Raw genomic sequence first — 57,671 nt, forward strand, 5'->3', positions numbered from 1 at the left:
CCGCCCTGGGCTGCTCGGCCACCACCGCACACACCATGGTCGACGTCGGCATCGAACTCAACTCCCGATTCCCCTTGTTTTACACCGCGTTCGACGACGGCCGACTCGACTACGCCCGCGTCAAAGTCGTCTGCACCACCCTCAAAGAAGCCAGCACGACGACGATCGAGAAGATCGAGTTCCTCGCACTGTGTGCAGCGAAAATCCTCACCCCCGGCCCGTTGCGACGTGAGATCTGGCGACTGTGGATCGAGGCCGACCCGAAAGAGGCCGCCGAAGCCCGCGAACAATCGACCCGCAGCGACCGCACCGCCTATGTGCGGAAAGGGACTGCGGGGTTGTCGTGGCTCAGTGCAGCCATCACCGACCTCGAAGGTGTCGAAGCCGATCAACTGCTCGACGAAATCGCCGACACCGTCTGCCCCGACGACTCCCGCAGCCGCAACGCCCGCCGCGCCGACGGACTGATGGCCCTGCTGCACGGGGAACGGTCGTTGCGGTGTGACTGCCGATCGGCTGATTGCCCGACCCGCGACATCGAATTAGCCCCGCGGCGAGGACATCTCGCCCAGATCGTCATCGACGCGAAAACCCTCCTCGGCCTGAGCGCAGATCCCGCACACCTCGGTGACGGAACACCGATCGACCCGGAACTGGCCCGCATCCTCGCCGCCGACGCGACCTGGCAAGCCATCCTCGTCGAACTACGGTCCGCCGCGGTGGCAGCGGCCGGACAGGCAGGCGACGAAGGAGATGACGCGGCACAGCCGGATCCGCACAATGACGACACCAAACCAGCCTACGAACCAGACCTGCCAACGGCAGAACAACATTCGAGCCATACTGCCGACAACGCACTCGGCGACAATCTCGTGAACGAACACACCGATCCGGTCGTCACCGATCCGATCGACGACGACAACGGAACTAACCTCGATCCCGAACCTGTTGACCCCGAACCAGATACGGCACCCGCCGAGGTCGAGTACCTGCACTACCTCCGCCGCGGTCGTAAACACCGACCCGGCGCCATCGCCCACCCCACTACGACGGCACCGCCCTGCCTGCAACGGGTCCGCAGTGCCGGACCAGTCATCGACGACATCCTCACCGCCATCGCCGACGACGCATCCCTACGCCGCGGTGTCTATCCAGACGGCCACGGTGGACATCTGCAACCTCCACCCGGGGCGTTGATCTACCGACCCCGCGCCGAAGTCGCCGAGTTGGTCCGCGCCGCCTACCCGACGTGTGTGTTCCCCAATTGCACTGTGCCGTCGCGCACATGCGAACTCGACCACCGCGTCCCCTTCCACCACCCCAACCCCACCACGGGTGGCTGGACCATCTTCGACAACCTCCAACCCCTGTGCAAGCGACACCACGACATCAAAACCTGGCAACTCTGGACCTGCACCGCCCTCGCCGGCGGCGCCATCCTCTGGACCAGCCCCACCCACACCCCGCACATCACGCTGCCGGCCAACCACAACATCGTCGGCGCACCCCAACCCGAACCGGCGGAACCCGCACCACCAACTCCAGTCCCCGTCAGCTACGCCGACCCACTCACCGCCTACGAAGCCAACGAACTGCTCTACGAACCCACCTGGTGGGAAACCTTCGCCGGTACCGACGCCACCGCAACCTTCGCCGACCACGACCCCTACCTCCGAGACCGCTACCGCGAACACCTCGCCATCGTGAGCAAACGCCTCGACGACGCCGGACCCCCATGGGAGGCAGACCCCACCACCGAATGTGGGGCGTGCCCCAGTGACCCGGATGCCGTCGGTGCGGAATCGTCTCCGCAATGACACGACGTACTGCGACGCTCGTCGCCCTCGCAATCGCCCTCGGTGCTGCATTCGTCTTCGTTCCCCGGTTGTTCGCGAACGACATCGCCGACAAGCTGAGCCCAGCGTTCGTCGAGTACTGGACCTCCGGTGAGCGGGAACTGCCTCCTCCGCTCGCTGCCCTTGTCGACGACTGGTTCGCCTTCCACGCTGTGAAGGCCTCGATCGCGGCCATCCTGCTGGTCGTGCTGATCGCACTCTCCGCACAACATTGGAAGACGTTCCTGCGGAACGGCGGTCGCGCATTGGCGCTCGCTGGCGTCGTCGTCACCGGACTCACGCTCTTCGCGCTGGTGGCCCTATTGGCCAACATTCAGGGCGCGGCAGCACCTTTCGCGTCGCTGTTGCCGATGCTGAGGTCGGACACAATCGGCCAGGTCGACCAAGCACTCACCGCCGGGGGCCCGACCCCGCCTAGCTTCGGCGTGATGTCAGACGACTTCGCGGTCTACCACGCGGCAATGGCGGTGCTCGCGGTGACCGCGGCGGCAGGGTTCATCGGTACGAGCGTTTTGTTGTGGCGCAAGTTCGCAGGTGCGCACTCGCGACCGAAACGGCTGTTCGCCGGACTTGGAGTCACTTCGACGCTCGTCGCACTGGCCCTGGTCGTTGTTGCCGTGGCTAATACTTCGAACGCCGTCGATCCCGAACCGGGCCTGCGGGCCTTCTTCGAGGGAGGATGGTGATCAGGGATGCATGCGGGAACCCTTGACGATTTTGTCGACGACGTTCTTTCCGGCATACAGACCGATGCCGACGAGGTCGAGTTCCTCGGTCGTCACCGCCCGCACGGCCGCGCGATTGTCGACGTCGTTGCTGGTGGCGAACAGGTCGGAGGTGAAGATCGAGATCGGCAGGTCCCGGCCCATGGCCCGTGCATGCGCCGTTCGCAACGTCTCCTTGGATCCCGCGAAAACCAGTACAGGCTGGCGGAACACGGCCAGGTACTCCATGTCGGCGGCATCCACATACGGGTCGCCGATGAGTTCCGGGTTTGCGGCCGCGATCCCGGACACGAGGAACGCGGTGACATTGAGCCGCTGCCACCCCTCGAGGTCGTCACGCAACAGGACGGCGATCTTGGTAATTGGCGATTCGATGTTCTCCACGATCGATAATCCTGCCCCCAACCGCGCATCGCCGTCTTGTACGTTCCTGACTGCTGCGCAGTAGAATTCGTTCGTGGGGGACGGATCCGAAGTTGGCGCTTGGCGGCCAACCGTCGAAGGAATCGAGGAAGTTTTTCACGCCACCTTCGTCGATCATGCGTATCCGTCGCACACTCATGACACCTGGACGTTGCTGATCGTTGACGCGGGCACGATCCGTTACGAACTCGACGGCAACGAACATGACTCGATTCAAGAGTCCGTCACGCTGCTGCCACCACAGATTCCGCATGACGGGCGCACGGTCAGCGCCGGTGGCTTCCGCAAACGCGTCCTGTACCTGGGCGCCGACGTGTTGCAGGGCATCGGGCGCGCGGTCGACGGACCCACGCTGCGCGACGGGCTGCTCCGAGACCGCGTCAACCGCCTGCACCGGACACTGCTGTTCCCCGACGATAGTTTCGAGGCCGACAGCCGGCTCGCCTTCATCGTCGAACGCTTGCAGAACTACCTGCGACGGCTAGCGCCGGATTCGCCCGTGTTCCGGGACGTGCCATTAGCCCGGCAACTGCGCGAGCTGATCGACGCCGACCCGACGACCAAAATCACGCTGAACGAGGCGGGCATCCTGTTGCACGCCGACCCCACCCATCTGATCCGCACATTCAGCCGGGAGTTCGGCATCCCGCCGCATCAATACCTGACCGGCCGGCGGATAGATCTGGCACGTCGGCACCTACTCGATGGCCATCGAGCGGGCGAGGTGGCGACGATGGTGGGGTTCCATGACCAAGCCCACCTGAACCGGCATTTCAAACGCATGATCGGTACCACTCCAGCGAAGTTCGCGCGCAGCGGATCCGTCACACGAAGACTGGCAAGCACTGCTGACTAAGCCGAATAGCAACGTGCGGATGGACAAACGGCATCGACGGGGCGATCCCGCGTCCCGGTCCATAGGCGTTGTCCCATTGTGACAACGACTTGTCACGCCTTCTCTGGTGAAGGCAATTCGTCACTCTGTCAGGAGTCGCCATGCACATCACCAAGAGCGAGATACCCGTCAAGATCGATGTACCGGGGGCCAAGGCACGCCAGCTACCCGACTTCGGGTGGGCGGCCTCCGGGCCAGTCGGCGCGGAGTATTTCAGCCTGGGAGCCGGGACCGATATAGCGCCACTACTCCAGGGTTTGGACAACGACGCCTGCCACTCGCCTCACTGGGGCTATGTGATCTCCGGAGAGGTGGCCGTCAGCTTCACCGACGGCACCAGCGAGACCTGCGTCGGCGGCGATGTGTACTACTGGCCACCGGGCCATTCAGTACGCGTTGTGCACGATACAGAGGTGGTGATGTTCAGCCCGCAAATCGAGCACGGCGCCGTGATGGACCACATGCTCACCAAGCTCGCGGGTGCGACGCCGTAGTTCGAGAGTCGTTGCCGCTGCTCGGTTCAACGTCGCACGGTCCAGTTGATCGGCGCCACCGTGTCGGGTGAGTAGCTGCAGCAACTTCCGGTCCGGACGGTTCTCTTGAGGTGCTCGCCCAGCACGTGATCGTGGTCGGCGAGTCGGTCGAGCGCATACCGCAGTGACCTGGTGACGCTGGTCCGGGCGCGTTCGGCCGCCCCACCGGTGTGGCGCAGTCGCCCACCCAGGCCGACGGCCCCGCTCAATTCGGCGAGGAGGAACTCGCGGTCGCGGCTCGCAAGGTCGACGCGCGCGAGGTCGTTGTTGTGCTGTGCTTCGGCGATGTCCTGATCGACTTCGTCGAGTCGTCGGCGGTACGCCGCACGGGCGAGTACATCGATGACCGGGACCGGGTCGGCTACATCGTGACCACCGCACAGGTCCAGCGCCCGGAACTCGTGCCCGGGCCGCGACAGCAACGTCGCCAGATACTGCAGGCCTTTCAGGTCGGAAAGGGCGATCTCGGTGTCGCGGAACGCGAAACGCCACCGGTCACCGGTCCACGCCATCGTCGCTGTCAGGGATTGATGTGTCGGCGTACGGGGTTCGCCGGCCAACAGGTTGGCAACCTCTGCCGCCCGCCTCACCGCGCCGAACGATTCGAATTCGGCGTGGGCAGCCTGCCAGTCGAGGCGACTTCGCACCGCATCCCCCGACGCTGCGTATGCCGACCCAAGAACCACGCGAGCCACGGCCGCCTCGTAGGGTGCGTCGAGCTCACACCACCGCACCACGGCGATGTCTGCGTCACCGATGGCGAGCGCGGGGTCGCCTGCCAACATGTGTGCACGCGCCGTGGCCAGCGCTGCACATGCCGCCAGACCCGGACTCACGAACCTTTCACCGATGTCACTCAGGCGGGCGGCGGCGCGTGTTGCCGTCGCCGTGTCGCCACTGGCGAAGGCGATCTCGGACTGAGCGTCGAGCAGCGGTACGAGCCGCAGGTCACCGAACGGTGGTCGTTCCTTCCATGGCAGATCCGGCGGATTGTTCACCGCGTCCGCGATGAGTTTCGTCGCCGTATCGGCCTCTCCTTGTTCCAGCCGCAACAGCGCAAGACCCGGCAGTGACGGCCACGCCCGTCGATGCGCCTGCAAGAACGCATCCTCGGCACCATCCAGATCGCCGAGTCGAAGTCTGATGTTGCCGAGTTCGACCAGCGGCCAACCGAATTCGCGGCGCATCCAGGGCCGCAGTTCGTCGCACGCCGCGAGCGCCTCGAGTTCGGCAGCCGCACCGGGGCCGCTGACCCGCAGCAGTTCAGCCCGGTGCACGCGGCACCGTCCGTGCAAACCTCCGTACGCGTGGCCGTGGCGCCAGTGCTCCATGACGTCGGTCCACTCGCGGGCCCGATCGTAGGCGAGCAATCCCTGCGCGGCACAGACCAGTTCGCAATAGAGCATTCCTGTGGTGAACGGATCGACGGCGCCTGACATGAGCTGGAGCGCAGCATCGTCGAGAGCGGCGAGGCCCTGCTCCACCTCACCGTCAGCGATGAGCAACCGTGCGGTCGCGACCTGCCCGAGGAGTACGGCAGGCGAGACATTGAGCCGCGCACCGAGTTCCATCGATCGCCGAGCTTGTCGGCGTGCCCCATCCGGGTCACCGCACATGAACCGTTCGTAGGTCCGCACCATCGCGAGCAACGCGTGTGCAGGTACTTCGCCCAGCCCCTCGAGCTCGCGATCGGCCCGCGCCACCCAGCTACGAACCGGTGCCATCAAACCGGTGTCGACCAGAAGGTACAGTGCCACATTCGCTGCGGCCCAGCCCGCGCCCGCATTCTCGCCTGCCTCGCGTCGGGATTCATACAAGGACTCCCACACGCCCACAGCAACTTCGAACTCGCCGTTACCGTAATGGGCGATTGCCCGGGCCTCGGCGGCCTCGGGGGAAGTCTCGTCCGCGAGCAGATTCACCGCCGCGGTCCAATCGTCTCGCGCCATGGCCGCCTTGGCGTCGGCCAGCCGGCTCATCGCCCCAGATCGATCATCGGCCCAGTATGACCGGGCACGCGACGTCCGATTGGGCGAACTCGCAAACCTCCGCACTTCAGGCGGTGCCCATCCGCCCGGTGTCAGTCAGGTGTGTGTTCAACGCAGGTCCGAGGAGAATGCCTCTCACCTGCCATCTAAACGTGGGCGCAGAGGGGTTCGAACCCCCGACCGCTGGTGTGTAAAACCAGAGCTCTACCGCTGAGCTATACGCCCTTCGACAACCGGCTGAGCCGGTTGTCAACGCCTCAAGAATCTAGCGTGGCTAGCGCATTCTCCCAAAGTGACTGGTCACGGGCCTCGCCGGGACCGTTCATTTCGGCGAATCGGATAATTCCGGCCTTGTCGACGACGAAGGTTCCGCGGTTTGCGAAGCCGGCCTTGTCGTTGAACACGCCGTAGGCCTGCGCGACTTCGCCGTGCGGCCAGAAGTCGGAAAGCAATGGAAAGACGTAACCCTGCTCCGACGCCCAGATCTTGTGCGTCGGAGAGGGTCCGACCGAAATCGCGAGGATTTCGGTGCCGTCGTTCTGGAATTTGGGAAGCTCGTCCCGCACCCGGCACAGTTCGCCTTGGCAGGTTCCGGTGAAGGCCAGCGGGTAGAACACGATCAGCACGTTCTTCTTGCCCCGGTAATCCGAGAGCGTCACGACCTGATTGTTCTGGTCCTTCAGCGAGAAGTCGGGCGCGGTTGCGCCAACCTCGAGCGGCATCGACAAATCCTTCGGTTATGTGAGTTACGAGTTCGAGACGAGGTGCGTCAGCGCTTCGGTACGCGCGCTTTCGGCTGAACCAATCGGCTGCCTGCCCAGTCTCCGAGGTTGATCGCGGAAGTCTGAGTCAACCCTGCCGTCGGTGCCGATTCTGCGATTTCGCTCGGCTCGACATGGCCGGGATGGCCGGTCTTGGGAGTAAGGACCCATACGAAGCCGTCGTCGGAAAGCGACACGATGGCGTCCATCAGAGCGTCGACGAGGTCGCCGTCTCCGTCACGCCACCAGAGCAACACGACATCGATAACTTCGTCGGAATCCTCGTCGAGAAGATCACCGCCGACCGTTTCCTCGATATCGGCGCGCAAATCGTCGTCTGTGTCATCGTCCCAACCAAGCTCTTGAACGGCCATATCGTGAGAAATGCCAAGCTTCTGGGCGTAGTTCTGCGCGTCCGCCGCGGCGACCACGGTGGTGTCCTCCTCTAGTTAGAGCGTTCAGGTAGTGAAAGCGAACATGGTCGAAGCCGATAGCGCAAGCTGCAGGCTCGAATTCACTGCCAAAAACCGTCGCCGTGGCCGATCTTGGTTGCCGAGCCGCGTCGAGCGAAAATCAGGGGCATTTATCCAGAGCGGCGTTCTTGGCGTCGTTGGATGCTGTTGCCGCCGCGTTCAGCGGCGCAACAGGGACCCTACGCTCGACCGCATCGGCCAACCCATTCTCCTTGGCAACAACGTCGCGCATGGCAGCGCTGACGTCATCGTTCAAATCGCTGCTGATCACGCCGTCGACCGTGTTTGCCCCATCGCGGAGAGCACCTGCAGCTGCCGTTCGCTTCGCTTCCATGTCGGGCGCGTTGGCGTCGAGCGCGGCGATGAAGTCGTTGTATTTCGCTGTCGACGCACGCGTCGCGTCCTGCATCGACGTGCATGCGGTGACCAATGCGGTCGCGCGCTTCGACGATGTCGCCGCGGCTGCGGAGCTGGCCGCCGCCTTCGAGGACGAGGTGACCTCTTTTTTGTATTCCGTGACCTGCGCCTGATTGGCGTCGGGTGTGCCGGACACCTGCGATGTGCACGCGACAAGCACCAATCCAGTGGCCACCGCCGCGCATGCAGCTGCCAGTCCAGTCCTCGCTGATACGAAATTCATCGCCGCCCCCACTCTCCTGACAGGTTTCCTCGAGCACGTTAGTCGATTCACCGAACGCTGGCACACGATGGTGAGGGATGATTGCAGGTGCAACACACGTCACATGTGCAGCCCACACCCGGACCGTGCATTGGAGGGCACGCCTACAGCGCGTGCAGCCACACGAGGAGCAACGTTGACCGACCTGACCAACGAATCGACAACCGGGACAAGCGAAGGTGGCAGCAAGCCACCGGCCGCAGCCAACGGCCGCGGTGGCTCATCGGATCGGGTGCGCGTCATCCGAGAGGGCGTCGCGTCCTACCTGCCTGACATCGACCCGGACGAGACCGGTGAGTGGCTGGAGTCGTTCGACGCACTGCTCGACCGTTCCGGGCCTGGTCGGGCCCGCTACTTGATGTTGCGCTTGCTCGAGCGCGCAGGCGAGAAGCGCGTATCGATTCCCGCCCTGACCTCCACCGACTACGTCAACACGATCCCCACCGAGAACGAGCCGTGGTTCCCCGGTGACGAGGATGTCGAGCGCAGATTCCGCGCGTGGATCCGTTGGAACGCGGCCATCATGGTCCACCGCGCGCAGCGTCCCGGCGTGGGCGTCGGCGGCCATATCTCGACCTATGCGTCCTCGGCCGCGCTGTACGAGGTCGGCTTCAACCACTTCTTCCGTGGCAAAGATCACCCCGGCGGCGGCGACCAGATCTTCATTCAGGGTCACGCCTCCCCCGGTATCTACGCCCGCGCATTCCTCGAGGGCCGCATTCCCGCGTCGAAGATGGACGGTTTCCGCCAGGAGTACAGCCACGCGGATCAAGGTGGCGGCCTCCCGTCCTATCCCCACCCTCGGTTGCTACCCGACTTCTGGGAATTCCCGACGGTGTCCATGGGCTTGGGCCCGATGAACGCGATCTATCAGGCGCGGTTCAACCACTATCTGGCCGACCGCGGCATCAAGGACACCTCGGACCAGCATGTTTGGGCATTTCTCGGCGACGGCGAGATGGACGAACCCGAGTCGCGCGGACTCACTCACGTCGCCGCGACCGAAGGTCTCGACAACCTCACCTTCGTCGTCAACTGCAACCTGCAGCGCCTGGACGGACCCGTCCGTGGCAACGGCAAGATCATTCAGGAACTCGAATCGTTCTTCCGTGGCGCTGGTTGGAACGTCATCAAGGTCGTCTGGGCTCGTGAATGGGACGAACTGCTGCACCGGGATCGCGACGGCGCACTGGTGAACTTGATGAACACGACGCCGGACGGTGATTTCCAGACCTACAAGGCCAACGACGGTGCCTACGTTCGCGATCACTTCTTCGGTCGTGACCCGCGGACGAAAGAGCTGGTCAAAGACCTCAGCGATCCGCAGATCTGGAATCTCAAGCGTGGTGGACACGACTACCGCAAGGTTCATGCCGCCTACGCGGCGGCTCTGCAGCACAAGGGCCAGCCGACCGTCATCCTCGCTAAGACGATCAAGGGCTACACCCTCGGCAAGCACTTCGAAGGCCGCAACGCGACGCACCAGATGAAGAAGCTGACGCTGGACGATCTCAAGGACTTCCGCGACGTGCAGCGCATCCCGATCTCGGACGCCGAATTGGAGAAGGACCCGTACCTGCCTCCCTACTACCACCCGGGGAAGGACGCGCCAGAGATCGCCTACATGCTCGACCGGCGCAAGGCGCTCGGTGGCTTCCTGCCCGAGCGGCGTACCAATGTGAAGCCCCTGAAGTTGCCCGGCGACGACACGTACAAGGCAGCCCGCAAGGGCTCGGGCAAACAAGAGGCCGCCACCACCATGGCGCTCGTCCGCATCATGAAGGAACTGTTGCGGGACAAGGAGATCGGCTCGCGAATCGTGCCGATCATTCCCGACGAGGCCCGCACGTTCGGCATGGACTCGTGGTTCCCGTCGTTGAAGATCTACAACCGCAACGGTCAGCTGTACACGTCGGTCGACGCCGAACTGATGCTCGCTTACAAAGAGAGCCCGATCGGGCAGATTCTGCACGAGGGCATCAACGAGGCAGGGTCGACGGCCAGCTTCACCGCGGTCGGCAGTTCGTATGCGACACATGGCATTCCGATGGTCCCGCTCTACATCTTCTACTCGATGTTCGGGTTTCAGCGGACCGGCGACGGACTGTGGGCCGCCGCCGACCAGATGGCACGAGGATTTGTTCTCGGCGCGACAGCGGGCCGAACGACGTTGACGGGTGAGGGTCTGCAACACGCCGACGGGCATTCGCAGGCTTTGGCCGCAACCAATCCCGCGGTGGTCAGCTACGACCCGGCGTTCTCCTACGAGATCGCCCATATCGTCAAGGACGGTCTGCGTCGGATGTACGGCGGCACCGAGGGTGTCGAAGGGTTCGGCGGCGAGAACATTTTCTACTACATCACGCTGTACAACGAGCCGTACGTGCAGCCGCCGGAGCCGGAGAACCTCGACGTCGAGGGTCTGCTGGCAGGCATCTACCTCTACAAACGCGGCGCCGAAGGTGGCCCTCGGGCACAGATTCTCGTCTCGGGCGTGACCGTGCCGGACGGACTCAGGGCGCAGGCGCTGCTGGAGGAAGACTGGGGTGTGCACGCCGACGTGTGGTCGGTGACGTCGTGGAACGAACTGCGTCGCGACGGCATCGAGTCGGAGAAGAAGGCGTTGCGCGATCCGAGCGTCGACGCCCCTGTCCCCTACGTGACGAGGGCGCTCGCCGACACCGAAGGACCGTTCGTCGCGGCATCGGACTGGATGCGTGCGGTGCCGGATCAGATCAGGCAGTGGGTGCCAGGCGACTTCACGACACTGGGCGCCGACGGTTTCGGTTTCTCCGACACCCGGACCGCGGCCCGACGGGTTTTCAACATCGACGCGCAGTCGATCACTGTCGCTGCTCTGTCCGCGCTTGCGCGTAGCGGCGAGATCGACCGCGACAAGGCTGTCGAGGCCGCAGAGAAGTACGGCATCGACGACGTTCTCGCTGCACCGATTTCGACTGCGGACCCCGGCTCGGCCTGACGTTGGCTTCGATGACCCTGGAAGGGGCGTAGGTTCAGACGTATGGCCGAGCAACGTCCGCCGACCGGACGCGATGGGGGTCAGCGGCTTCCCGAGAACGAGGTGTACCTACCTGTCGCGGCGCTGTCTCCCGCAAAGCAGAACCGGGATCCGCTACCGGACACACTGCTCAAACGGGTGAAGCAGTTCTCCGGCAGGTTGTCCACCGAAGCAGTCACCTCGATGCAGACCCAGTTGCCGTTCTTCGGGGATCTGGACGCCGCCCAGCGAGCCGGCGTCCAGATGCTCGTGCAGACGGCTGTGGTCAACTTTCTCGAGTGGTTGCAGAACCCCGAAAGCGACATACGGTTCAGCCTGGACGACTTTCAGGTGATCCCGCAGGACCTGGCCAGACGACTGACGCTGCGGCAGACCGTCGACATGGTCCGAGTGGCCATGGAGTTCTTCGAACAGTGGCTGCCAGCGCTTGCGCGTAACGACCGGCAGTTGGTCGCATTGACCGAGGCCGTGCTTCGCTACGGTCGCGAACTCGGTTTCGCGGCCGCATCGGTCTATGCGAGCGCGGCGGAATCTCGCGGCGCGTGGGACACCCGGCTGGAAGCGCTTGTCGTCGACGCCGTCGTCCGCGGTGACACGGGTTCGGACATGCTCTCCCGGGCGGCCACGCTCAACTGGGACGCCACCGCACCCGCAACGGTGCTCGTCGGCACCCCGCCCGAGGATCAGGGCCTTTTCGTGGTGGGTGCCGTGCACTCGATCGCCCAGAAACACGGTCGTGCCGCGCTCGCGGTCGTGCAGGGCAGTCGTCTGGTCGCCGTGGTCAGCGGTGAACTTCACAACGGTGTCGCGAACGGCAGCTTCCTGAGCGACCTTCTGTCTGCGTTCTCCGATGGGCCGGTCGTGATCGGACCGACGACGCAGACCCTCGCCGCCGCACACACCAGTGCGGCCGAGGCGTTGGCAGGTATGGAGGCGGTCGCCGGATGGCGTGGCGCGCCTCGTCCGGTGCATGCGGCGGAGTTGCTTCCCGAGCGCGCGCTGGTGGGTGACAACGCCGCGGTTTCCGCTCTGAACGAACATATCGTCGTCCCGCTCGCTGCTGCCGGATCGGCTCTTGCGGACACACTGGATGCCTATCTAGACTGCGGCGGAGCTGTCGAAACCTGCGCGCGCATACTGTTTGTTCATCCAAATACCGTTCGGTACCGACTCAAACGAATCGCCGAAGTTACCGGCCGGGATCCGATGAATCCCCGCGATGCGTACGTACTTCGAGTCGCATCAACAGTAGGTCGACTGACTCAAAACCGTAACGATCTGCGGTCTTCTGCATCAGCAGCCACACACGTCACATTTGGAGAATTCGGGACGTAACGCCAGGGCTTGTCTGGCGATGGCCGCCCAATTCCAGCTCTTTTGTTGGAAGCCCACAAAGCAGGTCACCAAGGTTCATGGTCAACAACATCTCTTCGGAGCGGGTCGAAGGTGTTCTCTTGTAGACGTGATCGCAATGCTTGCGCCCGGACAGGGCTCCCAGACTCCCGGCATGCTCGGACCATGGCTCGAACTGGCCGGTGCAGCCGACCGTCTCGCGCTTTGGTCGAAAGCGTCGGGTCTGGATTTGGTCACCCTCGGCACCACCGCGACAGCTGAAGAGATCACCGATACCTCGATCACACAGCCGCTCGTCGTCGCAGCAGCGCTGCTTGCATACGAGGAACTCGAAAGCCGCGGCGTCATCCCGGCCGACGCGATCATCGCGGGACACTCGGTCGGAGAACTCGCCGCAGCAGCTATCGCGGGCGTCATCACAGCAGACGAAGCAGTCACCCTCGCAGCGATCCGCGGCGCGGAGATGGCGAAGGCATGTGCGCTCGAAGCAACCGGTATGTCGGCCGTGTTGGGCGGCGACGAAGCCGAAGTGCTCGCCCGTCTCGCCGAACTAGACCTAATCCCAGCGAACCGCAACGCAGCCGGACAGATCGTCGCCGCGGGCAAACTGGATGCCCTCGCCGAACTGGCGGCGAACCCGCCCGAGAAGGCCCGCGTTCGCCCGCTTCCCGTCGCAGGCGCGTTTCACACGTCCTACATGGCACCGGCACAGGACGCGGTTACCGCGGCAGCCGCCAAGATCACGCCGACCGACCCGACCCGCACGCTGCTCTCGAACTTCGACGGCGAGCCTGTCGCATCCGGGGCCGACGCGCTGACTAAGCTGGCCGCGCAGGTCACCCGACCGGTGCGCTGGGACCTGTGCACCGCAACCATCCGGAACGCGCAAGTGTCCGCGATAACAGAACTTCCGCCGGCAGGTGCGCTCATCGGTATCGCGAAACGCGAGCTGCGTGGCACACCGACACTGGCACTCAAAGTGCCGGCGGATATCACCGCATTGGTCGAGCTCGAAGGGTTCGGCTAATTCAGCGCGCAGCCGGTGCTGCGCAACCGCACTAGGCCAACCGGCCGACCTGCACGCGTCCAACTCGGACACAGACCCAATATAGAAGGGAGCCACGCAGTGGCCACTCAGGAAGAACTCATTGCCGGCATCGCGGAGATCATCGAGGAAGTTACCGGCATCGAGCCGTCCGAGGTGACCATCGAGAAGTCCTTCGTCGACGACCTCGATATCGACTCGCTCTCCATGGTCGAGATTGCAGTGCAGACCGAAGACAAGTACGGCGTCAAGATCCCCGATGAGGATCTCGCCAGCCTGCGCACCGTTGGCGACGCCGTCAACTACATCCAGAAGCTGGAATCCGAGAACAGCGACCTGGCTGCCGAGCTGCGCGAAAAGTTCAGCGCCGACAGCGCAGAGTGAGTAGAGCCGTGACCAGTCCTTTCCTCAGAAACGGGAACTTCCCCAACGTCGTCGTGACGAGCATGGCAGCGACGACGTCGATCGCGGGTGACGTGGACGCAACGTGGAAGGGCCTGCTCAACGGCGAAAGCGGTATCGACGTACTCGAGGACGACTTCGTTGCCGAATACGACCTTCCGGTCAAGATCGGCGGCAAGCTGAAGGTCAATCCGGCGACCCTGCTCACCAGGGTCGAGATGCGTCGACTCGCTTACGTCGAGCGGATGGCCACGGTGCTCGGACGCGAAGTCTGGCGTAATGCAGGCAGCCCGGTGGTCGACCCCGAACGTCTCGCGGTCGCCATCGGCACCGGCCTCGGCGGCGGCGACGCACTGATCGATTCGGTGGAGAAGCTGAAGAACGGCGGGTACCGCAAGGTGTCCCCGCTTGCCGTTCAGATGGTCATGCCGAACGGTCCGTCGGCGGTCGTCGGCCTGGAACTCAAGGCGCAGGGCGGCGTGATCACGCCGGTCTCGGCTTGTTCCTCGGGTTCCGAGGCCATCGCCAACGCATGGCGAATGATCGTGATGGGTGACGCCGACATCGTCGTCACCGGCGGCGTCGAGGGTCATATCGATGCTGTCCCGATCGCGGCGTTCACCATGATGCGCGCCATGAGCACCCGCAACGACGATCCGAAGGGCGCATCGCGTCCGTTCGATCGTGACCGCGACGGATTCGTCTTCGGCGAGGCCGGCGCACTCATGGTCCTCGAATCCGAGGAGCATGCTCGCGCACGCGGAGCAACGATCCATGCTCGGGTGCTCGGCGCAGGCATCACGTCCGACGGATACCACCTCGTCGCGCCCGATCCGGAAGGCAACGGCGCAGCCCGTGCCATGCGGCGGGCGATCGAGACCGCGGGCTTGACCAAAGCGGACATCACGCACGTCAACGCTCACGCAACGGCAACACCTATCGGTGACACAGCCGAAGCCAACGCGATCAACAAGGCTGTGGGCAACCATGCTTCGGTGTACGCACCGAAGTCTGCACTCGGTCACTCGATCGGCGCCGTCGGCGCTCTCGAGTCCGTGCTCACAGTCATGAGCATCAGGGACGGGATCGTCCCACCGACGCTGAACCTGGACAACCAGGATCCAGCGATCGATCTCGACGTCGTGCACGGCGAACCTCGTCGTGGCGAAATCGAGTATGCGATCAACAACTCGTTCGGTTTCGGCGGGCACAACGTAGCGCTCGCCTTCGGTCGGGCATAACCCGACCAGCTAGCTCGTCTCGATCCGGATGGATCGCCTCACCAAGGCGATCCATCCGGACCACGGCCCCTTCGTGGGCCATAGCTTCAGGAGGACGGCGATGACTATTTTGGCCCCCGCGACAAGGCTGGATTCAGCTACGGATCCGCGCGATCCTCTTGTAAGGCTCCAGAACTTCTTCGATTCGGGCACCGTCACGCTGTTGCACCCGCGCGACAGGTCCGGCGTCCTCGCCGCGATCGGCGAAGTCGACGGCGTCCGCACCGCCGCATACTGCTCGGACGCGACCGTCATGGGCGGCGCAATGGGAGTCGACGGCTGCAAGCACATCGTCCTCGCCATCGACACGGCGATCGACAAACAAATTCCCGTTGTCGGACTTTGGCATTCCGGTGGGGCACGCCTCGCCGAAGGAGTCGAAGCCCTGCACGCCGTCGGACTCGTCTTCGAGGCGATGGTTCGAGCATCCGGCAACGTCCCACAGATTTCGGTCGTCCTCGGCTTTGCTGCCGGTGGCGCCGCATACGGTCCGGCACTGACCGACATCGTCATCATGGCTCCGGAAGGCCGCGTCTTCGTGACCGGCCCGGACGTCGTGCGCAGTGTCACCGGCGAGCAGGTCGACATGGCCTCCCTCGGCGGACCCGACACCCATACCAAGAAGTCCGGCGTCGCCCATATCGCGGCCGCCGACGAGGCCGATGCCTTGCACCGCGCACGCCGCTTGGTTTCCATGTTCTCCGAGCAGGGCACCTTCGATCAGGTTGCCGCCGAGCACGGTGACACCGACCTGAAGGCTCTGCTCCCCGCGTCCGCGCGGCGCGCATACAACGTCAAGCCGATCGTTCACGAACTTCTCGACAACGTCGACGGTGAGTCGAGTTTCGAAGAGCTGCAAGCGAACTGGGCTCGTAGCATCGTGACCGGACTCGGTCGGATCAGTGGCCGCACCGTCGGTGTCATCGCCAACAACCCGATCCGCCTCGGCGGTTGCCTCAATTCCGAGAGCGCCGAGAAGGCCGCACGGTTCGTGCGACTGTGCGACGCGTTCGGCATTCCGTTGGTTGTGATCGTCGATGTACCCGGCTATCTGCCCGGCGTCAGTCAGGAATGGGAAGGTGTGGTTCGCCGCGGCGCCAAGCTGCTGCACGCCTTCGCGGAGGCTCGGGTCCCGCGGGTCACCTTGGTGACCAGGAAGATCTACGGCGGCGCGTACATCGCGATGAATGCTCGCGCTCTCGGCGCGACGGCGGTCTTCGCGTGGCCCGAATCAGAGGTTGCGGTGATGGGCGCGAAGGCTGCGGTCGGCATTCTGCACAAGCGCGCCCTCGCGGCTGCGCCCGACGACGAGCGCGAAGCGCTGCACGACCGCCTGGCTGCCGAACACGAAGCCATCGCTGGCGGCGTGGGGCGCGCTGTCGAGATCGGCGTGGTCGACGAAATCATCGATCCAGCCAAGACGCGAAGCAAGATCACCGCGGCGCTGGCTGCTGCGCCCGCGCGACGCGGCAATCACAAGAACATTCCGCTCTGACCGGTTTCAGTCCGAGGTCTTGTCGTCGCTCTTGTCAGCGTTTTCTGCAGCGGCCTTCTTGTCTTCTTCCGTGGCGTTTTCACGATCTTCGGGCGGGATGATCTCGCCTTTGTCGTCGAGCCAGTCCGCGATGGCCGTCCCTGACACAGTGCCGTCGGTACCTGGCAAAACGACAGACTTTCGCGCGTCGGGTTCGTACTTGTCCTCGAGTTGCTTGGCTTCCTCTTTGGCGCTGTCGAGGGCGTCCTGATCGGGCTCCGGCGTCTCGGTGACCTGCTGGCCATCGGTCGGGTCGGCGCGGTCGACCGCGTCGGAACCGGTGCCTTCGTCGGCCGCCTTCGCTTGCTCTGCATCTGTTGATGTCATACGACGGGGGTTCCCTTGCCCCGTCATGTCAAACCTTGAAAACTCAGCCGACGTCGCGACGCAGCCAGGTCACTTCGGCACCTTCGCCGCCACTGCGATAGGGCTCGAGTGCGTCGTCCCACGCTGTGCCGAGAGCCGTGTCGAGTTCGGTCATGAAGCTGTCGCGGCCGGCGGCCAGCATCGAGCGCAGGCGCATCTCGCCGAGCACGACGTCACCGTTCGCGCTGGTCGATCCACGCCAGAGTCCGAGTCCGGGAACGAAGCTGAACCGTTCGCCGTCGACACCTTCGCTCGGATCTTCGGTGACTTCGAAACGCAACATCGACCAGGACCGCAGCGCGTTTGCGATCCGCGAACCGGTGCCGACGGGGCCGACCCAGTTGCTTGTCGCACGCAGCAGCCCGTCAGAGGCCGGCTGTGCCGTCCACTTCAAGTTCGCCCGTGTCTCGAGAGCCGCTGTCAGGGCCCATTCGACATGCGGGCACAGCGCAGCTGGCGACGAGTGGATGTAGACAACACCCGATGTCGCTTCGGCGAACTGATTTAATGCGCGCACCTCAAACACCTCCGGCTTCGACGAGGGGACGTCTTCCCCAACGGCCTCTGTCTGAACGGAGAGCGATGCTTCAGTTACCTAGTGTGCCCTGTGGGACCCCTGTTGCGCTAGTGCAACGGCCCGGCGTGTTGTCTACCTGCGTAGATCGTCGACGACGGCGTCGCTGAGATCGGGCCACACAGTCTTCGCCCAGTCACCGAAAGCACGATCGGTCAGTACAACGCACGCGGCGGCGAGCGCTGGGTCGACCCACAGGAACGTTCCGGACTGCCCGAAGTGCCCGTAGGTTTGCTTCGAATTTGCCTCGCCGGTCCAATGTGGAGCCTTGCCGTCCTTGAGTTCGAACCCGAGGCCCCAGTCGTTCGGCCGCTGCGGTCCGAAGCCAGGCAGCACGCCGGCGAGATCGGGAAACTGCAGCGACGTCGCGTCGTATGCCGTCGCGGGATCGATCAGTGTCGGCGACACGAGCTCGCTCGCGAATCTGGACAGGTCCCCGACCGTCGATTCGGCACCGTGCCCAGCCGGACCGCTCAGGACGGAACTGTTCATGCCGAGTGGGACGAAAACAGCCTCGTGCAGATACTCGGCGAAGGCGATCGACGTCTTCTCCTCGACGAAGTCCGCGAGAACCTCGAAACCGGCGCTCGAGTAGATCCGCCGGGTACCAGGTTCGGCCTGGACCCGGTTCTGATCGAACGCGAGGCCCGATGCGTGGGCAAGCAGATGACGGACCGTACTACCGGCAGGACCAGCGGGGTCATCGAGTTCGAACGCGCCCTCTTCGACGGCGATCAACGTCGCGTAGGCCACAAGCGGCTTCGTGACCGAGGCGAGTGTGTACACCCGGTCCACGTCACCTGCAGTGCCCTGCACCCCAGCTGCAGTGACCACCGCCGCCGCTGCGTTGTCGACGGGCCACCGACCGATCTGTTCCAGACTGCGCACGCCTGCCACCCTACGGCTGCGACGACGGGAATAGACTCCCGCGTCATGGCTATGACAGCGACCTCGGTGACCATCCACGGCGATGTCGACGAGGGTTTCGGCGGTGTCGCAGACGCTTTTCGGCGGAACTTCACGACCCACGGTGAGATCGGGGCATGCGTCGCGGTGTACCGAGACGACAAACTTGTCGTCGACCTGTGGGCAGGACATCGCGACCGCCGCCGCAAGGTCGAGTGGGAACGCGACACCATCGCGCCGCTGTTCTCGTCCACCAAGGGCATGGCTGCGTTCACGATCGCGGCAGCTGTGTCCGCGGGCCTGCTCGACTACGACGAGCGCGTCGCGCACTACTGGCCCGAATTCGCTGCCAACGGCAAGGACGAGGTGACAGTTCGGCAGCTGATCGACCATCAGGCCGGGCTGTCCGGACTCGATGTGGACCTCCGGCTCGACGATCTCCTCGACCTCGACGCACTCGCCCCGATCCTTGCCGCCCAGAAGCCGGCGTGGCGGCCCGGCACCAAGCACGGCTACCACGCCATCACTCTCGGGTTCTACGAGGGCGAATTGATCAGGCGCGTGGATCCCGAACACCGTTCCCTCGGCCGATATTTCGCCGAAGAGATCGCGGCGCCACTCGGCCTCGACTTCTTCATCGGCTACCCCGAGTCCGAAGGACTCGAACGGGTGGCGGCGTTGTCGGCAACGCGTGGTCTCGATGTCGCTCGGTACGAACGCGACCTGCCGGTGCGAATCGGCATCGACCTTTTCCGCAAGAGCGGGCTCGCCTATCGCGCGTTGTCCAATCCGAATATCGGTGCGCCCGAACGCGCAGCGCGCCAGAAGTTTCTGACCCCCGAGATTCCGGCGTCCAACGGCGTCGGCAATGCGCGAGCACTTGCTACGGCCTACGGTGCCGCAGCGACGGGGCGGTCGGAACTGCCTGTGTCGGCCGAGGTATTGGCAGAACTCGGTGAACCAGGAAGGGACGGAACGGTTCCCGCGCACGACCTCGTGCTCTACACCGACAGCCGCTACCATCTCGGTTTCCGGAAGTCGAGTCCAGCGTTTGCCTTCGGCTCACCCGATCATCGGGCCTACGGAACGACCGGCCTCGGTGGGTCGTTCGGTTTCGCCGACCCGACAACCGGACTCGGCTTCGGGTACGTCATGAATCGGTTGGGCCTGGCAATTCTCGACGATGTGCGCAGCCGGAATCTTCGAACGGCGGTCTTCCGCGCATTGGCATAGCGGACACGGCAGTCGCGCCTTACAATCTGCGCTGTCGGGCCGCTGCGTCGGAAGGCACCTTTCGTGAAAACCGTGGGTACTGTGATCGACAAAGTTCTTGCCAATCCCATTGCAGGACTTGCTCCGTGGATCGTCTACAGCCTCGTCGAGGGCGAGGGCAGGCTCGAACTGTCCGCATCTCTCGCCTTCGGTGTTGCACTGGCCATTCTGCTGATCAACTGGCTCCGGGGTAGCGCGCCCAAGTTGCTCGAATACGCCGACGTCGTATTCTTCGGCGGGGTCGCACTTTTCGTCGCGGTAGCAACGGACGGCCAACGCGATTGGCTCGAGTTGTGGGGCGGTGAAATCGCCAATCTTGCCCTTGTCGTGATTTCGGTGGGCTCCATTCTGATCCGCAAACCGTTCACGTTGGCGTACGCCAAAGAGGAAACTCCCGAAGAGTACTGGGACACACCGCAATTCCTGCGAGCGAACTACATCATCACCGGGGCGTGGGCGCTCGCCTTCATCGTCGAGGCTGCGTCAGGTTGGTACGGCGACGCAGTCCTGCACAACTCGGACAACATCTGGACCGGCTGGGTCGTGCAGACAGCGGCTCTGCTGATCGCAGTGCAGTTCACACTCTGGTACCCGGCACGAGTCGAAGCCCAAGGTGCGATCGCGGCGGGCGAATCAACGACTCCCCCACCACCGATCACGGCCTTCTTCGCTCAGATCACTCCCCTGCTCGCTGTCGCCGGCATCATCGCGCTCTTCGTCGGCGATGTGCCGGTGTGGGTCGGCGTCGCTTTGATCGTCGTCGGTGTCGGGCTCACCAAGGCCCTGTCTTCGCCGAAGCCCGTCGTCGCGGCCTGAGCGCTACCGGTCGGCGTCCGTGTACTTGATGACACCGCGGATGTTGCGACCTTCGAGCATGTCCTTGTAGCCCTCGTTGATCTCGTCGAGGGAGTAGGTCCTGGTGATCATGTCGTCGAGATTGAGCTGACCCGACTTGTACAGGCGCAGCAGCCGAGGAATGTCCTTGCGCGCGTTGCCACCTCCGAAGATGGCGCCCTGCACACGCTTCTGCAGCATTGCCAGCAGGAAGTTGTTCTGCTTGACGTCGAAATCGATCATGTGACCCATCGCCGTGACAACGCAGGTGCCCGCCTTGCTTGTCAGCGTCAACGTCGGCTCGACCAATTCGCCCTTCATCTCACCGACCGTGATGATCGACTTCTCCGCCATCCGCCCCTCGGTCAACTCCATGACCGGGACGATCGCCGATTCGACGTTCTCGAACGTGTGCGTCGCGCCGAATTTCATGGCCATCTCCCGTTTCCACGGCAGCGGATCGATGGCGATGACGTTCGTGGCACCGGACAGCACGGCACCCTGCAGTGCGCTCATCCCGACACCACCGATACCGACGATCACGGTTGTATCGCCCGGCATCACGTTGGCGACGTTCGTCGCAGAGCCGAATCCGGTCGGAACGCCACAACCGACGAGGCACGCGACCTCGAAGGGAACCGTCGGATCGATTTTCACGACCGACGTGTGATGGACGGTCATGTACGGCGAGAACGTGCCGAGCAAGCACATCGGGATGACGTTCTGGCCGCGGGCCTGAATTCGATAGGTGCCGTCGCTGATCGCGAGGCCGGACAGCAGTCCGGCGCCGAGGTCGCACAGTGCCATCTGGCCACTCACACACGCGGGACAGCGACCGCACGCCGGAATGAACGACAGCACAACGTGATCGCCGATCGCGAGGTCCGCAGGCACCCCCGGCCCGAGTTTGGTGATGACGCCGGCGCCTTCGTGCCCGCCCATCACGGGGAACGACGGCATCGGCGTCGCTCCGGTGACGATGTGGTGATCCGAGTGGCACATTCCAGCGGCTTCGAGCTGGATCTGCACTTCGCCGGCGACCGGCTCGCCGATTTCGATTTCCTCGACCGACCACTGCTCGCCGAGCCCCCACAGAACAGCGCCCTTGGTTTTCATTCCGTCCAGCCTCTCGTATGCATGAGCCACCATGTGACCGCTCACACATTACGTCAAAACTGAAACACGTTCTAGGGCGACTCCCCGACATCGTGCAAGTGGTGGATCGGGTCGTGCACGAAGTAGCGGGCAAGGGACTCGGCGGTGAAGTGTGCACCGTCGCTGCGGCGCGCGGATCGGTGCCGCAGTTCCGGTGCGACGCTGCCGAACGCCGTCGCGGCAACCTCCGCGGCCGCCGTCAATTCGTCGGCAACAACGGCGGGATCCTGCAGGTCGTAGCGCTCGGCAACGGCAGTCGCATCCTGATCCCAGTTGGCGAAGAGCGGATCGTCCTCGGTGAGCAGCAAGGCCAATCGCTCGGGAAACAGGCGGAAGACGTCGCGAACGTGTGCGGCATACTCCAACGGAGACCACGTCGAATCGTTCGGCCGCTCACGGACATCGGGGCGAGCGAGCACCGCGGGCCAGGCAGCGGCGTTGCGGCGCAACAACTCCGGAATCGAATCGTAGGCAGTCGAGGCGGGATCGAAGGAACATTCCGGGCACGGACGCTCGAGGACCCAGGTCCAGTCTTTGGTTTCGGGAACGATAGCCATTGGCACAGAATAGATTTCGACTCCACTGCCGCGCCATCAACAATCGGCCAGCCAACGACGATATCGAGACAAACCGCCTCACTCCAGCAGGGCCGCTGCCTTCTCGAACAGCCGGACCGTCATCGAGTGCAACAGATCGCCGACCGGCTTCGGCGCCTTTCCTGCACAGGCGCGTGCATGCGTGCCTTCGAGCACGATGCCCAGCTTGAAACAGGCAAGCACGGTGTACCAGGAGACGGCGCCAAGGTCACGATCGGAATGCTCGCCGTAGTGCGCGATCAATTCGGCCGGTGTCGCCAGACCGCCTGCAGTCGAGAGCGCACCGACAAGGGCATTCAACTCCGACCCGTCGGGCCACGTTGCGAGCAACCAACCGAGATCGAGGAGCGGATCGCCGATCGTCGACATCTCCCAGTCGACCAACGCCGCAAGTTCGGGTCCGTCGTAGCGGAACATCATGTTGGCGAGGTGGCAGTCGCCGTGCAGGATGCCGGGCGTCCACTGCGCCGGGCGGTGCTGTTCCAGCCACGCGGCGACCTTGTCGACCCCTGGGATGTCCGGACCCGGATAGCCGTCGTTGCGACTGTAGGACTCCAGCTCCGACAGCCACCTCGGCACCTGGCGTTCCAGGAAGCCATCGGGTCGGCCGTAGTCGCCGAGGCCGATCGCCTCGTAGTCGATGTTGCCGAGTTGTGCGAGCGCCGCTGCGGCGGACAGTCCCATCCCGTGTCGGATCGACGCATCGGAGGCATGCAGATCCGGCAACCCGACCGCCGGGCTGAATCCCTCGATGGGTTCCATCAGGTAGAACACCGCGCCGCCGAGAACGGTCTCGTCGGTGCATGCCGCGATGAGCCCGGGTGCGGGAACAGCGGTGTCGTTGAGGGCCGCGAGCAAACGTGACTCGCGGCGCAAGACCTCGTTGCTCTTCGCCCTCAGGTGCCGCGGCGGTCTACGCAGAACGAACTCCCGCCCGCCTCGGGTGAACCGCAGCAGGACGTTCTGTGTCCCGCCGCCGATCGTTGCGACGTCGGTGAACGGTCCGGTTTCCAGACCTTGCGACTCCATCCAATCACCGACGACGGCGAAGTCGACGAGGCTCGGATCGACGTTGGTCGGCTGCGCTACATCGGGCATCAGGCCATTGTGCAGGACGCCACGGCGAGCCCACCGGTGGAGTCTGCGAAAATTCGACAGTCACCGAAGAAGATGAGTGAGCCATTGCGGACGCTGCTGATCGACAACTACGACTCGTTCACGTACAACCTGTTCCAGCTGCTCAGTGTCGTGAACGGCACCGAGCCGGTTGTCGTGCGCAACGACGAAGTCGACGGTATCGCGGCGCTCGGTCTCGCCGCCTACGACAACATCGTCATCTCACCGGGACCCGGACACCCCTCGGTACCAAGAGATTTCGGCGTCTCGGCCGACCTCATCCGCTACGCCGACCTACCCCTGCTCGGCGTCTGCCTCGGCCATCAGGGCATCGTGGTCGACGAGGGCGGCACCGTTGCCGCCGCGCCGACCCCGCGCCACGGTTACGTCGAACGGATTCACCACACCGGCACCGAACTGTTTGCCGAACTCCCCCAAGACTTTTCGGTCGTTCGGTATCACTCGCTCGCGGCAGCCGTCCCGCTTCCGGATTCGCTCGAAGCGACGGCCTGGGCACCGGACGGCGTAGTTATGGCTCTCCGGCACCGCACCAAGCCTCGCTGGGGCGTGCAGTTTCATCCCGAGTCGGTCGCGTCGGAACACGGAACGACGTTGCTGCGCAACTTCGCTGACCTGACTCGCACGCGACGAGTCACCCGACCTTCGATCGCCATTCGTCCCGAACAAATTGCGCCGGTGCTGATTCCGCATCCGCACGCGTCTGCTTACCGACTCAACGTCGCGGTCATAGACCGCGCCGTCGAAACCGAGGGCGCGTTTCTTCGCCTGTATTCTGCTGCCGCACATGCATTTTGGCTCGACAGCGAACACGTCGAACCCGGGTTGGATCGATTCTCCTTCCTCGGCGACGCTTCCGGACCGCTTGCCGAACTGGTTCGCTACGACGTCGGCGACGGGAGTGTGAGCGTCGAGACCACAGCCGGTCGCACAACCGTCGCAGGGACCGTCTTCGACTATCTGCGGCAACGGCGGATCGGAAAGCCGACCGACCTACCGTTCGACTTCACCTGTGGCTACGTCGGCTATTTCGGCTACGAACTCCGCGCCGATGTCGGTCCGGCGGGGCAGCACCGCGCCGACACTCCGGACTCGCAGTGGATCTTCGCCGACCGCATGATCGCTGTCGACCACGAGGACAACGCGACGTATCTGCTTGCGCTCGACGACGGTGGCGACAGCGGCAGCGCAGGGTCCGCGGCAGCGCAACAGTGGCTGTCGGAGACACGCGCGCTGTTGGCGACGGTACCGACCTGGCTGGAGCCGACCGGGCTGTCCCGGTCCGTCGACGTCGCGGCCGCAGAGCAGACGCTCGTGCGCGACCATTCCCGCTACCTCGCAGACATCGCGATCTGTCAGGAGAAGCTGCGAGCAGGCGAATCGTACGAGGTGTGCCTGACGAACAGTTCTCGCGTGCCTGCCACCGGCAACGGGCTAGGCCTGTATCGCGTACTTCGCCGCTGCAACCCGGCACCGTACGGCGCGTATCTCCGCCTGGCGGGCTGCGAAGTAGCGTGCTCGTCGCCCGAACGTTTCCTCAAGGTCGACCGCAATCGAATGGTCGAGAGCAAACCGATCAAAGGTACGGCAGCGCGCGGTGCCACCACCTTCGACGACGACCGGCTACGCGACGAACTGGCATCGAGCAGTAAGACGCGCGCCGAGAACCTGATGATCGTCGATCTGCTGCGCAACGACCTCGGCAAGGTGTGCGAGATCGGTAGCGTGCACGTTCCCAAGTTGATGGTCACCGAGACCTACCGGACCATGCACCAACTGGTGTCGACAGTGCGCGGGACGTTGCGCCGGGATGTCGACGTCGTCGATTGTGTCGAAGCCTGTTTTCCCGGCGGTTCGATGACCGGTGCACCGAAGCTGCGAACGATGGAGATCATCGACGGCCTGGAGACGGAGGCGCGCGGCATCTACTCGGGCGCGATCGGCTTCCTCGGACTCGACGGAACAGCGGACCTCAATGTCGTCATCCGGACCGCCGTGCTCACGGACGGCGAATGGCGGATCGGCGCGGGAGGAGCCATCGTGCTCGATTCCGACGCCGAGGACGAGTACCAGGAGATGGTGCTCAAAGCTGTCGCAACCCTGCGCGCTCACGATACGTACGGAAACGACGACCTGAGCGCCGGTGCGTATGGTGGACCCCGATGACTCTCCCACTCCTCACGCTGGAACCAACGCGTCTCGGCATGGTCGCGGCAGCGGACCAGCTCGGGTTGCTGGGTGGCCTCGAGGAGCCGAGTCAAGCGTGCCGAGCGGTATTCCTCGCCGCCGAGGTCGGGGCAATCGCGTGGGACGAAGAGGCCTGGCCGGACCTCGCGTTCGGCGTCTGGTCCGACGGAGTCGAGGCAACCACGTCGCGTCGCCGCAGGTCTGCCGATACCCCGACCGCTGAATTGAGTACGTGGTTGCAACTGCAGCCGGAATGGCCGCAACTCGGGGGCACTGCCATCGAATGGCCGCTGCCGTCAGCGAAGGAACTGCTCGGTTTCGACGATCGGCTCCGAGCCTTGTCCTTCGCTGCGGTGGAGTCGTTCAACAGCATTCACGATCGCGCCGTGCGGATGGCCCGAGCGCTGGTCGGCGACGCTCCTCCGGTTGCGACACCCAGACCTGCGCCGCAACCCGCCCATAGCCCACGCCGCACGTTCACCGCTGCGGGAGTCGCCGGCTCGGAACACGATGTGCCCGATGTGTTGGCGTCGCTTGCTCGGAGCGCCGAGATCAACGCGGCCGACGGCAAGAACGGCGAGAGGCCCACAGGGGTACTCGCACATCTCGGGCACGCCGTCACGGTGCTGCCGAACGGTTCCGTGCCGTTGACGGGCAACGCACATCACGGTCGATTTCTGGTAACCCTCACAGCGACCATCGAGTCGCCCGCGCACTCCGTGTCGACCAACGGTTCGATGCCACGAAACGGTTCGGCACCAACTTAGATTCTCGCTAGCGTCGCCGCGGCTTCGGAGTCGGCGCCGGCGGCTCCTCGTCGAAATGCACGCCGGTGATTCGCCCGAGCGTGTCGACACCGGGAAGCCGCGCGACCAGCTTGCGGACATCTTCGGCGACGCCCGCCAACTGCTCGAGCCGAGGCATGATCTGGTCGAGCGTTGCGAACAGCGGATCGGCAAGTGCGAGAGTCCGATCCAGCCGATCGAGCGTCCTGTTGAGGCGTTCGACCGCGTTGGCGAGATTGTCGATCAGGTCCGGCATCTGCGCCGCCAGATGTACCGATGCCTGCGGTGTACGAATGGCGGTGTCGAATGCGCTCGCGGCGACGGCCTGCGCGGCCTCCACTGCAGCCTGCGCCGCGGCGAGGATGTCCGACGGATTGGGAACCTTAGGGCTCGTCATGACATCTACTCTGCCCCACCGCGATGCAGACTGCAGCAAATTTGTAGCAAGACGTGCAGACCTCAACTCAGGTGATGCACCTTCTGCAGTCCGTAGACGGGCGTCGGGATGTCCTCGTAGCGTGCCTTGAGCTGGAGGGCCAGATACAGCGAATAGTGCCGCGACTGGTGCAGATTCCCGCCGTGGAACCACAGGCCGGGTTGCTGGGTCGGCTTCCACATGTTGCGCTGCTCGCCTTCCCACGGTCCAGGGTCCTTCGTCGTGTCGGAGCCGAGTCCCCAGCATTTGCCGACCTTGTCGGCGACATCCTGTCCGATCAGATCGGCGGCCCACCCGTTCATCGAGCCGTAGCCGGTCGCATAGACGACGAGGTCGGCCTCCAGTTCGGTGCCGTCGGCGAGAATCACACTGTGCTCGGTCAATTCACGGACCTGACCGTGCGCGAGCTTGATGTCGCCGTTCGCGACGAGCTCCGCGGCACCGACGTCGATGTAATAGCCCGACCCACGCCGCAGATACTTCATGAACAGCCCCGAACCGTCGTCACCCCAGTCGTGATCGAAGCCGGCCGCCTCGAGCCGGTCGTAGAAGTCCTTGTCGCGCTCTCGAATTGCGTCGTACACGGGGATCTGGAACTCGTGCATGATCCGGTACGGCAACGATGCGAAGGTCAGATCTGCCTTCTGCGTCGTCATGCCTGCCGCGAGTGCACGCTCCGAATACAGATCGCCGAGACCGAGATCCATCAGCGAATCCGACTTGACGATGTGCGTCGAAGACCGCTGCACCATCGTCACGTCGGCGCCCGCCTCCCACAGCGCGCCACAGATGTCGTGGCTGGAGTTGTTGGCTCCGATCACGACGACCTTCTTGCCTGCATACCGGTCCGGTCCGGGGTGGTGACTCGAATGATGTTGCTCGCCTTGGAATTTGTCCTGGCCCGGGAAGGTGGGAACATTCGGCTTGCCCGACATACCCGTCGCAAGCACAAGTTGTTTCGGTCGTAGCGTGACCTCTTCGCCCGCGCGGTCGACGACGACGGTCCACTCTTCGGCGGCTTCGTCGTAGGTCGCGGATTTGCAGGTCGTGGAACTCCAGTACGGCACCTCCATAACCTTCGTGTACATCTCGAGCCAGTCGCCGATCTTGTCTTTCGGCGCGAACACCGGCCAGTTCTCCGGGAACGGCATGTATGGCAGGTGGTCGTACCAGACGGGATCGTGCAGGCACAGCGACTTGTAGCGATTGCGCCACTGATCGCCCGGTCGGGCTTGCCGGTCGACGACGATCGCGGGAACGCCGAGTTGGCGCATCCGGGCGCCGAGCGCGATCCCGCCCTGGCCACCGCCGACGATGACGACGTAGGGCTGGCGAGTGTAGCCGAGTTCGGCTTCTTCGTTGGCCCTCTGCTCCGACCAGGTCACGCGGTTGGGGTCGGCGCCGTGCTGCACACCTCGCGGGCGGCTCGTACCTTTACCTTCCTCGTGCCCCTTCAGTTCCTGCATCGCGGTGAGCAACGTCCACGCGCCTTCGTCGTTGAGTCGCAGATGGCCGGTACCCCGCCCGACGGAAGTCTCGAACGCAATCCACGCCGAGGTGACGCCGCCGTCCTCGGTCGGGGTTTCGGTCGTTCGGAAGCCGCTGGGGTCGGTGTCGGCGAGCCGCTCGGTAAGCATCTCGGCGACGCCCTCGCGCCCTTCGACCGTCTTGAGATTCCAGGTGAAGGAGACGAGGTCGCGCCAGAAACTAGCTGTGGCGAACATTCCGGCCGCAGCGTCGATGTCGCGTGCAGCGAGCGCGGCTTCGAACCCCGCGAGCCAAGCGTCGACCCGTTCCTGTGGTCCCTGCGGCAGGCTGCCGGTCTCTCGTTCGAGTGTTCGGGTCATCGCAACTCCTTGTGATCTTTGTGACTGATCGTTGTGACTCACAGCACACGCTTCTGCTGCAATCGCGACAAGGGTTGCATCGGGTTGCACGGCCGCAGCGGTGTGGCGGAGGACACAAAAGCCCGCCTATGCTCGCAGTGAGTACCCGACAGAGAGCAGCCGTGAGCAATTTCAGCGCGATCACGCCAGGCACCGACCTGCCGCGATACGCGCGTGAGCTGAGTCGGATGCACGACGCCGTCATCGCGGGCAGCCGCTCGGGTATGCGACCACGCGACATCGTCGCTCGCTCGTGGTCGCGGGTGCTCGAATCCGGACTCGATCCCGACGGCAGCAACGTGCGCGACCCGATGTCGGTCGACGAGGTACAGCGCCGCCGCCGCGAATCGCCGCTGTCGAGTGTCATCGACGAGTTGGAACAGGTGATTTCGGCGGTCGCCGACGTGTCCCAACTACTTCTGGTCGTCACCGATGCCGAGGGCGTCATCCTGTGGCGTATGGGTGCGGCGAACGTCCGCCGCCGTGCGGACAGTCTCGGCTTCAGCGAGGGAGCCGAGTGGACGGAGGCGCGGGTCGGCACCAATGCGATCGGCACCGCGCTGGCCGAAAGCGCTCCTGTGCAACTGTTTTCGGCCGAGCACTTCGAGCAGTCACAGCACCCCTGGTATTGCACAGCGGCACCGATCCACGATCCGCGCACCGGCGAACTGCTCGGCATCGTCGATGTGAGCGGTCCGGCGTTGACGCTGCACCCCACGATCACCGCGCTTGTCGAAACCGGGGTCCGACTCGCGGAGTCGCAACTGTGGAGACATCACGAACACCGGCTCGACCGGCTCCGGACCGCGGCAGCACCACTGCTTGCGTCGGTCCGCGGACCGCTGCTTCTCGTCGACGAACACGGCTGGGTCGCGCATACGTCGGGCGTGACGAGCCGCGCCCGTATCGCAGTTCCGCGATCCGAGCGTGCGCTTGCGGTGCCCGGCCTCGGTCTGTGTATGCCGGAGCGGATCTCCGACGGCTGGCTGATCCGACCTGCAGGCGACAACACTCGGCTGACCATTCGGCTCGATCTGACGGGGACGCCTGCCGTCGAACTCACCGGCGCGGACGCGCAGTGGCGGAGCGCGTTGACGTCGCGGCATGCCGAGATACTGCTACTGCTCCACCTGTCCGGACCACAGGGTGTCACCGCGGCTGCCATGAGTCAGGCGATCTACGGCGACGCCGAACATGTCGTCACGGTGCGCGCCGAAGTATCTCGACTGCGTCGCACACTCGGTGCGGTGATCGAGAGTCAGCCGTATCGCCTCGCCGAATCAGTTGACATGACAATCGATTTCGGGGCCGCCGCCTCGCTGTCGGACTGCGCGTTCGTCAGAGCGTCGTCCAGTCCTGCACTTCGCGAACTTGTTGCGCGCGCGGTCGATTCGAATCAGGTGCGAAACTGAAACCCGTGCCGATAGCTAGGGCCTTTGGTCACCTGCATCCAGGGATGATTCGGGTATTCCCGCGACCATCAGCGGGCTAACCTGGACGCAGGTCCAACGATGAAGCGGGGTTCACCGGCGATGATCAGGGTATTTCTCGTGGACGATCACGAAGTCGTCAGACGCGGCTTGGTCGACCTACTTTCCAGCGATCCGGCGCTGGAGGTGATCGGCGAAGCAGCAGACGTTTCCGAAGCAATGGCACGAATTCCGGCGCTCAGCCCGGACGTTGCCGTGCTCGACGTCCGACTACCCGACGGCAGCGGCATCGAACTCTGCCGCGATCTGCTCTCCCAACTCCCCGATCTGCGCTGCCTGATCTTGACATCGTTCACCGACGAAGAGGCCATGCTCAACGCGATCCTCGCCGGCGCAAGCGGGTACGTCGTCAAAGACATCAAAGGTATGGAACTCGCCAAGGCCATCAAAGACGTCGGCTCCGGTAAGTCGTTGCTCGACAACCGTGCCGCGGCCGCACTGATGATGCGGCTGCGCACCCACGCCGACACCAAGAACGGTCCACTCGCAGGCTTGACCGATCGCGAGCGCAACCTACTCGACCTGCTCGCAGACGGCCTGACCAATCGGCAGATCGCCGGTCACATGTTCCTTGCGGAAAAGACTGTCAAGAACTACGTCTCCCGCTTGCTCGCAAAACTCGGCATGGAACGTCGAACGCAGGCTGCCGTTTTCGCATCCGAACTTCGTCGGCAGGTCCAGCAATCCTGATGCCCGGCAATCCCCAACGCCTGCCGAGCCCGCCTCGCGATCGTGTCGACGGGCTGGTCGAGGCGATGCTCACGGTGACCTCAGGCCTCGACCTCGACGCCACACTTCGGACCATCGTGCACACGGCAATCGGACTGGTCGATGCGCGCTACGGCGCACTCGGCGTTCGTGGTCCAGGAGATGAACTGTCGGAATTTCTCTATGAAGGCATAAACGAGCCGACTCGCGATCTGATCGGCCCCCTACCTGCCGGGCACGGCGTCCTCGGGCAGTTGATCGAACAGCCTGAGCCGCTGCGGCTCGGCGATCTCGCGCAGCATCCCGCCTCCGTCGGATTCCCCGCGAACCATCCGCCGATGCGGACTTTTCTCGGCGTCCCTGTCAGGGTGCACGCGGAAGTCTTCGGCAACCTCTATCTGACGGAGAAAGCCGACGGCCATTCGTTCACCGCCGAGGACGAATTGCTCGTCGAAGCGCTGGCGGCAGCCGCGGGCATTGCGATCGAAAACGCCAGACTCTACGAGCGCGCGCGGACCCGTGAATCCTGGATCGAAGCGACACGGGACATCGCAACAGCCTTGCTCGCCGGTGCCGAGCCACCGTCGGTCTTTCGACTGATCACCGAGAAGGCAAAGACACTCACCGACGCGGATACGTCGTTTCTCGCGGTGCCCGATGACCCCAATCTTCCCGCCGCCGAGCTGATCGTCACAGAGGCAACAGGCGACGATTGCGAGCGCATTCAGCAGACACCGTTACTGCTGGTAGGCACTCCCCTCGGCCGTTCGTATCGAGAACGGATACCGCTGCGCTACGAACGTTTCGAGGCAGCCAATCCGGTCCTGATCGAGCACACGGGACCCGCGCTCGTCCTGCCGCTGCGGACCAGCGAGACGGTCACCGGGATTGTGGTCGTTCTGCGCAAAGCAGGCGCTCGACCGTTCACCGAGGATCAGCTCGAAATGATGGCCGCATTCGCCGACCAGGCGGCACTGGCACTGCAGCTGGCGTCCGCGCAACGACACATTCGCGAACTCGACATCGTCACCGACCGCGACCGAATTGCCCGCGACCTGCACGACCACGTCATCCAGCGGCTGTTCGCGGTCGGCCTATCGCTGCAGGGCACGATCGCCCGCGCAGTGGCACCCGAGGTCAGGCAACGGCTGACCGATACCGTCGACTCGCTGCAGGAAGTGGTGCAGGACATAAGGACTGCGATCTTCGGACTACAGGTCGGCGTGGCAGGGTTCGCGCGACTGCGCGAGCGGCTGGAGCTTGCGATCGCGCAACAGACGAGCAATTCGACGATCAAGACCAGCTTTCACGTCACGGGTCCGCTATCGGTCGTCGAGCACGCCCTGGCCGATCACGCAGAAGCTGTTGTCCGGGAGGCCGTCAGCAACGCGGTCCGGCATTCGTGGGCGACGACGGTGTCGGTCAACATCACCGTCGACGACGATCTGACGATCGAAGTCACCGACAACGGCGGCGGCCTGCCGACACACGTCACCCGAAGCGGATTGCGCAATCTCGAATCGCGCGCACGCGAGGCGCACGGTTCGCTCACCGTGCATTCGATACCCGCGGCCGGGGTGCACCTGGTGTGGGCTGCACCGTTGATGTAACCGACAGATCGCGTTTGGTCCCTTCGATTAGGGACCAAAGTCCCATCAAACGAGTGCTCTAGTAGCTGTTGTCATGTCACATGAGCGGGGATTCTCAGGTACCAACCCGATTGAGTGGAGACCATGAAATCCATGCCGGCATTCGAGTTTCCGATGCGAAACGACCCCGAAGTCGAATCGATCCGTGCACTCGATCTGATGACCAGTCCCGTTGTGACCCTTCGAGACGGTGCGCGACTCAGCGAGGTCCTCGAGACCATACTCGCGAGCGGCGTCGCGACACTTCCTGTGGTGAGCACGGACGGGACGTTGATCGCACTGGTGACCGAGGAGTCCGTCGCGAAGGCAGAGATGCTCGGGTTGTGGTCGGGGCGTTTCACGTGGAGTGACATCACGCTGTCGAAGCGGATGACGGCGGCGGTGTTCCATTTCGCCGAGCCGGCCACCTCGGTCGGTCCGGCGGCACGACTGTCCGAGATCGTCGACCAGATGCTGGAAAAGCGGTTGCGCTCGATACCCGTCGTCGACGACGGAAATGTCATCGGGATGGTCGGCTGGCGCGAAATCTTCGCGGCCCTCGTTCGACTGCACTCGAATCCGCCGTACTCGACCAGCTGAGCGCTCAGTGCGTCATGGGCAACTGGCGAACAAGCGACTCACAGATCGCCCGGCGTTCGTTCTGGTCGAATTGATGCACGAGTAGGCCTTCGACGGTGAAGACCCAGATCTTCACGACCGCGTCGAGTTCGGATTCGACGACGCCGAGCGCATTCAGCTCACCGCGCAGGACCGCCTCACTCATGCCGTGGAACCCGTCGTGCCAGGCATCGATCGACGCCGACACCGCGATCCGGGAATGCACGGTCGTGATCAACTTGCTCGTGTCGTCCAACCGCTCGACCAACCACAACAACCGGTCCGCCATCTGGGTCGGTGCGGTCGTGACGTAGGCCTGCCACGCGTCGGCCAGCACGGCGTCGAGCACGGCGAGCAGAACGTCGTCCTTGTCACGGAAGTACCAGTAGATCGTGTTCGCCGCGATGCCTGCACCGGCGGCAAGCTTGCTCATCGCCGTCGCCTCGTAGCCCTCTTCCAGGAAGAGCCGACGTGCGACCGCGACGATTTCGGCAGTCTTCTCCTCACGATCCTGTGGGCGTTTGTTCCGTGGCATCGTGACGAGCCTATCTTGAATAGCGATCAAGAAGAAGCTAGGGTCGGTATCGTTCTTGAATCGCGTTCAAGATAAAGACAACCAGAGGACACCTATGACCACGCGTACCGCACTCATCACCGGAGCGTCCGCAGGCATCGGCGCAGCGTTCGCCAGGCACCTTGCGGCGGAGGGCTTTTCGCTGCTTCTCGTCGCCCGCCGGGCCGAAAAGCTGGAAGACCTTGCTGCGGAGTTACGCGACGACACCATCCGCTGCGACGTGTTCGCCGCCGATCTCACCGACCCCGCCGCTCCCCGCGCGATCGTCGACTTCGCCCGTGAGCAGGGCATCGACATCGATGTCCTCATCAACAATGCTGGACTGTCCGGCAAGACCGCTTTCGCCGAAACATCCTGGGAGACACTGGCAGGCGAGATTCAACTGATGGTCACCGCCGTGACCGAACTCGCGCACCTCGTCATTCCCGGGATGCGCGAGCGCGGCTGGGGCCGGATAGTCAATCTGTCGTCGATCGCAGCCTTCTCGCCGCCCGGTGCGAGCTTGCTGTACACCGGCATCAAGAGCTACGTCCTCAACATCTCGCAGTCACTCGATATGGAGTTGAAGCCCGACGGCATCCACGTCACTGCGCTGTGCCCTGGATTCACCCACAGCGAGTTCCACGACACGATGGGCACTCGCGACACCGCCTCCAAACTGCCTGCAATTCTGTGGCAGGAACCGGAAGACGTTGTACGCGAAGGCTGGAGCGCTGTTTCGAAGGGCAAACCGGTCTGCGTGCCCGGCACCGTCAACAAACTGATCTCCAACAGTATGCGTCCGGTGCCGTTCAGCCTGCAGTACGTCCTCGGCCGCACGTTCAATCCGTTCAAGAACGGCTGACGTGGCCTAAGACTCGGCGCCCGAATCCAGCGCCGAGCAGGCACTTATTGTGGAGGCCACCCGCGTTTTGCTGCAACAACCGCCTGCAGGGCGAGCGGCTGCCCTCAGGCTGGCGGCCCGTCCGCGTGTCCGCCGCGACTGCGTATCGCTGGCCCCGAATCGCGTTACACCGCAACGTCGCCAATGCATTACCGACCTCACACGCCTGATCAGCCATGCGAGGTCGGTAACCGGCATGCGAGGTCGCACAACGGAGTCCCCCAGCGCCGGATCGCGACGCTGGGAGCCCGTTCGGCGGGCTATGCCCCAGTCAGGTCGTACACCGTCGACCCCCCAACTGTGATCGCGGTGAAGTTCGCCTCCACCCAGGCTTTGATCTCGGCCGAAGCACCTGATCCGCCACCCGGTCCGCCACCCATGCCACCGTTGTCAGCGACGAAGTAGCTGATGTTGTGATCGGCCACGTAGGCCTTGAACTGCTCGAGCGTCGGCGAATTGTCCGAGCCACTGAATCCGCCGATCGCGATGATGGCTGTGCCCGTGCTCAATTCGAGACTGCTTGCCGACATGGCACCGATCGTCGCTGCGGCCCAGCGGGTGTCGGTCTCCTCCAACAACGCTTCGAGGTCGGCGTTATCTGCCGTCGCGCCACCAAGACCTCCCAGCCCAGCAGGAACTCCCATCCCATCCGGAGCCCCCATTCCGCCCGCGTTCGGACCCGACGACGGGACCGAACCCGTATGTGGTTGCGCCGCAGTCTCGATGGCGTATGCCGCTGTCCCGCCGATGCCGAACAGCAGGCCCGCAATGGCGACAGCAACCGTGAACTTGCCGAGTTGATGCGCGCCGACAACGAGTATCGAGGCAATGACGATCGTCGCGACCACGATGACCCAACGCATCGCGGGGTACCAGTCCGGCGTCCGGTCCAAGAGGATGAAACTCCAGATGCCGGTGCCTGCCAACATTGCACCCAACGCGAGGCGAGCGGGCAGATAGTTTCTGCCGCGCCACAATTCCCGCACCGCGACGCCGACCAGTGCGGCAATCGCCGGGGCCAACGCGACCGTGTAGTACGGATGGACAATGCCCTGCATGTAGCTGAATACGACGCCCGTCACCAAAAGCCAACTGCCCCATAGCAACAGACTCGCCCTGATCCGATCCGTCCTAGGCGCCCGCCGCGTGAACCACAGTCCCGCAACCAATCCGATCAGCGCGGCAGGTAGTAGCCACGAGATTTCGGTACCCATCGAATCGCCGAAGAGTCGCGCGATCCCGGTCCCACCACCGAATCCTGCACCGCCGCCGCCTCCCCCACTCATGTTGCCCGAGCCACCGACGACGCGTCCGAGACCGTTGTAGCCGAGCGCGAGTTCGAGCAGCGAATTGTCGGTAGAGCCGCCGATGTACGGACGAGAATCACTTGGCCACAGGCTGACCAATGCGACGAACCAACCACCGGAGACGATCATCGCTACGCAAGCAATCAGCAATCTGGCGATCCGTCGCCAGAAGGTGATGGGTGCAGCAACGAGGAAGACCAGGCCCAATGCGGGAACGACAAGGAAGGCCTGCATCATCTTCGTCAGAAATGCGAAGCCGACCGCGCTACCCGCAAGAGCGAGCCAACGACCGCTGCCGTTCTCCGTCGCCCGCACGGTGCAGTACGCCGCGAGAACGAGTAGAAACACCAATAGTGCGTCCGGATTGTTGAACCGAAACATCAACGCTGCGACGGGCGTCGCCGCCAGCACCGCGCCTGCGAGCAAACCTGCTCCCGGCCCGCGCCAGCGTTTGACCGCCGCGTACACAAGAGCCACCGACCCGACACCCAGCAACGCTTGCGGCGCAAGCATCGAGAACGAGCTGAATCCGAAAAGCCTTCCGGACAATCCCATCACCCACATCGCCGCAGGCGGCTTGTCGACGGTGATGGCGTTGCCTGAGTCGAGTGACCCGAACAGCAGGGCCTTCCAGTCCTGGGTTCCGGCTTGCACTGCTGCGGCATAGAACTCGTTCGCCCAACCGGAGGCGCTCAGACCCCACAGATACAGCGCGGCGGTCGCCACCAACAGCGCAAGCAACGCCGGGCGTGCCCAACCGGGCTGGTCGGCGGGGCCGCGCACGAGACGGCGTGATCGGGACATCAGGTCGGACGTCGCGTGCGCCCGCACGGTCCGCGCAGGTCGTTCGGCAATGATGGTCACTTGAGTTCCTTTTCGAATTACGTTGTCTCAGAGTTACTTAGAAGTTCGGCGTGGATGAAATACCCAGCCGCGAAGCAGGACGAAGCGGACGACCGTCGCGGCGAGGTTCGCGAGCACGAGGACGCCGAGCTCCACCCACCGCGGTGCCGCGGACACGCTGTGTAGCAACGCGAGTGAGCCGCTCGTCAGCGCCAATCCGATGCCGAACACCGCCAGGCCCTCGAACTGTCGTTTGACAGCGCCCGCCCTTTCGCGCACGCCGAACGTGAACCTGCCGTTGGCCGCGGTGTTGGCAATTGCGGTGATCAGTAGCGCCACCAAGTTCGCGGCCTGCGCACCGATCGCTCCATGTAGCAGCAGAAACAGCAGAAGATACGCTGCGGTGCTCACGACGCCGACTGCACCGAAGCGCACAGCTTGGCGAAGCAATGTCGGCGAACCGTGTCTGGTGGTCGGCCGGTCGAGCGCTCCTGCGGCGACGAGTTGGGCGGTCAGGACCTTCATCGGTATTGCACCACTTGCGAAGCCGCGCACCAGTCGGGCAATACCGACCAGATCGGCCTTTGCGGTCGCGACGATGTCGACCCGACTGTCTGGGTCGTCTATCCAATCCACCGGCACCTCGTGGATCCGCAGACCGCTGCGTTCCGCGAGTACCAGCAGTTCGGTGTCGAAGAACCATCCGGTGTCGACGACGAGCGGAAGCAGGTGCTCGGCCACGTCGGCGCGCATGGCCTTGAAACCGCACTGGGCATCGGAGAATCTGGCCGACAGCGTCGAACGCAAGAGGAGGTTGTAGCACCGCGAGATCAGCTCACGCTTGGCGCCACGGACTACCCGCGATCCCCGACCGAGGCGTGTGCCGATGGCCAGGTCGGAGTGGCCGGAGATCAGTGGGGCAATCAGCGGGGCGAGCGCCGCCAGGTCGGTCGATAGGTCGACGTCCATGTAGGCAACCACCGGCGCGTCCGACGTGGACCACACCGCGTGCAGCGCCCGTCCCCGGCCCTTCTGCTCGAGCCGGATCGATCGCACCTCGGCGAACTCGGCGGCAAGTGCGGCAGCGATCGACGGCGTGTCGTCGATGCTCGCGTTGTCCGCGATGGTGATACGAAACGAGTACGGAAACTGCGTACTCAGATGCTCGTGCAGTCGTTGAATCGAATCGGCAAGTGCCGCTTGCTCGTTGTACACCGGAACCACCACATCGAGGACCGGTACGCCCTGTTCGCGGGCGATGGTCGCGGCGTTCGGTCGGGCGTGGCGCGTGTCCGGCCCGGAGGTGGCGCGGGAGGCGATTGTGGTCATGTCACTCATCGTGTCGTCGCGGTGTGTGTCAGCCTTTTGCACAAGCTGTGCGTGACCTATGAACCGATTTGCACGCTCAGGTCGTAGACCGCCACGCCGTCGATCGTTCGAGCGGTGTAGTTGGCGGCGACCCACGCGGCGATGTATGCGGCCTCCTTACTGCCACTGGATTCGCCGCCGCGCCCGAACGCCATGGCCCCGCCGACGAAATAGTGAATCTGCTGATCCGCGACGTATTGTCGGAATTGTTCGAGGGTGGGCGCGGGATCCGTGCCGTTGAACCCCCCGACCGCCATGACAGGAACACCACTCGCCAACTGGTAGCCCGCTGCATTGTTGGACCCGACAGTCGCTGCCGCCCAAGTGAAGTCGTCCGCATTGCTACTCAGGGTCGTGGCGAGTTCAGCGCCGACCACGACGGTACCGAGCAGCCCACCCATCGCTCCCGCACCCGGCCCTCCGCTGCCGGGACCCGCCGACGGAATCGCGCCACTGTGCGGAGTCGACGCTGTCGCAACGGAGTACGCAGTGGGTCCAGCGAGACAGGCCGCGAGCGCCACAGCGACAACACCGCGAGCTGCGCGCCCGGAGAGTCTGTCGACGACGAGCAGCAGCACCGAGGCAAAGACGCCGACGACCGCTATCGTCGGCCGTAGCCACGGCTGCCAGTCGGCATTGCGACCGAGCAGGACACAACCGAGCACGGTGGTCGTCGCGGTCATGCCGACGAGTGCGATGCGCGCTCGAATATCGTTGCGGCACTGCCAGAGTAGAACCGACCCGATACCGACGACGCCTGCCACCGCAGGCGCTAGTGCCACGGTGTAATAAGGGTGAACGATCCCGTTCATATAGCTGAAAACGACGCCTGTCACTGCCAGCCAACCGCCCCACAGCAGGATCCCAGCGCGCAGCGGATCGGTCCGCGGCTTCGAACCGGTGATCCACATTCCCGCGCCGATCGCGATCACAGCCGCGGGCAGCAACCATGCGATCTGCGTCCCCATCTCCGACCCGAACAGTCGACCCCAGCCCACGTCGTGGTTGAGATTGCCGAGCCCACCTGTCTCGTTGCCGGTGAGCCGTCCCAATCCGTTGTAGCCCAGAGCCAATTCGAGAATATTGTTCTCCTGCGACCCACCGATGTACGGCCGCGACGACGCGGGCCACAGCGCGACGAGCGCGATGTACCAACCACCGGAGACGACAACAGCACCCAGCGACCCGACCAAGTGCACAAAACGCTGACGCAACGGAGCGTGTGCGGCAATCAGATACACCAGCGCAAAGACCGGCAGCACCAGAAACGCCTGCATCATCTTTGCGAGAAATCCGAACCCGACCGCAGCGCCCGCAAGCGGAAGCCACCAGACGCTGGACTCCTTTTCGATCGCTCGGATGACACAGTAGGCGGCGGCGACGAGTAGCAGAACGAGCAGTGCGTCCGGGTTGTCGAACCGAAACATCAGCACTGCGACCGGTGTGAGCGCGAGCAGGGTTCCGGCGATCAGTCCTGCACCAGGGCCGGCGACGCGTCGCACTGTCGCGACGAGCATCGCAACGGCGGCAACTCCTTCGAGCGCCTGTGGGACGAGAACGCTCCACGAGTTGAAGCCGAAGATTCGAACCGATAGGCCCATCACCCACAGGGCCGCCGGGGTCTTGTCGACCGTGATGGAACTCGCGGCATCACTCGAACCGAACAGGAGGGCTTTCCAGCTCTGCGAACCGGCCTGCACCGCAGCGGAATAGAACGAATTTGCCCATCCACTCGCCGAAAGATCGCACAGGTAGAGGACAGCCGTACCAAGAAGAAGTGCGACGTATGCCAGCTGCATTCTGCGCGGTCTGCGCATATCTCGCTGTGCAGCAGTCGATTCCGGTCGTGCGTGTTCGAGCATGGTTGTGGGCATCAGTCGATTGTCGGTTCCGAACCTTGACCGAATATCGGTCGCAGCTATGCGTCAGCTGTGATTAGGTAGCCGCACCGTGAATTCCGTCCGTCCCGGCACGCTCTGCACGGCAATGGTTCCGTTGTGGGCCTTCACCACCGCCGTTGCGATGGCGAGGCCGAGCCCGGTACTGCCCGCACGGCGTGAACGCGAGGTATCCCCTCTGGCAAAACGTTCGAAGATCTCGGGCTGCAGGTCGGGCGGTATACCCGGACCATCGTCGCTGACGGTCAGTAGGGCGCCACTCGTGTGGTCGGCCGCAAGCGTCGCCGTGACGACGGTGCCCGGGCCGGTATGGGTTCGGGCATTGGCAAGAAGATTGGCCAGAACCTGGTGCAGGCGTGCAGAATCGCCTGCCACGACGACCGGATCCTCTGGGAGCTCGAGGTTCCAGACGTGGTCGGGTCCGGCGATGTGCGCGTCGCTGACCGTATCGACAAGCAGCAACGAGAGGTCGACCTGCTCGTCCTCGAGCGGACGACCGGAGTCCAAGCGCGCGAGCAACAACAGATCCTCGACGAGGCGCGTCATCCGCTCGGCTTCCGATTCCACCCTGCCCATCGCGTGTGCAACCTGATCGGGGACCTCCCCGCGGCCGCGCTGCGCCAACTCCGCGTAGCCGCGTATCGCGCTGAGGGGTGTGCGCAATTCGTGGCTTGCGTCGGCGACGAATTGCCGGACCCTAGTCTCGCTCGCCTGCCTCGCCGACAGCGCGGCCGCAATGTGTTCGAGCATACGATTCAAGGCATCCCCGAGTCGTCCGACCTCGGTCCGCGGATCGGCGTAGGCGGGCGGAACACGAACCGGCAGTGTGACTTCGCCACGATCGAGCTGCAGATCGGCGACATCGCTCGCTGTCGCCGCGACGCGGGTGAGCGGTGCGAGCGCACGACGAATGATCACGATCCCGGCCGTCGCCGCGAGCACGAGCGCAAGCGCTGCAACGGCCGCGAAGATCAGCAATACGGTCATCAAGGTGTCGTTGACGTCCGACAACGACAGTCCGGTGACTATGACGTCACCGCTGCGGGTTTGCGTTGCGATCAATCGGTATTCGCCGAGCCCCGCCAGATCACGGGTGTGCGGCGCACCGTCGATGGGTATGTCCACCAACTGTGCAGTTGCGGTGTCGTCGAGTGCGGCGCGAGCTCCTCTGGTCGTGAGAACTCCAACGTCCGTTACTTTTCCGTCGACGATGATCGCCCCGACCGTTCCCGGTGGCTGTCCTGGAGCATCGAGAAAATCCGGTCCGGGCCCGGAGACCTGTGGTCGACGGATGTCGTCGAACGGTGGTGGCGGAAACTCGTCGATCGCTGCCGACCGATGCCCGGCGTCGGTGAGCTGACCATCGAGTTGGTGCATCAGAAACTGCTGCAGCGCAAAGGTTGTCGCACCGGCGATGATCACACACACAACGGCGAGCAGAGCGACCTGCCCGACAAGGAGCCGGGCCCGCAACGACCACGCGCGTGGGTCAGCGAGCCGGCTTGAGGACATATCCCGCCCCTCGCATGGTGTGGATCATCGGCTCGCGGCCACTGTCGATCTTCTTGCGGAGGTAGGAGATATACAGCTCGACGATGTTGGAACGGCCACCGAAGTCGTAGCTCCAGACCCGATCGAGTATCTGCGCCTTGCTGAGAACCCGCTTCGGATTCGTCATCATAAATCGAAGTAGTTCGAACTCGGTCGAGGTCAGGGTGATGAGTTCGCCGTCGCGTGCAACTTCGTGACTGTCCTCGTCGAGGACGAGGTCGCCGACGACGATCTGCGCCGCATTGGTTTCGGTCGATATGCCGGTGCGGCGCAACAGACTCCGCAGCCGGAGCACGACTTCTTCGAGGCTGAAGGGCTTCGTCACGTAATCGTCGCCGCCTGCCGTGAGACCCGCTATCCGATCTTCGACGGAGTCCTTGGCGGTCAACAACAGCACGGGCAGGTGCGGTATCTGTTCGCGCAGTTTGCGGAGAACGTCGAGTCCGGTCATGTCCGGCAGCATCACGTCGAGCACGACGACGTCGGGTCGCGATTCGCGTGCCCGCGCGATGGCCGTCGCGCCGTCACCTGCCGTCGTCGTGTCCCAGCCTTCGTATCGGAGCGCCATCGACACCATCTCGGCAAGGACGGGTTCGTCGTCGACAACGAGAACTTTCACCGGGTTGCCGTCTGCACGTCGAATGACGATTCGCTCGGGCACCGATGTCGGACTCGGTTGCTGCGGACTCGGTTGGCGGTCGACGACGGGCATACGCTCATTATGTGCAGGTGCGATGGGTCGTTGCTGTGCGATTTCTATGAGTGAGCTGTGAACGTCTCGATTCGACTCGTCGGCTAAGCCGACTCAGGCCGTGCTCACAGCGCACACATAGCTTGCTTCGCCAGTGTGGTCCCCAACAACCCCGATACCTACGTCGATTCGCACAGGAGTACCCGTGACCGCGCAGCCAGATACCCAGCCGATCGCCACCACAACCGAGCACACCTGGGGCGCACCACAACCCACGCCGGGGACGTGGTCCGCCCGCAAGACCGCCGCTGCCGTCGGCGTTGCCGCGGTGATCGCTGCGGGCGGCGGCGCGGCGATCTACGCGGCAACGAGCGGCGCATCCAACAACGCCGGAGGTCCCGGCGGCATGGGTGGTCCCGGCATGTTCGACGGCGCAGGCGGGCCGCAGGGCACCGGTTCTGCCGCCGCATCGTTGCACGGCGAATTCGTCGTCGCGAACCGAGACGGTGGATTCAGCACCGAACTCACCCAAACCGGCACTGTCACAGCGATTTCCGCGACCGAGGTCACGGCAACCAGTGCCGACGACTACAGCAGGACCTATGTCGTCGACGCAGGTACGTCGGTTGGGAGCATCGCGGTCGGCGATACGGCAACCATCCGGGCGACTGTCGTCGACGGTACGGCGACCATCTCCACGATCACCGAAGGTGCACTGACGCCGGGCGCAGGCACTGCTCCGATGGGAGGCCCTGGTGGCAGCGCTCCCGGCGTACCTGCGCCCTAGCGGCCGTCAGCGCGCCGCGATCCTCGTCATCACCGAGCTGTACCCGCCGCCCGGCCAGACCCAATCGCCCTTGCACACGGTGCCCGACGCGTCGAACTCGCCACGGAAGTAGGCGGGCGACCCTTTCTCACCGCCCCAGATGGTGAGTTGGACCCCGTCGAATTCCCAGACGTAGGTCAGTGTGTCGCCGGTAGTCGTGTACACGCGCGACACGATGTCCGCACTCGGCGCTTCGCCGAAGCTCCGGTCGTGCCCGATGTACTCGACAGACCGAATCGTCTGACCATCGTGGTGGATGTCGCTTCGCTGGACGAGGAAGAATCCGCCTTCGTGCCACTCGAACCGGGTTGCGCCGGAGATGCCGCCGGACAGGCTCCAGCTTCCGACGAGGCGGTCGAAGACGGCGAGGTCCGCGGCGGGTGAGGTGATGAGTGCGGTGTTATCGGACATGGTGACTCCTTTGTGTTGTTCGTGCATCGACACCGATACCTCGGAACCCGCTCGCGCTTTTCGACATCGCCGAGCTTTTCTCCGCGGGACAGATCACGCAACGATTACGCGTCGTTTCCAGGCAAAGCCTGTTCGAATTTCAGCCCGATTTGTCACATTGGTTACCGACAGTGGGTACCTGGGCCCGAATCGGACGACTCGAGGGAACTTTTCGCTCGAACGGGCTAACATTCGGGAATGGTCGTCGGGGCCTGATGCCCAGGGAGGAGAACGGTGCGATCGACTGATCGTCGCCGGTCGACCGAAATTTCGGGTGCGATCGTTAGGTCCGCGCCCAACGCTGTCGTAGTCACCTCGACCGACAGCGTGATCATGGATTTCAACCCCGCCGCCGAACGGATGTTCGGAATGTCGAAGGCGGATGCGATCGGCCGCGATGTCGTCGACACGATCGTTCCCGAGTTTCTCAGATCCGAATTCCGGGCCTTGGGAGCCGACTTGTACGCCGGGAACCTCGCTCCGTCGAGCAACCGGTTTCGATCTTTCGGGCTACGCGCAGACGGAACGACGTTTCCCGTCGAATTTCGCATCGAATCCACATCGATCGGTATCGACGACACCGAAACGATTGTGCTTATCGGATTCATTACCGATCGCACGGACGATTCCGCTGCGGCGCAGCTCGTTCGCATTCCGGACCAACTGACGATCGATCGATCGCAGGTTCGAGAGGTCCGCGAGAATCTATCGGTCGTACTGCGTTCCGCTCCAGTTCTGGTTTTCGCCATGGATCTCGAGGGGATAATTCGATTGTCGACGGGCGGACTGCTCGCCACGTTCGGATTCGAACCCGGCCAACTCGTCGGCAGCAACATCTTCGAGATCTACGGCGACCGCACCGACATCACCGACCACTACAGGCGAGCCATCGCCGGTGAAGACTTCCGTGTTCAGGTCCAGTTGGGTGGTCTGTGGTTCGACACGCAGTACCAACCGATGTTCTCCGAGAACGGGGAGCTCGAGGGAACTTTGGGGTTGAGTGTCGACATAACGGCACAGATCGTCAGCGAGCGCGCTTTGCGACATCTGGTCGAGACCGACACCGTCACCGGACTCAGCAGTCGATTTCATACCGAGAAGCTGCTCGACGAGGCCCTCGCAACCGCTGTACCGCTGACGTTGATCCTCATCGATCTCGACGAGTTTCGACACATCAACGATTCACACGGCCACGCCATGGGCGACCGTGTGCTGAGCAACATCGGCGAACGGATCCGCGAAACCCTACCTCCGCGTTCGATCATCGGGCGGCTCGGTGGCGACGAGTTGATCGTCGGCCTCCCGACACAGCATCCGGCCCAGGCGGCGCTCGCCGCGCAGGCCATTCTCGCCGCCGTGTCGCGACCGATGCGAATCTCTGTCGACGTCGCCGGTGTCTGCTCGGAACTCGACATCACCATTACCGCGAGCATCGGGATGGCGCTGGCGCCGGCGGATGGGGCAACAACGGCCGAGTTGCTGACCCATGCCGACATTGCCCTGTACGCCGCAAAGCGTTCCGGCCGTGCGTCTTACAAGTTCTACAGTTCCGACAAGGACGGATCCACGCGCAGGCTGTCCGTCACGACTCGACTGCGGCGCGCGATCGATGCCGGCGATATCCAGGTCGAGTACCAGCCGATCTACGACCTCGAAAGCAACACCGTCGCCGGCTTCGAAGCGCTTGCCCGGTGGAACGATTCGCATCTGGGCCCGGTCAGTCCCGAGGAGTTCATCGCCTTGGCCGAATCGAGTCCCCTCATCGACGATCTCTTCGATCTCGTTCTACATCAAGCACTTCGGGCTGCGGTCGACTGGAACGCGTGTACGCCGCGCTCGGTGCCGGACGACTGGCGGCCGCGGCGACTCGGCGGCCGGATGATCTCGGTGAGCATCAACGTCGCAGCGAGACAGTTGCACGATCCGCGCTTGCCGTCACGAATTATTGCCGCCGCCCTTTCGGTCGGGCTGCCCCTCGACTGCGTGATGATCGAACTCACCGAGTCGGCGATGATGGACGACGGACCGACCACACAGGGTGTCCTCAAAGCGCTGCGCGACGCCGGAATGGGCGTTGTCATAGACGATTACGGCATCGGCTACTCGAACATGGCGCGGCTCGGCGAACTGTCGACCGAACGAATCCTGGACGGCGTCAAGATCGATCGAACCTTCATCGCCAATCTGCCTGCGCAACAAGCGACCACGCTGGTCAAGATGTTCCTGACCATGACCGATTCACTCGGTGTCGCGGCGGTCGCCGAAGGCGTCGAAACAGCCGAGCATCTGCAGATTCTGCGCGGGCTCGGCTATCACTACGCCCAGGGTTACTACTTTGCGAAGCCGATGTCGGCGCTCGACGCCACGGAACTCGTCTGCGGCAACTGAGGGCGCTTCGCGCCTCGTGAGTCCTTTCGGAGGTCGGGCCCTCCGAAAGGACTCACGACCGGCGTAGCCGGGCCTCGACTTTGCGAATCAGCGCGTGCACATTCTCGTCGCCGGCCATCTTCCGGTCGATGACGACGTTCGCAGCTCCACGCAGCATCGCGTAGGGCTGCCATGACGCCGGTGCGATGGTGCGCGCGGCGCGCTCACCGATTCCGTCGGCGACGGACTTGGCCGCAGCGTCGGGACTGATTCGCTGATTCAGCGGCCATGGCAGCAACTCGGCAACTTCGCGTCCCAACTCGTCGTCGTCGAGAGTGTCGTGGGTCATCGCCGTCTCGACGATGCCGAAGTAGGCGACGCCTGCACTTGCGCCGACCGCAGCAAGCTCGATGCGCAGCGCTCTGCCCAACTGCTCGACGGCAGCCTTGCTGATCATGTACGGCGAACCGCCTGCACCCGGCGCGAACGCGGCCGCAGACGACACGACGACGACGTGACCGCCGTGCTCGATCACCTGCTCCAACGCGGGTCGCACCGTATTGAAGACACCTGTCAGATTGATGTCGATGACGCGGTCGAAGGCTTCCTCGTCGATCGTGCGCAGAGTGGCAGGCGGCGGGGCGATTCCAGCGTTGGCGACAACGACATCGAGTCGGCCGAACCGGTCGACGATGCGCGCGACAACCGCTGCCATGGCGGGACGATCTCGAACATCAGCAGCGATCGCAACGGCGCGCTCGCCGAGGACCGCTGCTGCGGCCTCGGCCGAGTGCTCGTCGACGTCGACGATTGCGACCGAAGCACCACGCTCGTAGAGGATTTTCGCCAACGCAAGACCGATGCCCTGACCCGCGCCGGTGATGAGAACGACCTTGCCGTCGACGTCGTAGGCCGGATTGTTGCCGAACGGGCTGGTTCCCAAGAACGGAATTGTGTTCAGCGAGAACATCATCGGCTCCTCACCAGGTTCGGCTGCCCGACCGCTGTGGTCTGGCTCGGCAGCAGGTCGTAGGCGTCGCGGTCGAATCGACTTGTGCGATCGCGGTATTCGAAGCTCCAACTCGGATACAGGCCGGCGTTTTTGCCGTCCGCGGTGCGGTAGTAGGTCGTCGAACAGCCACCGGTGAGCCAGACCGTGTCGGCGCTGCGCTCGTCGACTTCGTCGAGAAATGCCTCCTGCGCTTCGGCACGTACCTCGACTCGGTCGAGTTTCTCGTCGCGCATCGTGACGAGGGCATCGACGATGTAGCGGATCTGGCATTCGATCATGTAGATCGCCGACTGATTTCCGACTGCGCCGAACGGACCGAGTGTGCTGAAGAAGTTCGGGAACCCGGCGACCGCGGTGCCGAGGTAGCTCTGTGGCCTGTCGGCGTAGAGGTCCCCGATGGACTGACCGTCGCGACCGTGGATGCGGCCGTAGACGGCAGGTGGCACCACGAATCCCGTGCCGTAGATGATGGTGTCCACCTCGTGCTCGATACCGTCGCGGGTGACGATCGAGTGCTCACGAATCTCGGCGATCGCATCGTCGATGACGTCGACATTGTCGCGAGCGAGAGCGGGGAGATAGTCGTCGGAGAAGATCGCCCGCTTGCACCCGATCATGTAATCGGGTGTGAGACGCGCACGCAACGTGGAATCCCGTACTTGCCGGAGCAATTGCAAACGTCCGAGGAATTCGTATGGATGGCGGAAACCCTTGTTCACGAACCCGACGAGACCGAAACCTTCGATGCCGGTGTAGTACCCGCCGCGCAACGCCTTTCCAAGTATGGGGAGCTTGCGCAACAGCGCACGCTCGATGCGCGAGGTCGTCCGATCCATCCGAGGAATGATCCAGGGCGCAGAGCGCTGAAACACCAGCAGGCGGTCGACCTTCGGCTGGATCTCGGGCACGAATTGCACTGCCGAAGCTCCGGTTCCGAGCACCGCGACCCGCTCCCCCGTCAGGTCGTGGTCGTGGTCCCAGTGCAACGAGTGAAATGCTGTGCCCTCGAAGGTATCCAGGCCAGGGAAGTCCGGGTACCGGGCATCGCCGTACACCCCGGCGGCGGAGATCAGGATATCGGCGTTCAGCACGCCGCTGTTGGTCTCTATTCGCCAGTTCCGCGATTGCTCCACCCACGACGCATCGACGACCTCGGTATCGAATCGCATGTGCGCGACGACGTCGTGTCGTTGTGCGACAGTGCGGAGATAGTCGAGGATTTCCGGTTGCTGCCCATAGGTTCGTGACCAGTCCGGGTTAGGCGCGAACGAATAGCTGTAGAGGTGCGACGGAACGTCGCAGGCGCAGCCCGGGTAGGTGTTGTCACGCCAGGTGCCACCGAGTTCGGCGGAGCGTTCGAGGACGACGAAGTCCTCGAAACCGGCCTCGCGCAGCTTTATTGCCAGTCCGATTCCGCCGAATCCGGCGCCGATGACGGCGATGTGCACGCGAGTGTCGGTCATGATCGGGTCCTTCCGTGCAACAGCTTCACAGCAACGGCGACGATGCTGTCCGTGCGCTCCGAACGCGCGAAGGTCGTCAACGCCAACGGTGACGGGAAACGCTGTCGCGTAATCGCTTTCGCGTAGGTGAACTCCTTCAGACCTTCCGGTCCGTGCACCCGACCGAAACCGGACTGACCCACGCCGCCGAGCGGCAGGGACGGAATCGTTGCATAGGCGACGAAGGCGTTGATCCCGACACCCCCGACCCGAATGCGGCGGGCGATGTCGGTCGCATTCTTCTTCGCAAAGACGGTGGCTCCAAGTCCGTACCGACTTGCGTTGACGAGTTCGATCGCCGTGTCCATGTCGGCAACCTTGGCGATGGTCAGCGTCGGTCCGAAGGTTTCCTCTGTGACGGCAAGCGACGTTTCGGGCACATCGACCAGGACGGTCGGCTGCACGAACTGTCCCGCAACGGTGTTCAGCCCACCGAGTACCGCTCGGCCGCCCTGCTCGAGCGCGTCGGCGATGTGCCGACGGATGACGTCGACCTGGCTCGGCATGGTGATCGGACCGATCTTGGATCCGCTGGGTGCACCGGCGTGGATCTTCGCGGAACGTTCCACGACCTCGGTGACGAACGCGTCGTACACGGCCTCGTGAACGTAGATGCGTTCGACCGCGAGACACGTCTGACCGGCGTTGGACAACCCACCCCACACCGCAGCATCGGCTGCGGCGCGGATATCGGCGTCGGAATCGACGATAAGTGCGTCCTTCCCGCCGCATTCCATCAGCACGGGTGTCAACGTCTCGGCGCACGTCGCCATGACCTTCTTGCCCGTCGCGGTGGACCCCGTGAAGCCGATTTTGTCGACGCCCGAACGACACAGGGCTGCACCGGTTTGCGCGCCGCCGGTGAGGAGTTGCAGCACCGGTTGTTCGGGCACGGCTCGCCCGAACGCGGCGACGAGCCAGGCTCCGACGCCGGGTGTGTATTCGCTGGGTTTGAAGACGACGGCGTTACCTGCGGCGAGCGCGAACGACACGGAGCCGAGCGGTGTGAACACCGGATAGTTCCACGGACCGATCACGCCGACCACGCCGAGCGGTGGAAACTCCACGCTCGCAGCCTGATTGAGAGTCATCAAGCTGGAGGGGACCGAACGGGATCCGAGCACCTTGCTCGCGTTTTTGCCCGCCCACGCCAAGTGCTCCAACGCCATTGCGATTTCGAGTTTCGCATCCGAAACCGGCTTACCCATCTCGGAGTTGATCAGGGCAGCCAACTCGGCTGTGCCGCACACTATTTCGGAGCGCCAGCGATCGAGACGAGCTGCCCGCTGCGGGAAGGACAAGCTCGCCCACCACTGCGATGCAACACGCGCACGGGCAACAGTCGCCGCGACGTCCGATTCGGTGTGGATGGGAAACGTGCCGACCACGTCGCCGGTCGCGGGACTCGTCACGTCGAAGGCGGTGTCGATCCGAACTGCCTTCTTACGAACTGGTGTTTCGGTCATCGGGCCGCAACCTTTCCGTTGGACGGTTCGTGAATCCCGGCGTCCGGGCGATCCGCGTAGAGCGCGTCGATTTCGGCGGAGTACTTCGTCGAGATCGGCTTGCGGCGCAATTTCATTGTCAGCGTTATCTCTTCACCACCTGCCTCCCAGAAGGTCGGAAGTACGGTGAACCTCTTGATCTGCTCGACGCGCGACAGCTTTTCGTTGCCGGCCGCCACACCGTCTGCGATGGCCGCGACGAGTTCGGGGTCGACGGCCAACGCGGCCGCGCTTGCGTCGTGCAGGCCTCGCTGCGCCGCGTAGACGGGTGCGGTTTCGGCGTCGAGTACGACGAGCGCGGTGTTGTAGGCGCGCCCATCCCCTATCACCGCCATTGCCCCGATCAGCGGAGCCGCCGCCTTGATGGTGTTCTCGATGTTCGCCGGTGACATGTTCTTACCGGAGGCGTTGATGATGAGTTCTTTCTTGCGGTCGACGACACGCAGATACCCGTCTTCGTCGACGGTGATGATGTCGCCCGTGTGCAGCCACCCATCGGCGTCCACTGCCTCTGCCGTCTTTGCCGGGTCACCGCGGTAGCCCTTCATCACCAGCGGACCGCGGACCAGGAATTCCCCGTCCGCGGCGATCTTGGATTCCATACCCGGTAGCAGACGACCGACCGTACCCAGTTTCGAATCGCGTGGATGCGACGCGCTGGCAACGCAACTCAGCTCCGACATGCCCCAGATCTCGGCAATGGCGATCCCGATTCCTTCGAAGAAGCCGAGCGTCTCGGGCGGTATCGGGGCCGCACCGGACATGGCCCAGCGGAGTTGGTCGAAGCCGAGTTTGGCACGCAACTTCGACAGCACCAATTCGTCTGCCTTCGCCCACTCGGCGGCGACCTCGTCCGACATCGGTGCACCGGCAAGCGCTGCCGCGCTACGTTTGGCTGCGACGGACATCGCCCACTGCATACCCTGCTTCTTCGCCGGATCGGGTTCGTTCGCGATGCCGAATTCGATGGCAGCTTTGAGCTTTTCCCATACGCGCGGTACTGCGCCCCAGATCGTGGGACGCAGCTCCGGCAGTGCTGCCGCAATCTGGCGCGGGTCGGACACCGACGTGATCTGAGTACCGAAGATCTCGTGCAGATACAGCGCGGTGAAACGGTCGGCGATGTGCGCGGTCGGCATGAACGACGTGATGCGGTCGCCGAATTCGATGTCGAGGACCGAGGCGAACGCGTACGCCTCCGCGAGCAGATTGGCATGCGTGGACTCGACGCCTTTGGGATTGCCCGTCGTTCCCGAGGTGTAGATCAGCGTCGCGACGTCGTCGGGTCGGACTGCACGCCAGCCGGCGTCGAAGTCGTAGTTCGCGTCGCCGCGCGCGATCAACTCGTCGACGGTGCTTGTGCCCTCGACCGAGCCGTCGACAACGATGATGTGCTCGATCGCGACACCGCTTGCGCGAATCACGTCCACGTACTGTGCCTCGCAGACGACTACCCGGTTGCCCGCGTTCGAGAAGACGTAGCGCAGTTGTTCGGCGGCAAGTGTGTTGTAGACCGAGAACGACGTCGCGCCGACCATCTGGGCGCCGATCTCCAACGGGTAGAACTCGATTCGGTTGGCCATCATCAACGCGACGGTGTCGCCACGGCCGATGCCCAATGCCCCCAACCCCGCTGCGACCTTTCGGACTCGGTCCGCATAGTCGCGCCACGTCATCGTGTGCGCGTCGCCGGGGGTCCGTAGCGCGACTGCGTCGGGATCGATTGCGGCCGTGCGCATAAAAGCCTCGCACAGCGTCGTCGGTCGGTCGATCGTCGAATTTTCGGTCATGAAGAGACTCCTCGTGCGTGTAGGTCTAGAGGTCGAGAACGAGTGGTCCGCCCACGGACCTCGAGACGCAGACGGCCATTGCGTCTTTACGTTCGGATTCGAGCAGGCTGTTGTCGCGATGCTCGACGCTGCCCGACAGCACTCGTACTGTGCAGGTCCCGCAGTAGCCCTGCTGGCACGAGTACGTGACGTCCGGCTTGCTGCGCCGGATTGCGGTCAACGCGGATTCCTCCGCACCGACCGACAGAGTCACGCCGCTGCGCCGCAGTTCCACGTCGAAGGCCGTGCCGCCGACCACCGGTGGCGCCGAAAACCGTTCGGTGTGAAGCGAACCCGAAGCAGCGATCGCCGACAACCTGCTACGCGCGGCGTCGAGAACGGGTGGCGGTCCGCACACGTATACGGCGCCGCCCGGTAGCGCACCATCGAGGAGAGCTGAGGTGTCGGGGATTCCGAACTCGGTGTCCGGTCTGATCTCGACGTCGCCACCGGTGTAGTGGGCGAGCTCGTTCAGAAATGGCATGCTGTCGCGCGATCTGCCGAGATAGACCAGGCGCCATGGTGTTCCGCGACGATCCGCTTCCTGCACCATCGGCAGGATCGGGGTGATCCCGATACCGCCGGCAACGAACAGGTACGAGTCCGCCGTCACCATCCGAAACGCGTTGCGCGGACCCCTGATATGCAGCAGATCGCCGACGGTCAGCGTCTCGTGCACTTCACGAGAACCGCCGCCACCGTCTCGAATATGCCGCACTGCAACGCGATAGCGGCTTCGATCCTGCGGATCGCCGCACAGCGAGTACTGGCGCTGCTTGCCGGATGGCAGAAACACATCGACGTGCGACCCGGGGCTCCAGATCGGCAGGTCCGCTCCATCGGGTGCAGCGAGGGTCAGACTGACGACGTCGTCGGCCTGCTCGATGATCTGCTCGATCACCAGGTTCATATCGAAGTCATTGTGACGCACTGGATTCGACCGCGACAGCAATGGCGCGAACCTGCTGTCGGCGACGAGTCGGCGGTAGCCGCCGACGGCAGTTGCCACCAGCTTCACACTCGCCGGTATGGTTCCATCGGTCGGCGTCGCGATTCGGGTGTCGCCCCTGATCAGTCCAGTCACGACGACTCCTGGCGCAACTCCGCATTGGCGGCAGGCGAGGTAGCGAGATAGCGCAGCGCCTGGTCGAGACTGCCCATCGACGACGGGTGGAATCCTGGCTTGAGGTACACCGGAATCTCGGTGAGGAAATGCAGTCCGCTCGGAACGAGGCCACGCATTGCCGCACTCACGAACTGGACCGGCCACGGCTTGCCCCTGTTCGGCGAGGGATCGTGGTTCACCAGGTAGGTGATGCTGGCGAACGTCAAGACCGCGAGTGTCGTACTTGCAAGAAGGGCGGTGCGGGCGCGTCGCGCGTAGCTGCCGTCGACATGGTGGTACACGTCGAAAACGACGCTGCGGTGCTCGACCTCTTCTGCACCGTGCCAGCGCAGCAGGTCGAGCATCATCGGGTGAATGCCCGCCTTGTCGAGTTCGTCGGCCTCGAGCAGCCACTGTCCGATGATCGCGGTGAAATGTTCGAGGGCGGCGAAGAGCCCGAGCCGTTCTTTGAGCCAAGCCTTCTTCGCGCGCCCGCTGAGACCGTGATCGGTGAGCACTTTGTCGATCAGATAGTTGATGGTGTCGACCATCGGTTCGACGTCGAGTCCATGCTCGGTCAGATACGCCCGCACACCTTCGTGCGAGGACGCGTGCATCGCTTCTTGACCGATGAAGCCGACGGCCTCTTCGCGTAGGCGCTCGTCCTCGATGTAGGGAAGTGCGTCTGCGAGCGCTCCCGCCATCGCGCGCTCCGCCTCCGGGAGTACGAGGTGCATGAAGTTCCACACCTGGGTGACCACAGGTTCGTTCGGAACATAGTGGAACGGCATTCCGTCCCAATCGAATTGGACGTCGCGCGCGGTGATCGCGTGTGCCTCTTCGTGCCGAGCCTGCGCCGTTGCAGTCTGCTTTGTCATATTCACAAAATACACTGTTACAGTTTGCATAGCAATGTTGCATCTAGCGATCGGCGAATGTTACAGATGCTCGAATTTGTTGCACCGGCTGCTACGCTTGCGCTGTGACCAGCAGTAACTCAGACCCCGCAACCGAGCGCATCCTCGATGCAGCGCTGCAGAGCTTCGAAGAGATCGGCATCCGACGGACGACGATCGAGGACATCGCGCGCCGCGCCGGGATCGAACGTGTGACGGTCTATCGCAGGGTCGGTTCCAAGGACGAGGTCGTCGTCGCGGTCATCGGGCGCGAGTCTGCGCGGTTGATTCTGGAACTCGTCGAGGCATCGAAGGTTGGCAACACATTCGACGAGCGGATCGTCCACGCGTTCACTGTTGTCATGCGCCACCTGTGGGGGCATGCCCTGGCCAATCGGCTGATTGCCCTCGAACCGGAAAGCGCGCTGCCGAGACTCACGACCGGCGGTACCGACGTGTTGGCGTCCGCTGTCTACGCCACGGTTGCGTTGCTGGAACAGTCCGTCGCCGATGGACTACTCACCGCAGCAGACGATTTCCCAGCGCGCGCAGAGGTCCTCGTTCGAATCATCCATTCGTTGATGATGACCCCTCGGGTGCATCTGGACCTGAGCGCAGACGAGCAACTGAAGGCCTTCGCACTGCGCTACATCGTCCCGATCGCGTCGGGCCGAAGCTGACCCGATCCGCTATTGCAACGTCAAGTTCGAGAAGATCAACACCGGCCACGCGACGATTCCGCCTAGCGCGGAAAAAAACTTGTTCGCTCCCACAAGCGGTTCCAAGTGGTCGTTGTGGGTGTAAAGCCACACGAATCCCATCGCGAGATAGGGAATTGCGAACAGGATCGCCATTCCGATCAGCTGGCTGACCCGAAACGGTTGGCGGAGAATCTTCGTAACCAAGGCAGTGTCCTTCGTCGTTCTTACTGGTCAACAGGGTGTGCTGATTTATCGGGCGGTGCTGTGCAGGTTCGGATTCGACGTGCCGTATCGCTTCCGCGCCGCTGCGGGAGTGACGATGTCGGGTGCCAACGGCGGCGGACCCTGCAACGATTTCGCCCAGACGGGACGGATCGAGGGCATAAAGGCCTTGAGCAACAACATCTTCAGCGCCACGGGCTTGGTTACCCACATCACGATCCTTGTGATCGGAACGATGAGCAAGTTGAAGAAGTTCGGCTGATCGAAGCCTCCCAGCTCACGCATCCACTTGGGCATGGTCGCGATGGTCGCCAGCGACAGCAATCTCGTGAAAGGAAATATCAGAGCCGTATCACGCTGCAGTGGTGGCCACAGGAACAGTTTCGCTATTTCGGTGGAGTGTTCGGTCATGCACAGTTGTTTGCGCATCGACTCGAAGTATTCGCGCACAGCCTCTCGCGATCGCGGCACCTTCTCCGGATCGCACGTCTGCAGCTCGGCCGCGATGGCGCATTCGGCCCAGTACTGATTCTCGTCGCGCTCGGAAAGCCTTCCTGGACCGTACTTTTCATAGCAGTACAGCACCGAATGCCAGGCAGTGACGTGAATCCAGAGTTGGCTGTCGGGATTGTTCGCATTGTATCGCCGACCGGTGACAGGCTCGATTCCAACGGCGCGGGAATGCACCTTCAGAAGTAGCTCCGATGCTTCGATTGCGGCCTTGCTGTCGCCGACCGCGACTATTTCGAAGTATTCGCCGGTACGGTCCATACGATGCCGAATGTCGGCCCGCACACCATTCTGCTCGTCCACCGCGGCAGACAGGAACGGGTCGAACGTCTCGATAGTGATCGCGCGCTGGAAGCCGATGATCGTGGATGGGCTTGTCCAGATTCGCCACGTCACCGAATCCGGACCGAAGAACCCATAGTCTTCGCGCAGGGCATCGGGGTCGTAGAAGCCTGGTTCGTCGGGCGGACGCGTACTGACTACCGGCTGTTTCGAACTCACATTCGTCTCCTCAGACTTTGCGGAAGGTATTGAAAAGCGTTCGACCGGTGAACTCGCCAAGGTCCTGTGGCGTCCACACACCGGGTTGATCGATGAGCATGCGAACGGCACCTTCGCCTGCCGCGAAAAAGAGTTCGACAAGCAGCGGCAGCTTCTTGTCGATGTCGACGACGTGCCAGCGCTCGAAACCCCCACGAAGGATCTCGCCGAGCCTGCGACGGATGACTGTGCGCCCATGACCGATCCGCTGCCCCGCCCTGGAATCGATATCGGCGGCGAGCACTACCCGCCATCGCTCCGGATTGGCAGCAGCCGCCGTCAGCAATGCTTGGAAGCCTTCGATGAGCAATTGTTCGGAGTTGTCGAAGGTCGGATTTTCCGGCATCGACGCAAGTACGGCTGCCATCAACTTGCTCTCCTCTCGCTTGACGAGTGCATCCACCAACTGATCTCTAGCCGGAAAGCAGGCGTATACAACGGGTTTCGACACTCCGAGGCGGTCGGCAACGGCCATCATCGAGACGCCCGCCATCCCCCGGTCCGCAGCAATCACAGACGCGGCATCCAGGACTTGCTCCCGCCGACGGTCCGGACCCAGATGCGCCGCACGCGGACGCCCACCCTTTCCTACGGTCACGTATGAAAAAGCTACGGCATGGTAGGAAAGTTCGTCAAGAAGAAAAGTCCGACGGATTCTCCGCGGCGACTGTCGGGACAACGTATGTCGGGACAACGTAATGACAACCCGGCCGAACATGGTTGCGGACCGATTCCGTCAATCGGTACCCATTCGACGAATGCGGCCATCGGTGACGGCACGAAGCTTGTCGGGATTCGCGACATTGTGAATTGCGACGATGCGACCGTCGGCATCGAGAGCAATCGTCACAGTCGCGATCACGCGGCCTGCACCCGAGAACACCAGGCCCTCTGCGCCGTTCAGCTCGACGACCTCGGCGCGCATGTCGCTCGGATCGACACCCTCGTACCGTCGACGCCCGACGCCCGCGAACCAGGCCGCAACCTTCTCGGCTCCGGTGACCGGCCGCAGCGCCTGACGCACCTTCCCTCCCCCGTCCGTCCACAACGTCACGTCCGGAGACAGCAGCTCCATCAGCGTATTGATGTCGCCGCCCGCCGCGGCGGCAAAGAAACGTTCCGTCACATGTCGATGCTGCGCTCGATCGGTAGCAAATCGTGGCCGCCGAGCCTGAACATGGCCACGTGCACGATGCGCGGCCTGGCGGACCGCAGCCTCGGAACGGCCGAGCGCAGAGGCGATTTCGACGAAACTGAAAGCGAACACCTCGTTCAGTACGAATACAGCGCGCTCGAGCGGGCTCAGCGATTCCAGAACGACCAGCATCGCCATCGACACCGATTCCGCACTGGCTGCGGCGTCGGCCCCTTCGATCGTCGTCGTGAGGATCGGCTCGGGAAGCCACGGACCCACGTAGGTCTCGCGTTGCTTGCCAACCGAACGTAACCGGTCCATCGCGACGTTCGAGACGATCCGCGCCAGATAGGCTTTCGGGTCGCTCACCTGCGACCTATCGGCGGCCGACCACTTGAGCCACGCATCCTGCACC

52 protein-coding genes and 1 tRNA gene (1 of these 53 running past the window's edge) are annotated in these 57,671 nt (G+C 63.7%); 22 read left to right on the forward strand and 31 right to left on the reverse strand.

Annotated features, from left to right (window positions below):
• Together JGU71_RS23510 and JGU71_RS23515 are read left to right on the forward strand one after the other, a co-directional pair.
• The coding region (locus JGU71_RS23510) for an HNH endonuclease signature motif containing protein (protein ID WP_199706966.1) at nucleotides 1–1,817 on the forward strand (1,817 nt) is incomplete at its 5' end.
• Entirely contained in the window at nucleotides 1,814–2,542 is a 729-nt protein-coding gene (locus JGU71_RS23515) for a hypothetical protein (RefSeq protein ID WP_199706967.1), read from the forward strand. The genes JGU71_RS23510 and JGU71_RS23515, both read left to right, overlap by 4 nt.
• Here the strand turns inward: JGU71_RS23515 and JGU71_RS23520 are convergent, their stop codons facing one another.
• A complete protein-coding gene (locus JGU71_RS23520; protein WP_199706968.1) occupies nucleotides 2,543–2,965 on the reverse strand; it encodes a DUF2000 domain-containing protein in 423 nt (140 codons plus the stop codon).
• Nucleotides 2,966–3,038: 73 nt separating this feature from the next.
• Between JGU71_RS23520 and JGU71_RS23525 the strand changes: the two genes are divergently transcribed.
• Complete coding sequence (locus JGU71_RS23525; protein WP_199706969.1) at nucleotides 3,039–3,860, forward strand: AraC family transcriptional regulator; 822 nt, start codon at nucleotides 3,039–3,041, stop codon at nucleotides 3,858–3,860.
• A 140-nt stretch (nucleotides 3,861–4,000) separates the two neighbouring features.
• Complete coding sequence (locus JGU71_RS23530; RefSeq protein ID WP_199706970.1) at nucleotides 4,001–4,393, forward strand: cupin domain-containing protein; 393 nt, start codon at nucleotides 4,001–4,003, stop codon at nucleotides 4,391–4,393.
• A gap of 26 nt (nucleotides 4,394–4,419) precedes the next feature.
• On the opposite strand, the gene JGU71_RS23535 is transcribed toward JGU71_RS23530, so the two are convergent.
• The 5 genes from JGU71_RS23535 to JGU71_RS23555 all read right to left on the reverse strand — a co-directional run bounded on the left by JGU71_RS23535 (nucleotide 4,420) and on the right by JGU71_RS23555 (nucleotide 8,294).
• Nucleotides 4,420–6,411, reverse strand: a complete 1,992-nt coding sequence (locus tag JGU71_RS23535; RefSeq protein ID WP_199706971.1) for a hypothetical protein — start codon at nucleotides 6,409–6,411, stop codon at nucleotides 4,420–4,422.
• Nucleotides 6,412–6,573: 162 nt separating this feature from the next.
• Nucleotides 6,574–6,645: transfer RNA gene (locus JGU71_RS23540), tRNA-Val, on the reverse strand.
• A gap of 32 nt (nucleotides 6,646–6,677) precedes the next feature.
• Nucleotides 6,678–7,142, reverse strand: coding sequence for a peroxiredoxin (locus JGU71_RS23545; protein ID WP_199706972.1), 465 nt, complete (start codon nucleotides 7,140–7,142; stop codon nucleotides 6,678–6,680).
• Between the two features lie 47 nt (nucleotides 7,143–7,189).
• On the reverse strand, nucleotides 7,190–7,612 hold the full coding sequence (locus JGU71_RS23550; RefSeq protein WP_199706973.1) for a DUF3052 domain-containing protein: 423 nt from the start codon (nucleotides 7,610–7,612) through the stop codon (nucleotides 7,190–7,192).
• Between the two features lie 142 nt (nucleotides 7,613–7,754).
• Nucleotides 7,755–8,294 (reverse strand): Rv2240c family protein, encoded by a 540-nt coding sequence (locus JGU71_RS23555; protein WP_199706974.1) that lies wholly within the window; start codon nucleotides 8,292–8,294, stop codon nucleotides 7,755–7,757.
• A 175-nt stretch (nucleotides 8,295–8,469) separates the two neighbouring features.
• On the opposite strand from JGU71_RS23555, the gene aceE reads away from it, so the two are divergent.
• From aceE to JGU71_RS23585, 6 genes are all read left to right on the forward strand, one after another.
• Nucleotides 8,470–11,313, forward strand: a complete 2,844-nt coding sequence (aceE, locus tag JGU71_RS23560; protein WP_372433222.1) for a pyruvate dehydrogenase (acetyl-transferring), homodimeric type — start codon at nucleotides 8,470–8,472, stop codon at nucleotides 11,311–11,313.
• Between the two features lie 42 nt (nucleotides 11,314–11,355).
• A complete protein-coding gene (locus JGU71_RS23565; protein ID WP_199706976.1) occupies nucleotides 11,356–12,687 on the forward strand; it encodes a PucR family transcriptional regulator in 1,332 nt (443 codons plus the stop codon).
• A 127-nt stretch (nucleotides 12,688–12,814) separates the two neighbouring features.
• Nucleotides 12,815–13,732 carry an ACP S-malonyltransferase gene (locus tag JGU71_RS23570; RefSeq protein WP_199706977.1) on the forward strand — a complete coding sequence of 306 codons (918 nt, stop codon included), beginning with the start codon at nucleotides 12,815–12,817 and terminating at the stop codon, nucleotides 13,730–13,732.
• 99 nt (nucleotides 13,733–13,831) lie between these two features.
• Entirely contained in the window at nucleotides 13,832–14,134 is a 303-nt protein-coding gene (gene acpM, locus JGU71_RS23575) for a meromycolate extension acyl carrier protein AcpM (protein WP_199706978.1), read from the forward strand.
• An 8-nt stretch (nucleotides 14,135–14,142) separates the two neighbouring features.
• Nucleotides 14,143–15,393: a KasA/KasB family beta-ketoacyl-ACP synthase gene (locus JGU71_RS23580; protein ID WP_199706979.1), complete on the forward strand. Its 1,251-nt coding sequence runs from the start codon at nucleotides 14,143–14,145 to the stop codon at nucleotides 15,391–15,393.
• A 100-nt stretch (nucleotides 15,394–15,493) separates the two neighbouring features.
• On the forward strand, nucleotides 15,494–16,927 hold the full coding sequence (locus JGU71_RS23585; RefSeq protein WP_199706980.1) for an acyl-CoA carboxylase subunit beta: 1,434 nt from the start codon (nucleotides 15,494–15,496) through the stop codon (nucleotides 16,925–16,927).
• Nucleotides 16,928–16,933: 6 nt separating this feature from the next.
• On the opposite strand, the gene JGU71_RS23590 is transcribed toward JGU71_RS23585, so the two are convergent.
• From JGU71_RS23590 to JGU71_RS23600, 3 genes are all read right to left on the reverse strand, one after another.
• Nucleotides 16,934–17,293 carry a hypothetical protein gene (locus JGU71_RS23590; protein WP_199706981.1) on the reverse strand — a complete coding sequence of 120 codons (360 nt, stop codon included), beginning with the start codon at nucleotides 17,291–17,293 and terminating at the stop codon, nucleotides 16,934–16,936.
• A 43-nt stretch (nucleotides 17,294–17,336) separates the two neighbouring features.
• A complete protein-coding gene (locus JGU71_RS23595) occupies nucleotides 17,337–17,849 on the reverse strand; it encodes a DUF3145 domain-containing protein (RefSeq protein ID WP_199706982.1) in 513 nt (170 codons plus the stop codon).
• Between the two features lie 132 nt (nucleotides 17,850–17,981).
• Entirely contained in the window at nucleotides 17,982–18,794 is an 813-nt protein-coding gene (locus JGU71_RS23600) for a serine hydrolase domain-containing protein (RefSeq protein WP_199706984.1), read from the reverse strand.
• Nucleotides 18,795–18,845: 51 nt separating this feature from the next.
• On the opposite strand from JGU71_RS23600, the gene JGU71_RS23605 reads away from it, so the two are divergent.
• Together JGU71_RS23605 and JGU71_RS23610 are read left to right on the forward strand one after the other, a co-directional pair.
• A complete protein-coding gene (locus JGU71_RS23605) occupies nucleotides 18,846–20,045 on the forward strand; it encodes a serine hydrolase domain-containing protein (protein WP_199707352.1) in 1,200 nt (399 codons plus the stop codon).
• A gap of 63 nt (nucleotides 20,046–20,108) precedes the next feature.
• On the forward strand, nucleotides 20,109–20,900 hold the full coding sequence (locus JGU71_RS23610) for a hypothetical protein (protein WP_199706986.1): 792 nt from the start codon (nucleotides 20,109–20,111) through the stop codon (nucleotides 20,898–20,900).
• A gap of 3 nt (nucleotides 20,901–20,903) precedes the next feature.
• On the opposite strand, the gene JGU71_RS23615 is transcribed toward JGU71_RS23610, so the two are convergent.
• The 3 genes from JGU71_RS23615 to JGU71_RS23625 all read right to left on the reverse strand — a co-directional run bounded on the left by JGU71_RS23615 (nucleotide 20,904) and on the right by JGU71_RS23625 (nucleotide 23,767).
• Nucleotides 20,904–22,034: an NDMA-dependent alcohol dehydrogenase gene (locus JGU71_RS23615; RefSeq protein WP_199706988.1), complete on the reverse strand. Its 1,131-nt coding sequence runs from the start codon at nucleotides 22,032–22,034 to the stop codon at nucleotides 20,904–20,906.
• 71 nt (nucleotides 22,035–22,105) lie between these two features.
• On the reverse strand, nucleotides 22,106–22,630 hold the full coding sequence (locus JGU71_RS23620; protein WP_199706990.1) for a DinB family protein: 525 nt from the start codon (nucleotides 22,628–22,630) through the stop codon (nucleotides 22,106–22,108).
• 78 nt (nucleotides 22,631–22,708) lie between these two features.
• Nucleotides 22,709–23,767, reverse strand: coding sequence for a phosphotransferase family protein (locus tag JGU71_RS23625; protein ID WP_233530023.1), 1,059 nt, complete (start codon nucleotides 23,765–23,767; stop codon nucleotides 22,709–22,711).
• Nucleotides 23,768–23,839: 72 nt separating this feature from the next.
• Between JGU71_RS23625 and pabB the strand changes: the two genes are divergently transcribed.
• Together pabB and JGU71_RS23635 are read left to right on the forward strand one after the other, a co-directional pair.
• Nucleotides 23,840–25,969: an aminodeoxychorismate synthase component I gene (gene pabB / locus JGU71_RS23630; RefSeq protein ID WP_233530024.1), complete on the forward strand. Its 2,130-nt coding sequence runs from the start codon at nucleotides 23,840–23,842 to the stop codon at nucleotides 25,967–25,969.
• The gene (locus JGU71_RS23635) at nucleotides 25,966–26,757 is read left to right on the forward strand and encodes a hypothetical protein (protein ID WP_199706992.1); all 792 of its coding nucleotides are present in this window, start codon (nucleotides 25,966–25,968) and stop codon (nucleotides 26,755–26,757) included. The genes pabB and JGU71_RS23635 overlap by 4 nt, the downstream gene beginning before the upstream one ends.
• A 7-nt stretch (nucleotides 26,758–26,764) precedes the next feature.
• Here the strand turns inward: JGU71_RS23635 and JGU71_RS23640 are convergent, their stop codons facing one another.
• Both JGU71_RS23640 and JGU71_RS23645 read right to left on the reverse strand, forming a co-directional pair.
• Nucleotides 26,765–27,172, reverse strand: a complete 408-nt coding sequence (locus JGU71_RS23640) for a hypothetical protein (protein ID WP_199706993.1) — start codon at nucleotides 27,170–27,172, stop codon at nucleotides 26,765–26,767.
• Between the two features lie 62 nt (nucleotides 27,173–27,234).
• The gene (locus JGU71_RS23645) at nucleotides 27,235–29,058 is read right to left on the reverse strand and encodes a flavin-containing monooxygenase (protein ID WP_199706994.1); all 1,824 of its coding nucleotides are present in this window, start codon (nucleotides 29,056–29,058) and stop codon (nucleotides 27,235–27,237) included.
• 161 nt (nucleotides 29,059–29,219) lie between these two features.
• On the opposite strand from JGU71_RS23645, the gene JGU71_RS23650 reads away from it, so the two are divergent.
• From JGU71_RS23650 to JGU71_RS23665, 4 genes are all read left to right on the forward strand, one after another.
• Entirely contained in the window at nucleotides 29,220–30,509 is a 1,290-nt protein-coding gene (locus tag JGU71_RS23650) for a helix-turn-helix domain-containing protein (protein ID WP_199706995.1), read from the forward strand.
• Between the two features lie 120 nt (nucleotides 30,510–30,629).
• A complete protein-coding gene (locus tag JGU71_RS23655; RefSeq protein WP_199707358.1) occupies nucleotides 30,630–31,277 on the forward strand; it encodes a response regulator in 648 nt (215 codons plus the stop codon).
• Nucleotides 31,277–32,905 (forward strand): GAF domain-containing sensor histidine kinase, encoded by a 1,629-nt coding sequence (locus tag JGU71_RS23660; protein ID WP_199706996.1) that lies wholly within the window; start codon nucleotides 31,277–31,279, stop codon nucleotides 32,903–32,905. The genes JGU71_RS23655 and JGU71_RS23660 overlap by 1 nt, the downstream gene beginning before the upstream one ends.
• A 132-nt stretch (nucleotides 32,906–33,037) precedes the next feature.
• The gene (locus JGU71_RS23665) at nucleotides 33,038–33,523 is read left to right on the forward strand and encodes a CBS domain-containing protein (RefSeq protein ID WP_199706997.1); all 486 of its coding nucleotides are present in this window, start codon (nucleotides 33,038–33,040) and stop codon (nucleotides 33,521–33,523) included.
• 4 nt (nucleotides 33,524–33,527) lie between these two features.
• Here JGU71_RS23665 and JGU71_RS23670 read toward each other — a convergent pair whose 3' ends face one another.
• On the reverse strand, nucleotides 33,528–34,076 hold the full coding sequence (locus tag JGU71_RS23670; protein ID WP_199706998.1) for a TetR/AcrR family transcriptional regulator: 549 nt from the start codon (nucleotides 34,074–34,076) through the stop codon (nucleotides 33,528–33,530).
• Nucleotides 34,077–34,170: 94 nt separating this feature from the next.
• Here JGU71_RS23670 and JGU71_RS23675 point away from each other — a divergent pair, with 94 nt between their 5' ends.
• Nucleotides 34,171–34,959, forward strand: a complete 789-nt coding sequence (locus tag JGU71_RS23675) for an SDR family NAD(P)-dependent oxidoreductase (RefSeq protein ID WP_199706999.1) — start codon at nucleotides 34,171–34,173, stop codon at nucleotides 34,957–34,959.
• Nucleotides 34,960–35,258: 299 nt separating this feature from the next.
• Here JGU71_RS23675 and JGU71_RS23680 read toward each other — a convergent pair whose 3' ends face one another.
• The 5 genes from JGU71_RS23680 to JGU71_RS23700 all read right to left on the reverse strand — a co-directional run bounded on the left by JGU71_RS23680 (nucleotide 35,259) and on the right by JGU71_RS23700 (nucleotide 42,608).
• Nucleotides 35,259–37,109 (reverse strand): glycosyltransferase family 39 protein, encoded by a 1,851-nt coding sequence (locus tag JGU71_RS23680; protein WP_199707360.1) that lies wholly within the window; start codon nucleotides 37,107–37,109, stop codon nucleotides 35,259–35,261.
• Between the two features lie 93 nt (nucleotides 37,110–37,202).
• On the reverse strand, nucleotides 37,203–38,477 hold the full coding sequence (locus JGU71_RS23685; RefSeq protein ID WP_199707000.1) for a glycosyltransferase: 1,275 nt from the start codon (nucleotides 38,475–38,477) through the stop codon (nucleotides 37,203–37,205).
• 56 nt (nucleotides 38,478–38,533) lie between these two features.
• Nucleotides 38,534–40,333, reverse strand: coding sequence for a glycosyltransferase family 39 protein (locus JGU71_RS23690; protein ID WP_233530045.1), 1,800 nt, complete (start codon nucleotides 40,331–40,333; stop codon nucleotides 38,534–38,536).
• Nucleotides 40,334–40,441: 108 nt separating this feature from the next.
• Nucleotides 40,442–41,926 carry a sensor histidine kinase gene (locus tag JGU71_RS23695; RefSeq protein WP_199707004.1) on the reverse strand — a complete coding sequence of 495 codons (1,485 nt, stop codon included), beginning with the start codon at nucleotides 41,924–41,926 and terminating at the stop codon, nucleotides 40,442–40,444.
• The gene (locus JGU71_RS23700; protein ID WP_199707362.1) at nucleotides 41,904–42,608 is read right to left on the reverse strand and encodes a response regulator transcription factor; all 705 of its coding nucleotides are present in this window, start codon (nucleotides 42,606–42,608) and stop codon (nucleotides 41,904–41,906) included. Before JGU71_RS23700 ends, JGU71_RS23695 begins: the two co-directional genes overlap by 23 nt.
• Before the next feature lie 253 nt (nucleotides 42,609–42,861).
• Between JGU71_RS23700 and JGU71_RS23705 the strand changes: the two genes are divergently transcribed.
• Complete coding sequence (locus JGU71_RS23705; RefSeq protein ID WP_199707006.1) at nucleotides 42,862–43,443, forward strand: hypothetical protein; 582 nt, start codon at nucleotides 42,862–42,864, stop codon at nucleotides 43,441–43,443.
• 6 nt (nucleotides 43,444–43,449) lie between these two features.
• On the opposite strand, the gene JGU71_RS23710 is transcribed toward JGU71_RS23705, so the two are convergent.
• On the reverse strand, nucleotides 43,450–43,893 hold the full coding sequence (locus JGU71_RS23710; RefSeq protein ID WP_199707008.1) for a hypothetical protein: 444 nt from the start codon (nucleotides 43,891–43,893) through the stop codon (nucleotides 43,450–43,452).
• A 273-nt stretch (nucleotides 43,894–44,166) separates the two neighbouring features.
• Between JGU71_RS23710 and JGU71_RS30460 the strand changes: the two genes are divergently transcribed.
• Complete coding sequence (locus JGU71_RS30460) at nucleotides 44,167–46,320, forward strand: sensor domain-containing protein (RefSeq protein ID WP_199707010.1); 2,154 nt, start codon at nucleotides 44,167–44,169, stop codon at nucleotides 46,318–46,320.
• 52 nt (nucleotides 46,321–46,372) lie between these two features.
• Here JGU71_RS30460 and JGU71_RS23720 read toward each other — a convergent pair whose 3' ends face one another.
• The 6 genes from JGU71_RS23720 to JGU71_RS30025 are packed head-to-tail and all read right to left on the reverse strand — an operon-like array spanning nucleotide 46,373 to nucleotide 54,130.
• Nucleotides 46,373–47,269: a short-chain dehydrogenase/reductase gene (locus tag JGU71_RS23720; protein WP_233530026.1), complete on the reverse strand. Its 897-nt coding sequence runs from the start codon at nucleotides 47,267–47,269 to the stop codon at nucleotides 46,373–46,375.
• The gene (locus tag JGU71_RS23725) at nucleotides 47,269–48,774 is read right to left on the reverse strand and encodes a flavin-containing monooxygenase (RefSeq protein ID WP_199707014.1); all 1,506 of its coding nucleotides are present in this window, start codon (nucleotides 48,772–48,774) and stop codon (nucleotides 47,269–47,271) included. The genes JGU71_RS23720 and JGU71_RS23725 overlap by 1 nt, the downstream gene beginning before the upstream one ends.
• Nucleotides 48,771–50,279 carry an aldehyde dehydrogenase family protein gene (locus JGU71_RS23730; RefSeq protein WP_199707015.1) on the reverse strand — a complete coding sequence of 503 codons (1,509 nt, stop codon included), beginning with the start codon at nucleotides 50,277–50,279 and terminating at the stop codon, nucleotides 48,771–48,773. Before JGU71_RS23730 ends, JGU71_RS23725 begins: the two co-directional genes overlap by 4 nt.
• Nucleotides 50,276–52,108 (reverse strand): fatty acid--CoA ligase FadD11, encoded by a 1,833-nt coding sequence (fadD11, locus tag JGU71_RS23735; RefSeq protein WP_199707016.1) that lies wholly within the window; start codon nucleotides 52,106–52,108, stop codon nucleotides 50,276–50,278. Before fadD11 ends, JGU71_RS23730 begins: the two co-directional genes overlap by 4 nt.
• Before the next feature lie 25 nt (nucleotides 52,109–52,133).
• Nucleotides 52,134–53,222 (reverse strand): PDR/VanB family oxidoreductase, encoded by a 1,089-nt coding sequence (locus tag JGU71_RS30020; RefSeq protein ID WP_233530047.1) that lies wholly within the window; start codon nucleotides 53,220–53,222, stop codon nucleotides 52,134–52,136.
• A 5-nt stretch (nucleotides 53,223–53,227) separates the two neighbouring features.
• Nucleotides 53,228–54,130 carry a metal-dependent hydrolase gene (locus tag JGU71_RS30025; RefSeq protein ID WP_233530027.1) on the reverse strand — a complete coding sequence of 301 codons (903 nt, stop codon included), beginning with the start codon at nucleotides 54,128–54,130 and terminating at the stop codon, nucleotides 53,228–53,230.
• Between the two features lie 104 nt (nucleotides 54,131–54,234).
• Between JGU71_RS30025 and JGU71_RS23745 the strand changes: the two genes are divergently transcribed.
• Nucleotides 54,235–54,828, forward strand: coding sequence for a TetR/AcrR family transcriptional regulator (locus tag JGU71_RS23745; RefSeq protein WP_199707017.1), 594 nt, complete (start codon nucleotides 54,235–54,237; stop codon nucleotides 54,826–54,828).
• A 9-nt stretch (nucleotides 54,829–54,837) separates the two neighbouring features.
• Here JGU71_RS23745 and JGU71_RS23750 read toward each other — a convergent pair whose 3' ends face one another.
• From JGU71_RS23750 to JGU71_RS23765, 4 genes are all read right to left on the reverse strand, one after another.
• Nucleotides 54,838–55,053 (reverse strand): hypothetical protein, encoded by a 216-nt coding sequence (locus JGU71_RS23750; RefSeq protein WP_199707389.1) that lies wholly within the window; start codon nucleotides 55,051–55,053, stop codon nucleotides 54,838–54,840.
• Between the two features lie 45 nt (nucleotides 55,054–55,098).
• Nucleotides 55,099–56,013, reverse strand: a complete 915-nt coding sequence (locus JGU71_RS23755; protein WP_199707366.1) for an oxygenase MpaB family protein — start codon at nucleotides 56,011–56,013, stop codon at nucleotides 55,099–55,101.
• A gap of 79 nt (nucleotides 56,014–56,092) precedes the next feature.
• The gene (locus JGU71_RS23760) at nucleotides 56,093–56,719 is read right to left on the reverse strand and encodes a TetR/AcrR family transcriptional regulator (RefSeq protein WP_307829828.1); all 627 of its coding nucleotides are present in this window, start codon (nucleotides 56,717–56,719) and stop codon (nucleotides 56,093–56,095) included.
• 138 nt (nucleotides 56,720–56,857) lie between these two features.
• Nucleotides 56,858–57,671, reverse strand: partial view of an RNA polymerase sigma-70 factor gene (locus JGU71_RS23765; RefSeq protein ID WP_307829829.1) — the 3' portion only. Its footprint extends 110 nt past the window's final position; only the last 814 of its 924 coding nucleotides appear in the window; its start codon lies beyond the right edge, outside the window; its stop codon occupies nucleotides 56,858–56,860.

This window comes from Antrihabitans stalagmiti (genome assembly GCF_016482825.1).
Lineage (GTDB): Bacteria > Actinomycetota > Actinomycetes > Mycobacteriales > Mycobacteriaceae > Antrihabitans > Antrihabitans stalagmiti.

Bases quoted from the DNA above. Each gene is read 5' to 3' on its own strand.
- JGU71_RS23545 (WP_199706972.1), bottom strand. From the start codon at position 7,142: ATGCCGCTCGAGGTTGGCGCAACCGCGCCCGACTTCTCGCTGAAGGAC.
- JGU71_RS23685 (WP_199707000.1), bottom strand. From the start codon at position 38,477: ATGACCACAATCGCCTCCCGCGCCACCTCCGGGCCGGACACGCGCCAC.
- JGU71_RS23730 (WP_199707015.1), bottom strand. From the start codon at position 50,279: ATGACCGAAACACCAGTTCGTAAGAAGGCAGTTCGGATCGACACCGCC.
- JGU71_RS23565 (WP_199706976.1), top strand. From the start codon at position 11,356: ATGGCCGAGCAACGTCCGCCGACCGGACGCGATGGGGGTCAGCGGCTT.
- pabB (WP_233530024.1), top strand. From the start codon at position 23,840: ATGAGTGAGCCATTGCGGACGCTGCTGATCGACAACTACGACTCGTTC.
- JGU71_RS23530 (WP_199706970.1), top strand. From the start codon at position 4,001: ATGCACATCACCAAGAGCGAGATACCCGTCAAGATCGATGTACCGGGG.
- JGU71_RS23710 (WP_199707008.1), bottom strand. From the start codon at position 43,893: ATGTCCGATAACACCGCACTCATCACCTCACCCGCCGCGGACCTCGCC.
- JGU71_RS23515 (WP_199706967.1), top strand. From the start codon at position 1,814: ATGACACGACGTACTGCGACGCTCGTCGCCCTCGCAATCGCCCTCGGT.
- JGU71_RS23690 (WP_233530045.1), bottom strand. From the start codon at position 40,333: ATGCGCAGACCGCGCAGAATGCAGCTGGCATACGTCGCACTTCTTCTT.
- JGU71_RS23620 (WP_199706990.1), bottom strand. From the start codon at position 22,630: ATGGCTATCGTTCCCGAAACCAAAGACTGGACCTGGGTCCTCGAGCGT.
- JGU71_RS23605 (WP_199707352.1), top strand. From the start codon at position 18,846: ATGACAGCGACCTCGGTGACCATCCACGGCGATGTCGACGAGGGTTTC.
- JGU71_RS23640 (WP_199706993.1), bottom strand. From the start codon at position 27,172: ATGACGAGCCCTAAGGTTCCCAATCCGTCGGACATCCTCGCCGCGGCG.
- JGU71_RS23660 (WP_199706996.1), top strand. From the start codon at position 31,277: ATGCCCGGCAATCCCCAACGCCTGCCGAGCCCGCCTCGCGATCGTGTC.
- JGU71_RS23615 (WP_199706988.1), bottom strand. From the start codon at position 22,034: ATGAAAACCAAGGGCGCTGTTCTGTGGGGGCTCGGCGAGCAGTGGTCG.
- JGU71_RS23675 (WP_199706999.1), top strand. From the start codon at position 34,171: ATGACCACGCGTACCGCACTCATCACCGGAGCGTCCGCAGGCATCGGC.
- JGU71_RS23590 (WP_199706981.1), bottom strand. From the start codon at position 17,293: ATGACATCAACAGATGCAGAGCAAGCGAAGGCGGCCGACGAAGGCACC.
- JGU71_RS30025 (WP_233530027.1), bottom strand. From the start codon at position 54,130: ATGACAAAGCAGACTGCAACGGCGCAGGCTCGGCACGAAGAGGCACAC.
- JGU71_RS23665 (WP_199706997.1), top strand. From the start codon at position 33,038: ATGCCGGCATTCGAGTTTCCGATGCGAAACGACCCCGAAGTCGAATCG.
- JGU71_RS23695 (WP_199707004.1), bottom strand. From the start codon at position 41,926: ATGTCCTCAAGCCGGCTCGCTGACCCACGCGCGTGGTCGTTGCGGGCC.
- JGU71_RS23720 (WP_233530026.1), bottom strand. From the start codon at position 47,269: ATGTTCTCGCTGAACACAATTCCGTTCTTGGGAACCAGCCCGTTCGGC.
- JGU71_RS23655 (WP_199707358.1), top strand. From the start codon at position 30,630: ATGATCAGGGTATTTCTCGTGGACGATCACGAAGTCGTCAGACGCGGC.
- JGU71_RS23645 (WP_199706994.1), bottom strand. From the start codon at position 29,058: ATGACCCGAACACTCGAACGAGAGACCGGCAGCCTGCCGCAGGGACCA.
- JGU71_RS23555 (WP_199706974.1), bottom strand. From the start codon at position 8,294: ATGAATTTCGTATCAGCGAGGACTGGACTGGCAGCTGCATGCGCGGCG.
- JGU71_RS23625 (WP_233530023.1), bottom strand. From the start codon at position 23,767: ATGCCCGATGTAGCGCAGCCGACCAACGTCGATCCGAGCCTCGTCGAC.
- JGU71_RS23680 (WP_199707360.1), bottom strand. From the start codon at position 37,109: ATGTCCCGATCACGCCGTCTCGTGCGCGGCCCCGCCGACCAGCCCGGT.
- JGU71_RS23635 (WP_199706992.1), top strand. From the start codon at position 25,966: ATGACTCTCCCACTCCTCACGCTGGAACCAACGCGTCTCGGCATGGTC.
- JGU71_RS23725 (WP_199707014.1), bottom strand. From the start codon at position 48,774: ATGACCGACACTCGCGTGCACATCGCCGTCATCGGCGCCGGATTCGGC.
- fadD11 (WP_199707016.1), bottom strand. From the start codon at position 52,108: ATGACCGAAAATTCGACGATCGACCGACCGACGACGCTGTGCGAGGCT.
- JGU71_RS23535 (WP_199706971.1), bottom strand. From the start codon at position 6,411: ATGAGCCGGCTGGCCGACGCCAAGGCGGCCATGGCGCGAGACGATTGG.
- JGU71_RS23670 (WP_199706998.1), bottom strand. From the start codon at position 34,076: ATGCCACGGAACAAACGCCCACAGGATCGTGAGGAGAAGACTGCCGAA.
- JGU71_RS23585 (WP_199706980.1), top strand. From the start codon at position 15,494: ATGACTATTTTGGCCCCCGCGACAAGGCTGGATTCAGCTACGGATCCG.